Consider the following 57,671-nt stretch of genomic DNA (forward strand, 5'->3'; position numbering starts at 1 on the left):
GCTTGAAGAGTTTCGTGCTTTTTTACGTAATTTACTCATGCATGCCTCGATTGGGACCGCACTTGGCGGCGTGTGTACTATGGTTGGTGAACCACAAAATTTAATTATTGCAGAGCGAGCAAGTTGGCTATTTGGAGAGTTCTTTTTAAGAATGCTGCCCGTTTCTTTACCCGTGCTTTTTGCGGGCTTATTAACAACCTTTTTATTAGAAAAAACAAAAACCTTTGGCTATGGGGCAAAACTGCCAGAAACAATTCATGCTATTTTAAAAAACCATGCACAAACACTTGATAAAAAGCGCACCAAACGCGATAGAGTTAACCTCACAATTCAAGCACTTATCGCTATCTGGTTAATTACTGGCTTAGCATTACACTTAGCAACCGTGGGCTTAATTGGCTTATCGGTGATTATTTTAGCCACGTCGTCTGCCGGTATAATAGAAGAGCACCAACTCGGTAAAGCCTTTGAAGAAGCCCTCCCCTTCACGGCACTACTTTGTGTATTTTTTAGTGTGGTTGCAGTAATCATCGATCAACAACTCTTTACCCCTGTGATTACTTGGGTACTAACATTTGAAGGGCACTTACAATTGGTGATGTTTTTTATCGCTAATGGATTGCTTTCAATGGTCAGTGATAATGTATTTGTCGGCACTGTATATATAAATGAAGTTGCTGCAGCTCTAAAAGCAGGTCAGATAACTCGAGACCAATTTGATTTACTTGCAGTGGCGATAAACACCGGCACAAACTTACCCAGCGTGGCCACCCCTAATGGTCAAGCTGCTTTCTTATTCTTACTTACATCAACACTAGCTCCCGTGTTACGCCTATCTTACGGTCGAATGGTGTATATGGCTTTACCTTACACTTTTGTGCTTACCTTTGTTGGGTTAAGCGCGACTTATTTTGGCTTGAGTGAAATAACCAGTTTGTTTTATGACTGGGGGATAATACAACACCACATCCCTGTAGCGAATTCTGGGCATTAAGAGCTCCCCCGACTTTGAGGAGCTAGGAAATTTCATAGCTCCTCACTTTTTCCCTTTTACTTGCTCCGCTGTTTATCCTACGTCATAATCTAAGCCCTTATTTAAATACGGATTTGTTATGAACTGGCTTGCTAATCTAAGTACTCAACGTACACCTTGGTTATTATTCAGTGGGATTGTTTTTCTGCTTGAAGTAACCGCGCTCTTTTTCCAATACAACATGGGGTTAGCGCCGTGCATTATGTGTATTTACCAACGCACCGCGGTATTAGGCTTACTTTTTGCCGGTATTATTGGCGCCAGTAAACCAAACAACCTCGTAGTCCGTATTGTCGCTTATACAGTGTGGGGGGGTTCAAGTGTATGGGGGTTACTAATAGCTCGTGAGCACATTGAAATGCAAACAACCACTGACCCCTTCGCATTTAGCTGTGAGTTTGAGCCAAATTTTCCAGAGTTTATGCCATTACATCATTGGATACCGCAATTTTTTGAGGCAACCGGTGATTGCGGAAACATAGATTGGCAATTTGCAGGCTTAAGTATGCCAGCATGGATGGAAGTTATTTTTGTATTGTTTACCGCCACACTTATTGCGTTAGTGGCCAGTCGATTAATCTCTAAAAAGTCACTTTAATATGTTTACTTTTTTTTCAAGCCACGTTGACGAACTAAAACACTTAAAAGTTCGTCAAAGACAAACCGTTATTGCGATCTCGTTAAGTATGCTCTCTCCTAGTGACAGAGTGTTAATGCGTATTGTAAAGCTTATGCTGCTAAGCCCATTTTTTTTAATATTTACTCTTTTTGAAGGATGGCTACTCGTGCCCTTTTTGATTGTGGCTGGTTTAAGCTACCCGCTACTAACCGCCCCCGTAGATGTTAATTTTGCTAAAAAGCACCTTGGTGCTGCCTTAAAACAGTTTGATCAGGGCGCATAGCGCCCTTTTAAGTTAAAACGCCACCTTTCCATCAAGTTTGGCTAGCATTTTTTTACCCACCCCTTTTACTTTAGCTAGATCTTCAAGTGATGCGAAATCACCATTTGTTTCTCTATAATCGATAATTGCCTGTGCTTTTTTCTTGCCAACACCTGGTAACTTAATTAACTGTTTTAAATCAGCAGTATTAATATTAACCACGGCTGATTGCATCTGCTCTGATAGCATATCGCTTTGCGCAAAGGTGGTACCCATAGGTAATAAACATAAAGCAGCGGCTAATGAGATGATTTTAATTAATTTCATACTATTTCCTTTTGTGTTCTTACTTGAACATTCGTTGATTATTTACACCCAGCACTTTTACATAACGTTGTGGTTACTAAGTACTAACGGTAACAATCACTCCTTGCGACTCCTTTACTGCAACGCGTTATAAAGTGACTTAATAAATAAAGTAGAGTTACTCTTTATTGTCAACCAAGCTGCAGATAAACTAAGGCTAAAGCTTGCAAAACCACGCGCAAGCTTGTACTGTATATAAAAACAGTAATCTAATGATTTAAAATAATCATATTGCCACGTAAGTAAGCAGGAGAAATCATGGCTGTTGTTGTTAAATATGTTGTAGAACGAAACGGAGTCGAGCGCATGACGTTTACTACTAAAAAAGAAGCTGATGCCTATGACAAAATGCTCGATATTGCCGAGTCACTAGAACTCATGCTTGAAAAAGTAGATGTGCCACTAAGTGAACAACAGGTTGAGTCGCTCGCGCTGGAGATTGCAAAAAGTAAAGACGACTTTATGGCCGTACTTAAAGGTGGTAAAGAAGTACCCACTAAAGCTAAAAAAACAAAGTCAGATAACGTTGCGGATATAAAAGATAAAGCAGCGAGTTAGTACTTTTAAAAGCTCAATAGTAATTGTTAAAAAACTGAATTTGGTATTCGAATTCAGTTTTTTTATGCCTTTAAATAATAATAGCTAAAGGCAAGTAATCGGTGATTAAACGAGATGAATGGTCTTTTCTAAAGGTCAGCCAATAAAAAAATGCCAACCAGTTAAACTGATTGGCATTTATAAAAACCAACACTTTACGTTAGCTAATCAGTTACAATGACGATTCAACTTCATCAAACAGATCAGTAATTTCTTTTTTCGGTTCAGCTGTCACAAGGCTTCCTACCACAATAGCAATACTCGCTAAAATGAAGCCTGGGACGATTTCATAAATTACACTGCTTAAGCTCTCACCATTAATGGTAATAGGCGCATAAATCCATACAAGCACTGTTAAAGCACCAACAACCATACCGCTAATAGCCCCTTTTAAGTTCATACGTTTCCAGTAAAGGCTAAACAAGACAAGTGGACCAAATGCAGCACCAAAACCAGCCCATGCGTTGCTAACTAAATCAAGTATTGAACTATTACGGTCATACGCTAGGTAAATAGCAAATAACGCAACCAGTATTACGCTAATACGCCCTACTAACACCAGCTCAGTTTGCGAGGCATCGCGGTTTAAGTAAATCTTGTAGAAGTCTTCAGTAAGCGAGCTTGAACACACCAATAATTGCGATGAAATCGTACTCATAATCGCAGCTAAAATAGCAGCCAGTAGGAAACCAGCAATTAATGGGTGGAAAATAAGTTCAGCTAATACTAAGAAAATGGTCTCTTTATCGGCAATAGGCATTTGGTTTTCAATCATAAAGGCAGCACCAAATAAACCGGTAAATACCGCACCAATCGCAGATAGTGTCATCCAAGACATACCAATACGACGCATAGTTGGCATTTCTTTCACTGAGCGAATAGACATAAAGCGAACAATAATATGTGGCTGACCAAAGTAGCCTAAGCCCCAAGCCATCGCAGAAATAATAGCAATGGTAGAACCACCAGCAAACCAATCAAGCATATTCAATGAATGGATTTCACTGGCTTTAGGTGAACTTAACAACTGCTGGTAATTTGCATTTGCTAAAGTATCCATAAATGGCTGATCTAGCATCATATAAGTAGCGATAGGTACTGCAAGCAAGGAGATAAACATAATACAACCTTGCACGAAGTCTGTTAGGCTAACCGCTAAAAAGCCACCAAATAAGGTGTAAACAACAACCACACCCGTGGTGATGTATAAACCCATTTCGTAACTCATCTGAAATGAATTTTCAAATAACTTACCACCGGCGACTACGCCTGATGAAGTATACAAAGTAAAGAACACAATAATAACAATTGCAGAGATCACACGGAGGATATTCTTGTTATCATCAAAACGATTTGCAAAATAATCAGGGATGGTAATAGAGTCATTTGCTTTTTCAGTATAAACACGCAGTCTTGGGGCGACTAAGAAATAGTTTGCCCATGCGCCTAACACTAAGCCAATAGCAATCCAAACCTTGCTAAGCCCAAACAAGTACATTGCGCCAGGTAGGCCCATAAGTAACCAACCACTCATGTCTGATGCACCCGCTGATAAGGCAGCAACACTGGGGGCTAAATTACGACCACCTAGCATATACCCTGATATATCGCTGGTAGATTGCTTATATGCGTATAGTCCTATTCCCAGCATTACAATAAAATATAATGCCAGTGAAATAATCATTCCTGTTTCCAAATTTGCCTCCACTTAAATAAGTAATAACAGGCTTTTAATCCAAATAATGACTCTTGAAATCTTATAATTAAGACAGTATTGGAATAAAAGCTTTCTACTGAACTATAACACGGTAATTGCTAATAACTCCAACCCGCTCATTTAAGTAGATAAAAAACCATCGGTTAGCTCACTTTTGCAACAAATAAAATGAAAAACAATAAAATTAGATTAAGAAATACCAAACCAACCATAGTATTTTATTAATAATGTTCATTTTACCGATGCTATTTTGAATGTTTTCCAATATATTATTACAATGTTAATCAATTTCTACTCTTTCGGAATCCTATATGTATTTTTACGCTGCTCGGCAACCTATTTTAGATCGCAATAAAGAACTAATTGGCTATGAGCTTTTATTTCGTGATGGAGTTGATAACGTATTTCCAAATATTGACGGCGATGAAGCCACGTCTCGACTGATTGAAGGCAGTCAATTTAACTTTGGCTTAGAAGATTTAACTGATAATAAACCCGCTTATATTAACTTTACCTTAGACACCTTGTTAAAAGGCTACCCAACCCTTTTAAACAAAGATGGGGTGGTAATTGAAATACTCGAAACCGTCCAGCCAGGTAAACGCTTATTGGCAATTGTTAAAGACCTAAAAGAAAAAGGCTATACGCTAGCGCTAGATGACTATGCACATCAACCTGTATGGCGGCACTTTTATCCGTTTATCGATATTATTAAAGTCGACTTTTTAACTTGTGATATTGAAAACGTTAAAACGATCATAGAGGATTTAAAACCTTATCCACACATAAAATTACTTGCTGAAAAGGTTGAAACTTACGCGCTTTACAATCAAGCTTTTGAACTAGGTTTTGAATACTTTCAAGGCTTTTTCTTTTCAAAACCAGAAATGGTGCAAAGCAAGGCGTTACCGCCATCGGGCATGGCACTGGCTGAGCTACTCTATGAAACATCCAGCGTAGAAATGGATCTTAAAAAAATCACCGATGTATTTGAGCGTGATGTTAACTTATCGTATAAGCTGCTACGCTACTCAAACTCGGCAGCATTTGCTCGCCGCTCTGAAATAAACACTATAAAACAAGCGCTTATTGTGTTGGGCGCGGCTGAAATAAAAAAACTACTCTCTTTATTATTTGCCGCACAAGTCTCTGCAGACAAACCTCTGGAGCTTATTAGGCTGTCGCTAACACGCGCGCGTTTTTGTGAGCTTTTAGCAATTTCACATGGCAAACTTAGAGATACAGGAATAGCATTTTTAACCGGCATGATGTCGCTTATGGATGCCATACTAGATGAAGAGATGGACAGTGTAATGCTTAAACTACCGCTTTCAAATGAGATAAAAGCGGCACTGTTAAACAATGAAGGGCTGCTTGCTGAGTATTTAAACTTAGTAACCCTCTATGAGCAGGGTAACTGGCACGCTGCTAACGATAAAGCCCAACAGCTTAACTTAGGTGATGATGTGCCTGATGCTTACCACGAAGCACTTAATTGGGTTAGTGAACAAATGCAGATAATGATTGATAATTAAAGCGCTCATTAGCAATTAATAACTAAAAATAAAACGCCAGCATTTGCTGGCGTTTTTATTTTTATTAAAGGCTTTCTAAGAAATCTTCGTCAAAATCTTCAGGCTCTTCTTTTATTGGCGGATTGCCATCGTAGAGTTCATATAACTGACGCTGAAAGTAAATGTCTTTAACAAACAGGTATGGGTCTAATGAATCATTTAATAAACCCTCTTGAGCCATTAAAGACGCCCTTGCCTCAACCGCCTTTAACGCAAACACTAAGATTGTTTGTGGTGTAGTCAGTGCAATTTCAGGTAAAACCACATTATCAACAACATCACCGGTTAAGTTACGTGCAGTTGATGGCCCCATAGCAGGGATCATTAAATAGGCACCATCGCCTACTCCCCACACACCTAAGGTTTGGCCAAAATCTTCATCAGTTACTTCAAGCCCTAACGAACTTGCAACGTCAAATAAGCCAAACACTCCCACCGTAGAATTCACTAAAAAGCGCGCAAAATTAATTCCGGCACTGCTTGGCTTTCCTTGCAGACCCGCATTAATAATATCAACCGGTGCTGTAATATTATCGGTGAAATGCACAATACTTCGACGCACAGGCTGTGGGGTTACTGTTATATAACCCACTGCCGCAGGCCTTAAAATATAAGCATCAAGTACGTCCATATTAAAGTCATAAATAGGTCTGTTTACACTTTGTATGGGATCGCGCTCATCATATTTACTCTCAGGCACTTGAGCACAACCCGATAACGTGAGTAAACATAATAAAAGTAAGCCTTGTTTTAACATCTCAAATCCTTAAGGTATTAATGTATCAATGTTCAGTTGCACTTGGCGCACCTCTTTAGAAGCAAGCACTTGAGAATGCCCTTCAAGCTCCCCAGTGCTTGGCATAACTGAATCATCATTAGAGATACGCGCAGAAATGATAATTTCACTCGCACTCGATAAGTTTAGCCCTGCCATCATGGCATTAGCATCGCTCAGCTCAACCGTAATTGGAAAGCTATAGTCTGTTAGTTTGACCACGGCTAAAGGCATCGGTGATCCCTTAGCCGCTTTAGCAAACACAAACAAAATACCATTATTGGGCTGTTTGTCTGCAAGTTGGCTATCGATATCAACGGTAACTTGAATACTTTGAGCCGCTAACTGATCGCCACTGGTTGCCACGTTTTGCTGAGCAATTTGTAGGTCGATTTCGCTAATACGTTGGTTGATCATAGCATAGCGCGTATCAGACTCATCCATACTTGCAAGTAACACCTCAAACGCTGCCTTTGCCTGTAGCCAGTCTTTTCTCTCAAAGGCGATTAGTGCAAGTAACGAAATCGCATCAAGGTTATTTGGTTGAGCTTGCAGTACTTTAGAAAGCATACCCGCTGCACGAGTCATGTTTTCTTCACTGCCCTCAAGTAATAGCACCTGAGAGTAGCTAACAAGCGCTTGCATATTATCAGGGTTTATTTTTAATGTTTTATCAAATGACTGTTTCGCCATATCAAATTCATTTAGCATTAAAGCAACACGCCCTAACAACATCCAAGCGACTTCATCATCACCGCTTTGACTTAACTTAGTACGCAGTGCTAGGGCAAACGCTTGTAACTCATTTTTAGTTAACGGCTCGCCCTTTTGCATTACGGCGCGCTGACCATAATCGGCCAAATTATCCATTGCATCATGCCAAGCTGCAATTTGTTGCTGGCTGCCTGTCATTGCATAGAAAATACCTGCTAATGCAATTAAAAACGCCGCCCCTGTTAAAGCAAATATACGATTGTCACCACGGCTATTTAGTGACTTCTCCGGCGATAATTCATTAAGTAAACGGCGTTTTAATTCAATAATAGCTTCGCTGTGATTTTGCGAGTCTATACGTTGATTATCTAAATCTGTCTGTAATTCAACTAAACGCTGTTCATAAATGCTGATAAGCTGTGCATTGGCGTTATGAGTAATGGTTACTACGCGCTCTTTTTTTAAAAAAGGCACAATAATAAACAGCAATGCAATGAGTGTGAGTAAAGCAAAAGACGCCCACATTAAAATCATTTAACTTTGCTCCTGATGTTTATTTTGTTTAATCAGCTTATTGAGCATCACTTCATCAGCGTCACTCCAGGTTTGTTTTACCGACGCTTTACGTTGGCGAATCACAATAAAGCCAAACCCAATTATTACGATGAGTACCGGAAGTACCCACAGTATTAACGTGGCAGGTGTTACCGGTGGATCGTAATGAACAAAGTAGCCATATCGATCAATCATGTAATCAATAACTTCATCTTTGGTTTTGCCATCTTTTACCAACGCCAGCACTCGCTCGCGCAAGTCTTTTGCGACAACGGCATCAGAGTCAGCAATATTCTGATTTTGACACTTCGGGCAACGTAATTCTTTTGTTAGCTCTTCAAAGCGAACAGCTTGCTCGTTGCTATCAAATTGATAACGGTCTTGCTGAGCAAACGCAGCTACACTAACAAACAAGCTAAGGGTTAATAAAAACAATCTCATGGCTGCAGCTCCTGCATAATAGGCGCAAACTTAGCACGCCAAACTCGAGGGTTTATATCACCAGTGTGATGTAACAAAATGGTGCCATTTTTATCTACTAAAAATGTCTCTGGTGCACCGGACACCCCTAAATCTAAAGACAATGAACGTTCTAAATCTAAAATATTAAATTGATAAGGGTCGCCCGCACGTGAAAGCATATTACTCACATCATCACGCAGCGCTTGCATATCAAATGGGCCATCAAAATCGGCGTCGTAACTTTGTACATAATACAAGCCGATAATTTTAACCCCTTGCTCGCGTAGCTTAGTTAAATAGCCAAGCTCAGCTAAACACGTCGGACACCATGTGCCCCAAACGTTTAGCAAATACACGTCACCCTTTAGCTGCTCATCAGTCCAACGTTTATCGTCTTGCATTAAATCAGGTAAATTAAACGCAGGCACCGTTTGACCAATTCGCCCTGTTTGTATTTCCCGCGGGTTGGCAAACAACCCTTGGTATAAAAACACACAAATAAAGATAAAAATTAATAAAGGGGCAATTGCGATAAGTTTACGGTTCATACTGCCCCCTCTATTTCATCTTTTCGCGGTGAGGCGCGATAGCGCTTATCGAATAAAATCACAAAACCAGCGAGTGAGATCAGAATACCGCCAATCCACATCCAACGTACAAACGGCTTATGGTAAATGCGTAATGACCATGCCCCTTCACTTAGTTGCTCACCAAGCGCAAGATATAAATCACGAGTGAATCCGGCATCAATAGCGGCTTCGGTCATAAATTGCATACCAATATCGTAACGACGCTTTTCTGCATATAAACGCGTTACAGTGTCATTCCCTTTTAATACCGTCACGACACCAGCATGACCACTGTAGTTTGCACCACGAATAGTCTTCACACCTTCAAAGCGGTATTGATACTGGTTAAGCTGCACGATATCGCCTTGCTTCATCGATACATCACGCTCAACTGAATACGCCGAGGTGAGTGTAATGCCCGCTATAACAAAGGCTAAACCAACATGCCCCAGCACCATTGCCCAATAGCTTAAACCTAAACGCTTTATACCGAGTTTAAGCGAGCCATGAACCGCTGCTTTGGTATATAAATCAATAAAAGTGGCAATAAATATCCATACACCTAGCGTGGTTGCTAAAAGTGTTAATGGAGTCACTACCTCATAGCTACTAAATAACCACGCACAGGTAATGATAATACTGACTAATGCGCCTACAAATATTTTATTTTGTAAAAAGGCCCACTTATTTTGCTTCCAACGCAGGAAAGGTCCAATGCCCATTAAAATAGCAAATGGCACCAGTAAAATAGCAAACATTTTATTAAAGAAAGGTTCGCCAATTGAAATACTGCCTAGCCCCATTTCCTTGTGCACCATAGGTAATAATGTACCTAACAGTACAATTAACGTAGCAACCACTAAGAAAATATTGTTTAACCAAAGTGCCACTTCACGCGATACAAATTTATAACGCCCTTCACTTTTAACTTGTGAGACACGCAAGCCATATAACGCTAAACCGCCGCCAACAACTACGGCCAAAAAGCCAAGAATAAATAAGCCACGATCAGGGTCTGTTGCAAAGGCATGCACCGAAACAATAATTCCTGAGCGAACGATAAAGGTGCCTAGTAAACTTAATGAAAATGCCGCAATAGCCAGTAACACTGTCCATGATTTAAATACGCCACGTTTTTCAGTCACACTTAAAGAGTGCAGTAACGCGGTTGCAACTAACCATGGCATGAGTGATGCATTTTCAACAGGATCCCAGAACCACCAGCCGCCCCAGCCTAGCTCTGAATAGGCCCACCAACTACCTATGGTGATACCTAAGGTTAAAAAGCCCCATGCCGTCATTGTCCATGGGCGTGACCATTTTGCCCAGGTGTTATCAAGCTTGCCGGTTAACAACGCGGCAATAGCAAAGGCAAAAGCAACAGAAAGACCGACATACCCCATGTAAAGTAATGGAGGGTGAATGATCATCCCTGGGTCTTGTAATAATGGATTTAAATCGCGTCCCTCAACAGGGAAATAGGGCAGTAAACGTTCAAACGGACTTGAAAGTAGCAAGGTGTACATCATAAATCCGACACCTAAAAAACCAAGCACACCTAATACGCGAGCACGAAGTACCCAAGGCAGTGACTTTGAACGCAAAGCAACAACGGCGGTCCAACCGGCCTGCATTAATAACCACAGTAAAATAGCGCCTTCATGGCCACCCCATGTTGAAGTTATTTTATAATACCAAGGCAAGGTGCTACTTGAGTGATACGCTACATAAGATACGGTAAAATCATCGGTTAAGCTGGCATAAATAAGCGCAGCAAAAGACAAAGCAACAAATGCAAACTGACCAATAGCAAGTGATGGCGCAGCGCGCATCAAACGAAGGTTTCCTGTGTGTGCACCCCAAAGTGGGAAAATACACAACAGAATACTCAGTACCATGGCCAATGTTAGGGAAAAATAACCAAGTTCTGGGATCATATTAGCTCCCACTATCTAAATTGTATTTTGGTTTCTCGTGCTTAATTCCTTTTACTGCCTCGGCAACCTCGGCTGGCATATATTCTTCATCATGTTTAGCCAGTACTTCAAACGCTTCAATGACGTTAGGTTCAACTAGCACACCTTGTGCAACAATTCCTTGCCCTTCACGAAATAGATCAGGCAAAATTCCTTGATAACGCACCGTGACCAATGGGCCAGTATCAATCAACTTAAAGCTTACCTCTAAGCTTTGCTCATTTCTTTGTACTGTACCAGGGACAACCATACCGCCAATGCGGAGCTTTTGTCCTATATGAGGCTTTTCTTTATTCGGGCCTTTACCATCAATTAATTCACTGGGGGTGTAAAACAAATTAATGTTTTCTTGTAAGGCGTACAACACTAAACCAATTGATCCACCAATACCAAAGAGTACGGCAATAATAACCAAAAGGCGTTTTTTACGTCTAGGGTTCACGAGGTTTGCTCCTGCTTAGAATTTTTAATTCGAGTTTCACGCGCAATTTGCTGCTCTACCGACGCTAAAATTTGTTTTTTGTCGCGTAACGAGCTAAATAAAATGCCTAATAAAATTAATGCGCATGTACCAAAAGAAAGCCATACATAAAAGCCATAGCCTCCCATTGCAATAAAATCTGAAAACGAGTCAAACTGCATAATTACCCCTTAGTTAACAACTGTCGCACCCATGGGCGGTGCTTTTCACGGTGTAAAATTTCATTTTTAAGACGAATTAAAGTCACAGTACCAACAAACGCGGCAAAGGCTAAAATATTAATCATTAACGGCCAAAACATACTTGGATCTACCGCGTCGCGGTTAAACTTAGTGATGCTTGCCCCTTGATGCAGGGTATTCCACCATTCCACCGAAAAGTGAATGATAGGCAAGTTAATAACCCCAACAATAGCTAAAATAGACGCGGCGCGACCGGCTGATTTTTTATCTTCAAAGGCATGGTACAAAGACAACACCCCTAGATATAAAAATAACAAAATGAGTTCAGAGGTCAGTCGTGCATCCCATACCCACCAAGCACCCCACATAGGTTTACCCCACGCAGCACCGGTGATTAAGGCTATTGCGGTCATGCAGGCACCTACGGGTGCTATTGCAATCACCGCAAGCTCTGCATTGCGTAATTGCCATACCAACGCAACAATGGCAGCAATCGCCATTGATGAATAGGCGCCCATAGATAAAATAGCGGAGGGCACATGAATAAAAATAATACGGTAACTGTCTTTTTGTTGGTAATCGGCAGGAGCAAAACCTAATCCCCATACCCAACCAACAACCATACTAATAACCGTTACTACTGCAAAATATGGCAGTAGAGTATTGCATAATTGATATGCTCGCTCTGCTTTCGCATACGGATGTAACCACTTCCACATATTAACTTACACTCACTTTTAATGCTGATGATATGGCAATTGGCGCACTGATAGTCGCAACGACTAACATTGCACCAAGGATTGCAAGCTGACCACTGTAATCCAGCGACATAGTGCTGGTATCAATAGCGGAAGTTGCAAAAATTAAAACCGGAATATACAAAGGCAAAACGAGCAGACTCATTAAAATGCCGCCTTTTTGTAATCCCACAGTCAAACCCGCCCCTATTGCGCCAATGAAGCTCAATAAAGGCGTACCCAATAATAGCGTTAATAACGTAGCCATTAGGGCCGTCGTTTCTAAATTTAGTAGTAAAGCAAATAAAGGGGTCATTAGCACTAACGGGAGGCCGGTGATCACCCAGTGTGCGGCTACTTTGCCCAGTACCGTTAATGATAAGGGGTATGACGAAGCAATGAGCTGCTCCAAAGAGCCGTCGTGGTAATCATCTCTAAACAGTTTATCAAGGCCAAGCATGGTCGATAATAAAGCCGCCACCCAAATAATGCCCGGTGCCATTCTTGATAACAAGCCTGGCTCAGGCCCTATGGCTAATGGAAACAGTGAGATAACAATTAAAAAAAACAAGATAGGATTAACTATTTCAGCGCGCTGACGAAAAGCGAGCTTAACGTCTTTGCTAAATACCGCGACAAATAACTGCCAATATGAATGCTGTCGTGTCATTAGTGGCGGTACTCCAAAGTCAACGTTTGTAAGTCACTAAAGTGGGTGGTTAAATCTTGGTGTGTTGTTAACAAAATAGCGCCCCCCTTTGATAAGTGCTCAGTAAAACGTTGCTGTAAAAAGGCAACCCCGCTTTTATCTAGCGCCGTGAAAGGTTCATCTAAAATCCATAACTTCGCTTCAGATAACCATAATCGAACGAGTGCCACCCGCCGCTGTTGACCCGCAGATAACATTCTTACAGGCACATCTTCCAGCCCCACTAAACCTAACTTACTTAATAAAGGGTATAAGTCAGGAGTATCAACATAACCATTAATAGCCAACCAATGTGCTACATTTTCAAGTGCACTAAGTTGTACGTTAACACCGGTTTTATGGCCTATAAATAACAAGTCTCTGGCATATTCGTCATAATATTTTTTGATAGATTGATTTAGGTATAAAATATCACCTTCATCCGGCAGCGAAAAACCAGCAATAATGCGCAATAATGATGTTTTACCAGCCCCATTAGGGCCAGCTAACTGCATGATTTGACCGCTTTTAAGGCTAAAATTAAGTTCATCAAACAAACAACGCTCTTGCTTGATACAAGTAACGGACTTAATGTGTAACAAGATGACGATTCTCTCTGCCAAAAATTAGCCGTAAGTCTACCATAATGATAGGGTAATACGAATATTGCTTTAGAATCGATTTACTTAAAATAAAGAAAACTTGATATAAAATAATGAATACACCAACGCACATCACATTGTCTAACCCACAGGTTAGTAATCAAACAACTGATTCAGGTAAGGCTGCGTTAGCAACACTGCCACCTGAAGTGCTGGCGGCAAAAAATATTCAGTTTTCTAAAAATTCAGTCACGCTTGATGTGTTTATGAATAAGCATTGGCAAACGATTCGCCTTGGGACAACTGAGACATTCACAAACGTTGAAAAAATAGCAAGCGCTAACATACAGTTAAGTGCAGATGGTAAAAGCTTAACCATCATCCCTAACAATACAACTTTAACAATTAAACAACCGGCTCAGTTGCAACGATTTTTAAATTTTATAAACACCCAAAGTGATATTCAAAACAGTCCACTATCACTTCAGGTGGTATTACAACCCACACCAAAGTTGGTCATTGAAAAATTTAATGCCAGTATTGCTATTAATAAACACGTTGCACAATTACTCGCAGATGAGCCTTTAATAAAGGGGATGATTGAAACGGATAGCAAAGGTACACGACTTAATATTATTAACCGTTTTGCTGATATAGTGCATTCACAGCCAATAAACCAAGCCAAACTAACACAGTTGCTTGCCAGTAATTTAACCCCTGCTCAGCTTCATGCTATGCCTAAGTTTGCGGTATTAAGCCCAAACTCTTTTAAAGACTCATTAACTATTAACCTAAGTCATCGACAATTAAGTGAACTACCTACCATCCCGACTAAGGTAAACATTACTCACCAAGCAGATAAATTACTGATCAAAACCGCTTATCACACTATGACTGTGAGCCTTAAAAACTCATTTAGTAAACCGTTTAATGAGATGCTCTCTTTGCAACAGTCGCAAGGCCTAATTGATCCCTCGCCAAGTAAACAGCATCCGCTCAGCACGATAAACAGTCCCATACAATCATGGTTAAAAAGCAGTTTTGCTGATTTTAAAACACGTATTTTAGATGCGGTAAAGTACTTTGAAAGCAAGCCATTTACGACTTCCTTAAGCTCATCTCAAAAACCAGAATTTACTGGCAATGATCAGCAAAAATGGCTCACCTCAATGCAAAAAATTGACATCACACAATTAAAAAACGTGTCAAATTTAGCGCCGCCCCTAATGCAATTTACCCAGCAAATAAAATCAAGCGTTTCTATGTGGCAACAACAACCGTTAGTAGCACACACTTTATCTCCTTTAGTGAGTCCTTTTTCATCCCCACCAACTAACGCAGTTACATTTGGTCAGAGCTTACAGCCTTTAGAAAAACTCTTATTAGCGACGGTTATAAAACACAGTCCAATCACCTCAATAGAAAAAAAAGATGCGACCAACCAAATAATAAGCAGCCAACTTAATACCATTACAAGCAAACTGACTGATCAAGGAACCGATTTAAACCGTTTAGTTAATCAGGCTTTTAATCGCATGTTGTCAGATACTAATTTACACCCAGCAACCATACAGCGCGAAATACTCAGCACCATAAAGCCCACACAACTTCAAAGCGACATCTTACAAAGCTCGTTTAATAGAGGTGTTGAACAGCTTTCATTAAGCATTTTAGCCGCGCCTATCATTAACCAAAATCCAAGTGCGGTGAGTATTAATAATCAAACGGGTTTAGAAGCTTTACTGCAGGTTTTATTACCGACGTTTAAAGTGGGTAATAGCGCCAATAAATTGTTGGAACAATTACAGCAACCACAAGTACAAGCATTAGCAGGTGAATTAACCCAAATTAAGAACGCATTAAGCCAAGTACAAACGCCCGCTATTAGTCAACAACCTGACACAAACGCCTTAGTGCAATTTTTATTACCGATGAAGCTGCCTGCTGAAGCGGCGCAAACAGAAATAACTTTAGGGCAGTATAAAAAGCACAGTAGCGGTAAACTAGCGGATAAAAATGTCTGGTTTGTTAGGCTCAACTTTGATTATGCCGAGCTGGGTAAGCTACAAATAATCGCAGAACTCATGGATAAAGCTTTAGATTGTCAGTTGTTAGCCTCAACCCAAGCGGTGAGCGCTTTAGCTCATCCACATCTTGATAATTTACGCTCAAAACTGGCAAAACAAGGCTTACAAGTGGGTGAGCTTAAACTAAAACGAGCGGATGATAACCATCAAGCATTTTACCAATCGCATGCCATTATTAATATTAAGGTTTAGCCATGACTGAGTCATCAAAAAGCAATTCAGCAATTGGACTACTCTACGAGGCGGGACATTCACCCATTGTAAGTGCTAAAGGGTTTGGTGAACTGGCGGATGAAATTATTGCCCTAGCCAAAGAAAAAGGAATTTTAATCCATCAAGATGAAGCACTTGCAAATACACTATCGAAACTAGACCTCGCAGAAGAGATCCCCAAAGAGTTGTACTTTGTTATTGCTGAGCTCATTGCGTTTTCATACGTGGTTAGAGGAAAGTTTCCGCCTGGTTGGCAAGACTTTCAGGGAAAGCTAAATATAAAAGCATAACGCAGTGTTATAAAAGCAAAAAAGGCGCTAAGCGCCTTTTTGTTTGTGTAATGAAAACAACAGTTCAGCCTCGGCGCGGGGTAATTCACATTCGCGAATAACCTCATCTAAATCAGCACCTAACTCAACCATTTTTACTGCACGAGAGTATATTTTAGCATCGGGGTCATCGTATTTTTGAGCTGCTTGTTGCTGTATCAGCTCTTGGTTTTGTTGTTCTACCTCAAGCACACGCTTACCAATACTCAGTAAACCGGTTCGCAACTCAGACACTTCGCTACGTAAAATATTAATCTGCTCTGATGAATCTTTAAACTGCTGTAATTGCGCGCCAAGCTCACTCGCATAGCGCTTTTTAAACATCACAATTAAAAGCAGCGAGAATAGTCCAAAAACTAAACCCGCAATAGCAATACCAAGTAATAACATAGTTTTATGTAGAGAAGCTTATATATCGCTTAACTCATCCCATTCGTCATCACTAAGTAGTTTATTTAAATCAACCAGAATAAGTAACTCATTGTCGCGGTTACATACACCTTGAATAAATTTAGCACTTTCCTCTGTACCTACATTTGGCGCACTGTCAATTTCAGAGCTACGTAGGTAAACAACCTCAGAAACGCTATCGGCTAAAATGCCAATCACTTGCTCTTCTGCTTCAATAATTAAAATACGTGAATTATCCGTCGCTTCAATATCAGGTAAACCAAAACGAGAGCGAGTATCAATAACGGTAACAACATTACCACGTAAGTTAATAATACCAATCACATACGAAGGCGCACCTGGTACAGGAGCAATCTCGGTGTAACGCAGTATTTCTTGCACTTGCATTACATTTACGCCATAAGTTTCATCTTCTAGCTTGAACGTAACCCACTGCAAAATCTCATCATTATTATCTGCATTTTTTTTAGCTGACAGTAATTTATCTTCACTCATGCTCTTACCTCGTAATGGTCATTACTTGTGACGGCTATCTAAGCCTTTCTCTAATAGTGCGTTTAAATTATTAACATCTATTAAAGCACACATTTTTTCTTTAATTACTCCAGCAAGCCATGGGCGCTTACTGTTATTTGTACGCCATTTTACATCTTCTTTACTCAATGTAATGTTATTTATTAGTTTTTCTGCTAATAAACCCCATTGGCTATCACCTAAAGTGATGAGATATTGATAATTTAAAGATGCCTCTAACTGCTCATCGTACTTTTCAGGCATAACCCAGCGAGCGGTATCAACAACATTGAGTTTTTCTTCTCGGTTGATCATAACCCCTTTAAACCACTTAGGCTTGCCAAATAAATGATTTACTTCTCCAAGCTCATGAATGCCACCTAAGGCTTTTAGCGGCACCGCTAAAGTAAGCCCTGCCACTTCAAAAAACAGCGCTTGAAACTCACCATCAAAGTAGTCAGCTTCACCACCTACAACCACCTCTTGCTCAGGCACGACGTGTTGCTCTTGGTGGGTGTCAATTTCTACATTCGATACTTGCTTATTAAGCTTTTCAACTTCAACAACAGGCTCAACTATTACTGGTTGTTCTTTTTGCTCTTCATACGTTACCTGCTCAAGCAGTTTAGCAACAGGCTCAAGGTCTTTTGTTGGTTCGTCATCAGATAATAACGCCCCTAAGTACTGAGTGACTACTTTTTCATTAGCAAATAATTGCTTACTCATTTATTAACCTTGTTTTATTAAATATTTAAGTAATGCTTTATAAGCATAGACTCCACGCGCATTTGGGCAAAAATCTACCGGTACTTTTTGCGCTAAACTTGCATCTCTAAATTTAGTATCCACAGGAATAACGCCTGGCCATACTTTTTCTTTATACGTTTCTTGTAGTGTTTTATAGGCCTCAAGCGATGCTTTGGTTCGTTTATCATACATAGTTGGAATTATAGTATATTCATAGCTTTTCGCTTGAGAGGTTTGCATTAATTCCATAGTACGCATCATTCTATCGAGCCCTTTAAGCGCCAAGAACTCAGTTTGCACCGGCACTAACACTCTTTCACAGGCGGCAAGCGCATTGACCATCAGCACACCTAAAACAGGTGGACAATCTAAAATTGCGTAATCGTAATACTCGCTAATTTTAGCCAGTGTTTTTTTTAAAATCAGGCCCATTCCCGTTTTATTACCCATGCTACGGTCAAGTGTCGCGATCGCCATAGTTGCGGGTAAAATATCAAGGTTTTCAATTGTTGAGGGGCATAATGCTTGCAATATTTCTTCGCTTTTCATACTCGAGCCGCGAGTAAAAATATCGTAAACACTGACCTCTAAATCTTCTGAATCAATACCAAAGTAATAGGTTAGTGAAGCATGAGGATCTGTATCAATCAATAACACGCGCTTGCCTTGAAGCGCAAGGATCCCTGCAAGGCTAACCGCTGTAGTGGTTTTGCCTACTCCCCCTTTTTGATTGGCTACTGTCCAAACTTTCACATTACATCCTAATTACTGTTCGTTGCGCGTTGTAACACGGATGCCACCATGCGGTAAACGAATTATTTTTATTGTATCGTCTTGGGCTGGTAGCTCAATTTCTGGCTGACTTTGCTCTGATACTGAAATTGATGATCTCGTTTGTTCATCAGAGGGCTCGGGTGCTAAACCATATTTAGAAAGTGCAATCACGACTTTACGGTTTTCAGCACGCCCAGCTTCGGTATTATTATCGGCAAAGGGAGAGTATTGACCATATCCCTCAATGGCCATGCGCGCGGATTCAATGCCCAAACGCTCTAGCTCAACTAATATTGAGGTTGCACGCGCCACTGATAACTCCCAATTAGAACGAAATATTTCATTTCGTATGGTTTCGTTATCTGTATACCCGCGTACTCTTATATAGTTATCGACTGATGCGATGATTGCTTCAATTTTTTTTACAATCTCTTTGGCCTTGTTATGTGCAACAGCACTACCACTAGCAAACAACAATCCGGAATTGAGCTCAATAACCAACCAGTCTTGGCTTAGTTCTAAGCTAGCCTCGCCACTGCGTATCTCATCAATCAGCGACGATTGTAATTTAGCCAATAAACTATCCAGCGGCTTACCTAAGTGGCGTTGACTAATATTGCTATTGTCACTTTGACCATCGAGTAACACTGGGCCTTGCTCTAGCTCTTGAATACTTTCGCCATAGAGTATTTCAGCCTCAGGGGTCACCCTTTCAAGCAATAAAGCATCACCATTTACCCCGTTACCCTGCTGAGAATATTGTTTTGCAGACTTATCAAAAACATGCTCAAGAGAATCAGATAAAACCTTGATGTTGTCTTCTTTGTTTATCGCAATTGCATACAATACAACAAAAAATGCAAACATTATGGTCATATAATCCGCATAAGAAACTAACCAACGCTCAGTATGTTGGCTCTTTAATTGGTGATGACGTAAGCGACGGCGTAACATAGGCGCTAATGGGCCTGTAAAATTGGACGTTCAACGCGGTAGGCTTCAAGCTTTAGTTCTATATTAATAGGGCTCTCACCTTGGCTAATAGCAATTACACCTTCCGCTAACATTTCGTGATAAAGCATCTTTTGTTCAACCCGTTGCTTTAGCTTATTGGCCATAGGTAAAAATAATAAATTAGCCAAACCAACACCATATATAGTTGCAATGAACGCGGTGGCAATACCCGTTCCTAACTGCTCAGGATCGTTAATAAATGACATGGCTTGAATAAGCCCAAGTACAGCACCTAAAATACCAATAGTTGGGCTATACCCACCCATTGCTTCATATACCCGGCTAGCCTCAAGTAATCGTTCTCGCTCAAGTAATAAGTCAATCTCGAGGGTATCGCGTAGTTTTTGCTCTGAACAGCCATCAACTAATAAACTCAGTCCTTTGGCGGCATAGGGATCTGAATGCGCAAGTGCTTCGTTTTCTAATGCTAAATAACCCTCTTGACGGGCTTTATGCGACCAGCGTTTTACTTGCTCAATAGCATCTTCAATATCATGGTCGTCGGTAACAAAAACCCAATGAGTAATACTAAGCATTTTTTTAAATGTATTGGCTGATGTTTGTAGCATCACCGCACCTAATGTACCGCCTAATACAATAATTAGTGCAGGCCCATTAAACAGCGCAGATACCACACCTCCCTCTAAAGAATAACCGATTGCAATAGCACCTAATGCAACCAGTAATCCTAAAACAGAAAGCTTATCCACAGCCAACCTCTCTTTTTAAGCGTGCAGCCACATCATGAAGGCTAATGCTTTCGCTCGCTAAACCTGCACTGGCTATCGCCTGAGGCATACCATAGACAACACAGCTTTTTTCATCCTGAGCCCAAATTGTAGCGCCAGTTTGCTTAAGCATGCGAGCACCATCACGACCATCTGCACCCATGCCTGTCAAAATAATGGCAAGCACATCACCTTGATACGCTTTGGCCGCACTGGCAAAGGTAATATCAACACTTGGTTTATAGTTTACTCGTTCATTTTTATCTTCAAACACACGAAGGGTTCTATTAGAGCCACGTCCTTCTACCATCATTTGCTGGCCACCTGGCGCTAAATAAGCGCACCCAGGTTGTAATCTATCGCCTTGCTGCGCTTCTTTTACTTTAATCTTACACAAGCCATCTAAGCGAGTAGCAAAGGCCGGGGTAAATGCAGCAGGCATATGCTGTATGAGTAAAATAGGGTGTGGAAAATTAGCAGGTAATTGCGTCAAAATAGTTTGCAGTGCAACTGGCCCACCTGTGGATGTACCAATAGCAACTAACTGATACTGCTTACCACTGGCACGCGCTGAGGCACTGCTGTTATTAGGTGCAGGACTCGCATTATTAAAGCTACGATCAGGTTGAACTATCGGCTTTTTAGCAAGGTTAGAAAAGCGTTCAGAACTGTTTGACGCTGGTTTACTAATACTTGGAGATGGGGCCGTTCTCGTAATTCTTCCAATACGCTGGCGGCCTATTTCCTTAACCTTATTTTGCAATAACTTAATTGCATCATCGTTATTGCGAGCAATATCTTCAAACTTTTTAGGTAAAAAGTCCATCGCCCCAGCATCAAGCGCATCCAAAGTGGCAGATGCCCCTGCTCGTGTTAACGATGAAAACATTAAAATAGGTGTTGGATTACTCGCCATGATCTCTTTCACAGCACTAATACCATCCAGCACCGGCATTTCAACATCCATGGTGATAACATCAGGACGTAACTGAGCTGTTTTTTCGACGGCCTCTCGGCCATTTACAGCAAAGCCTATTACCTCAATGCCGCTGTCTTGTTCAAGAATTTCACTCACTCTGCGGCGAAAAAAGCTTGAATCATCAACTACTAAAACTTTAACAGCCATTTCGCTCTCTTATTCAATGAATGGGTAGGCATAAAGTTTATACCTACTTTTTATTATCCAGCGTAATGCTTTAGCATACTCGGTACATCTAATATCAGTGCAATTCCACCATCAGAGGTAATAGTCGCACCCGCCATACCCGGCGTACCTTGCAATAATGCATCTAGAGGCTTGATCACCACTTCTTCTTGACCTATTAGTGAATCAACAACGAACCCTACTTTTTGAGTCCCTATTTGCACAATAACGACATGCCCTTGTGCTTTTCGCTGACCTCTATCAGCGCCTTTTATAAGCCAATGTTCAAGGTAGAATAATGGAATCGACTTTTTACGAACAATAATCGTTAGCTGGCCATCAACCACATTAGTTTTTGTTAAATCTAAGTGGAATATTTCACTTACACCCGCTAGCGGCAAGGCAAAGGTTTGCTCTCCCACCACCACCATTAAGGTAGGTAATATCGCAAGTGTTAGTGGAACTTTGATTTCTAAAGTAGTCCCTACGCCCATTTCTGATTTTATGTTAACCGAGCCATTGAGCTGAGTGATTTTTGTTTTAACCACATCCATACCAACACCACGGCCAGAAATATCTGAGATTTCTTCTTTGGTTGAAAATCCAGGTGCAAAAATAAGGTTATAAGCTTCAGTATCAGAAAGACGACTCGCTTGGTCGTGATCAAGCACCCCTTTACTAATCGCAATCTTTTTAAGCTTTTCAGCATCCATACCGGCACCATCATCTTGGATGGTAAGTAGAATATGATCACCCTGTTGCGAAGCTGATAAAGTCACCGTACCTGTTCTAGGTTTACCCGATGCTTCACGAATATCGGGCATTTCAATACCATGGTCGACCGAGTTGCGAACCAAATGCACCAATGGATCGGCCAATGCTTCCACTAAATTTTTATCTAAATCGGTGTCTTCACCGACAAGTAATAAATTAATATCTTTTTTAAGTGTTCGTGCTAAGTCACGTACAACACGAGGAAAACGGCCAAATACTTTTTTAATTGGCTGCATTCGTGTTTGCATTACTGCACCTTGGATATCAGCAGTCACAACATCTAAGTTGGAAATAGCTTTACCCATAGCCTCGCTATCAGAATTAGTCGCCAAACTCACTAAGCGATTTCGCACAAGTACTAACTCGCCCACCATGTTCATTATTTGGTCTAGGCGTTTGGTATCAACACGTACTGTTGTTTCTGCCGGTGGAGGCGCTGCTTTTTTAGGCGGCGCAGCTTTAGCTGCTTGTGCCGCAGGAGCAGGCTTAGCTGGCTCTGGTTTAGGCTGTGGCTTAGCTGCAGCAACTGGTTCTGGCTTTTTAGCTGCCACTGGTTCTGGTTTACTTACAGGAGCCGGTGTTTCTATCGACTTAGGTGCACCTTTACCATGAAGTTCATCAAGTAACGCTTCAAACTCGTCGTCACTTATTTCATCATCGCCCGAGCTTTGCTCGTTACTTGGTGGAGCCACAGGGGCTGATGGTGTTTGTTGTGGTGTACTTGCGGTTGCTTGGCTCACTTCGCCAAAGCTGCCTACACCATGAAGTTCATCCAATAAGCTGTCAAACTCATCGTCAGTTATATCACCACTGACATCATTGTCACTTGATGATGATTGTTTTTCTTGTGGGGCTTGCCCTTTTCCATGAAGTTCATCAAGTAGGCTTTCGAATTCGTCTTCGGTTATTTCATCAATCTGAGACTCAGTACTGCTGCTATCTGGGCCGCTAAATAATTCATCAAAAGCAAACGGGTCTTCTTCAGCATCGTTGCTCGGTTGCTCTGCAACTGGTTCGGGCTCTACCGATGGGGTTTCGACAGGAGCTATATCTTCAACCACAGAATCGCCGGCAAGCTCTTCTGCTGTCGGTGGCTGTCCAAGTTTGTGAAGTACTGCAAGTAATTCTGGATCAGCAGGCTCTGGCTGGTCACGATTTTTAATCGTGGCAAACATTTCATTAATGGTATCCAGTGCTTGTAAAATCACATCCATTAATTCAGAGTTAACTGTTCTTACACCTTGGCGCAGTAAATCAAACACATTTTCAGCACCATGACATGCATCAACAAGCTCTGTCATAGCCAAAAAGCCAGCGCCACCCTTTACAGTGTGGAAACCGCGAAATATTGCGTTTAGTAGCTCAGTATCATCTGGGTTGTTTTCCAGTTCTACTAACTGTTCAGATAAAAGCTCAAGGATTTCTCCGGCCTCTACTAAAAAGTCTTGTAAAATATCTTCATCGACTTCAAAGCTCATGCAGTACTCTCCTATTAGAAGCCCAAACTTGATAATAGATCATCAACTTCATCTTGATCAGATACAACATCATTACGCGTTTCTTTATCAATAATAGGCCCTTCGGGACCTGCTAGTGTTTGTGCAACAATGGGATCTTCTATTTTTTCTGGTTGTTCAGTTGGTTCAACCTCACCACCTTGCGCTGCAAATGCAGTCAACAGGTGAATTAAACTTTCTTCAACTTCACGGACAAGTTCAATAACACGGCGAATAACCTGACCGGTTAAATCTTGATAGTCTTGAGCCATCAGCACATTAGTCATCAGCATTTGTAACTCATCGGTTTTGTGATGAGAACTGCTCATAAACTTATCAATACTATGACAAAGTGATTTAAACTCACCAAGCTCTATTTCGCGGTTCATTAAACGATCCCACGTTGGCTTGATATCAGCTATTTCGTCAGCGATTTCTTGTGCTAATGGTAAGCTTGCTTCAACCGCATCCATTGTCTTATTGGCTGCGTTTTCTGTCATTTCCATGACATAGTTAAGGCGTTTTTTTGCGTCAGGGATGGCATCAGTGGTAATGTCTGTTAAACGCGTGTCTAACTCGAAACTTTTTAAAGCTTCGTGCAGTTGACGCGTCAACTTACCCACCTCAGCAAATAACTGTGATTGCTCTTGTGAAGCTGTTTCTAAAATTAACTGATTCGCTTTATCTTGCTCACCATTTTCTAAAAAAACAACTAACTGGCGAGCTTGTTCTAAAGTAATCTGAGGCGCAGCAGGTGCTGACATAAGCCTCTCCCTCTCATTAACCTAAGCGTTCGAACACTTTTTCTAATTTAGTTTTCAATGTACCTGCAGTAAATGGTTTAACAATATAACCATTAACACCTGCTTGGGCCGCAGCAATTATTTGTTCTTTTTTAGCTTCTGCTGTAACCATTAAAACAGGAATATGCTTTAATTTTTCATCAGCTCGAATTGCCCTCAAAAGATCAATACCTTGCATGCCTGGCATATTCCAATCTGTTACAACAAAATCAAACGCTTGATTTTGCAACATAGGCAAAGCAGTTGACCCGTCATCTGCTTCTTGAACATTGGTAAAACCTAAATCGCGCAACAGGTTTTTAATAATACGTCTCATTGTTGAGAAATCATCAACAACAAGAATTTTAATGTTTTTATCCAAAACATCCTCCAGTGAGGCCTGAACCTTTATTTACTTACTTCTAGTTTATCCAGTCATTGATTTTTGCTTTAAGCTTAATCATCGCCTGACCATGTATCTGACTTACACGCGATTCACTTACATCGAGTATATGCCCAATTTCTTTTAAATTCATCTCATCGTTATAGTACAAAGAAAGCACCATTGCATCTTTTTCCGGTAACGACTTTATTGCACTGAGTAAAGACTCATTAAACCGTTCATTTTTAACATTATTGAACGGTTTGTCTAGTGCTAAATCTTGGCCATGAGGTGTAATCACATCGTCATCTATACCAAGGTCTTCAATACCTAACACTTTGCTTACATTTACATCGTTTAAAATATGATGGTACTCATTTAGCGAAATTTCAAGTTTTTCAGCAACTTCACTATCTTTAGGTTCACGGTTTAAACTGTTCTCAAGCGCAACAATAGTCTCTGCAACCAAACGGCTTTTTCTGTGAACTGAACGTGGAACCCAATCGCCTCGGCGCATTTCGTCTATCATCGCACCACGAATACGAATACCGGCAAAGGTTTCAAAGCTTGCGCCTTTGCTCGCATCAAAGTTTTTTGAAGCTTCAATTAAACCAATCATACCCGATTGAATTAAATCATCTAGCTGCACACTGGCCGGTAAACGAGCAATTAAATGGCACGCCACTTTTTTGACTAATGAGGCATGCTTTTCAACAATCATATTTAAATTTTGTGTTGACTGATATCCCATAGCTCTATTCACCGGTATTGTCATTGTTAGTTACTAACTAGTTTCTCAATGAAAAACTCTAAATGACCCGAGGCTTGACTAGGTGTTGGCCACTTAGCAATTTTTGTAGCCAGTGTTTTAAAAGCAATTGCAGCAGGCGACCCAGGAAAAACCTCAACAATTACTTTTTGGCGGCGCGTTGATTTGCGCATATTTTCATCATATGGAACCGTTGCAACCAACTCCATTGATATATCTAAAAATCGGTCGGTAACCTTTGAAAGTTTTGCAAACAATTCCTGCCCTTCGCGTAAACTACGCACCATATTGGCAACAATTTTAAATTTATAAACGCCGTGCTCACGGCTAAGTACTTTAATTAAAGCATAGGCATCGGTAATTGATGTAGGCTCATCACATACCACCACAACCACATCTTGCGCTGCGCGAGAAAAACTCAGCACCATATCGGAAATACCCGCAGCGGTATCAACAATTAAAATATCAAAGTCGGTGTTAAGTTCACTAAATGCACGAATAAGTCCAGCGTGCTCTGAGGGTGATAACTCAACCATACTTTGCGAACCCGATGTTGCAGGCACTATTTTTATGCCTGCGGGACCTTCGACTAAAATATCATCAAGTTCACATTCGCCCGATAAAACATGAGATAAATTACGCTCAACGCGCAGTCCAAGCATCACATCACAATTCGCTAATCCTAAATCAGCATCTAGTACAAGCACACGTTTGCCTTGTTGGCCTAACGCGATTGCCGTGTTAAGGGATACGTTCGTTTTACCCACTCCACCTTTGCCGCCGGTGACAGCGATAACTTTTACGCCGTTATTATTATTCTTGCTCATTTTGCGAAGGCCGCTTGCTTGATCTAAAACTGTGTTAATCATACATCTCTACTGTGCTCGACGCCACTGATTGGTGTCGTGATTGTTGTGCTTTTATTCTTTTTAAATACAATTGCTCAGCTTTTTTTACTAGTTTTTCGGCATTTGCCACTCTAATATCTTCTGGTACTCGCTGACCGTTAGTAAGATACCCTATTGGGAGACGATTTTGAATCGCAATACTAATAATCTCACCTAAACTCAATGACTCATCAAGTTTAGTAAAAATACATCCGCTTAGCTGTACTTTTTTAAAGTGCCTTACTGTTTCTTGTAATACATTAATTTGCGCCGTCGCACTTAATACTAAATAACTACGTATATCAACACGCTGATTACGCATTAAGGTGTTTAACTGCTCGGTTAAACGTAAATCACGTTGACTCATTCCCGCTGTATCAATTAAGACTAGACGTTTATTTCGTAAATGGTATAAAACTTCTGCTAATTCATTTGCATCTTTAACTTGTTTAACGCCACAACCTATAATACGACCATACGTTGCTAGCTGCTCATAAGCACCAATACGGTAAGTATCGGTAGTAATAAGCGCTACTTTATCGGCACCGTATTTTTGTGCACCCAATGCTGCCAGTTTTGCAACTGTGGTGGTTTTACCCACGCCTGTAGGCCCGACTAACGCAAAAACACCGCCTTGGCGAAGTATTTCGTTGTTCGTAGTTTGCATTTGATCTTCAACCATGTTCAATAAAGCTTTCCAGCCTTGTTGGCGAGACACATCGTCTGGTACAAAACATGCCATTTGCTCAGCAACATTTTTCTCTATCCCCATACCGACTAAGCGGTCAATCATACATGCACGGGTCGGGTCGCGACGTGCCATATCTTGCTGCATTAAACCTGATACTTGGTGCTCTAATAGTTGACGAATTGCGTTCATTTCTTCACGCATTGTGCTGATGTCACTGGATTCTTTATGCATTGTTTGCTGACGCGGTGCGCTAGGTGAATCTAAATCGTCAAAGCCACTGTCTAAATCGTCAAAACCTAAGCTATCGGCTTGGGTGTGAGGGCGCACTGGCGCGCTTTGTTCACGTTCAAACATATTTTTAGGTCGTGATTGCACAGGCTCTTGTTCTTGATAGTGACCAGAAGTGTCAATGCCAGAGTGTGAAAACATTGAAGCAAGCTCTGCTGAACGAGGACGTGGAGACTGACGCTCTAGTAAGGCTTGTAAGCTATCTGCAACCTTTGCTTGTGGCTTAGGTTGAGCGCGTTGCGGTTCTGGTTTAACAAAATTATGTGAACTTTGCTCAGTATGTGCAAATGAAGCTCTTGCAGCGGGTTGGCTTTGAGGCTGCTCTGGCGGTTTTGTCGCTGCTTTGTCGTAATCAACTGCAGCAACAATTTCAACGCCATTAGCTAGTTTTTTATTTGACATAATAACCGCATCAACACCCAACTCTTCTTTTACTTCTTTTAGTGCAGTGCGCATGTCTTTAGCAAAAAAACGTTTAATTTTCATAATTCAAACCCCTTTAAAATCTTATTGTTGGCCTACAGAGCTGACAATCTTGATCTGTCTTTCATCTGGTATCTCTTGATAAGACATCACTCGCAATCCTGGAATGGTGTATTTAACAAATCGAGATAACACAGTGCGTAACATTCCTGACGTTAGCAATATTGAAGGTTCACCGGCCATTTCTTGATTTTGATGCGCTTCATTCAATGATGTTTGAAGTCTATCAGCAAGCCCTGGTTCTATTCCGGCACCTTCATCACCTGCATTTTGAAGTGACTGATGCAACATCTGTTCCAACTCAGGCGCCAAGGTTATGACAGGGATTTCAGAAGACATACCAACGGCATCTTGGACGATTAATCTACGCAGTGATATTCGCACTGCAGCCGTTAATACATCTGGGTCTTGGCTACGAGGGCCATACTCAACAAGGGTTTGAACAATTGAGCGCATATCTCGTATTGCTACCCCTTCATTTAATAAATTTTGTAGTACTTTAACGATGGTGGTCAGCGGTAATACCTCAGGTACAAGTCCTTCAACTAAGCGAGGGTGACTCTTACCTAACATATCTAATAAGTTTTGTACTTCTTCATGTCCGAGTAATAATGCGGCGCTATTGGTGAGTAACTGGCTAATATGGGTTGCCACCACGGTCGCCGAATCAACCACCGTGTAACCTAAAGACTGTGCTTCATCTTTTTGATCAGGTTTTATCCAAACTGCATCTAAACCAAACGCAGGATCTTTAGTTTCAATTCCTTTTAGCGGGCCAAATACTTGGCCTGGGTTAATCGCTAATTCATCACCATGTTTAAGCTCACCCTCACCACTTGATACACCCATCATGGTTATGCGGTATGCATTTGGGTCGAGTTCTAGATTATCGCGTATATGCACCGGCGGCACTAAAAAGCCCAGCTCTTGAGATAGTTTTTTACGCACTCCTTTAATACGGTTTAACAGCTCGCCACCTTGTGATTGGTCAACGAGAGGAATGAGTCGGTAACCGACTTCTAAACCAATAACATCAACTTGTTGAACATCATCCCAACCCAGTTCTTTTTGCTCTTGTTTAGCCGCAATTCCGGTACCTGAGGCGGCATTTTCGGCTTCTTCTGCTTCTGCAGCGGCTAATTTCAGTTTATTTTGCTGAGTATAGTATGCAAGGTAACCTAAAAGCGCCCCTAAGCTTAAAAATGCAAGGTGTGGCATACCTGGGACTAAGCCCATAGTAATAAGGATACCTGAGGCAATAAATAACGACTTTTCGTTACCTAATTGCTTCTTAAACTGATCGCCCATGTTGTGCGATTCATTTTGACGGGTTACAACAATTGCAGTACCAATTGAAAGTAGTAATGAAGGTAATTGCGCGACTAAGCCATCACCAATGGTCAATAGTGTGTACACTTCCATAGCGCGTGAAAAACTTAAATCATGTTGGATCATGCCAACAAATAAGCCACCCACAATATTGATTACTAAAATGACTATGCCAGCAATAGCATCGCCTTTTACAAATTTACTAGCACCATCCATAGAACCATAAAAGTCAGCTTCACGGGTTACTTCCTCACGACGTTCTCTGGCCTGCTCGGCACTGATAAAACCGGCATTCATATCTGCATCTATGGCCATTTGCTTACCTGGCATAGCATCTAGAGTAAAACGCGCTGATACTTCTGAAATACGACCAGCACCTTTGGTGATTACCACAAAGTTAATGATGATCAGAATTAAAAACACCACCAAGCCCACGGCGTAGTTACCACCGATTACCACTGAACCAAATGCTTCAATGACTTTACCAGCAGCATCCCCACCGTTATGACCCTCAAGCAGTACCACCCGGGTACTGGCCACATTGAGTGCCAAGCGCATTATGGTTGCAATTAACAGCACCGCTGGGAACATACCAAACTCAAGCGGCTTCATGGTGTATAAAGTGACCAGTAATACAACTAACGCAAGCGCGATATTAAACGAAAATAATATATCAAGCAGGAATGGAGGCAGCGGTAAAATAACCATGCCCAGCGCAGCCAACACCAAAAGCGGTGTACCAACGCCCTTCGCATATTCTTTTTTATCTTTATTAAGTTGTTGTAATACCGCTTTAAATTCCATAACTCTACAATTTCAAAAAATTGACACTACGCTGAAATTGCAATAACTATTCCAAGTTAGTTGGTTAGCAGTTAATACTTAAATTCATCGGGGATAGGCAGCTTTTTATTAAGGGCAACAGGGCGTTTTCCACGGCCTTTTTTAAACCGTTTAAGCTGAAACACATAAGCAAGCACTTGAGCAACCGCAGTAAAGAGCTGATCGGGGATTTGCTCACCCACTTCTGCAGTATGATAAAGCGCTCGGGTTAAAGTTGGAGACTCAACAATAGGCACTTCATTACCCAATGCAATTTTACGAATTTGCATGGCGAGCTCATCCACACCTTTGGCTAATACAATAGGCGCGCCTGCTCGCTCTGTATCGTATTTTAAAGCTACGGAATAGTGAGTAGGGTTGGTAACAATAACATCGGCGTCTGGCACATCCTGCATCATTCTCTTTTGCGACATTTGACGTTGGGTTTGCCTTATGCGCGCTTTAATCTGCGGATCACCTTCTGAGTTTTTATATTCGTCTTTTACCTCTTGCATAGTCATTTTAAGCTGTTTGTTATGACTATAGCTTTGAAATGGGGCGTCAATAGCAGCAATAATAATTAAGGTGCAAGACATGCCTAAAAACATCCACGCTAAAATTTCCAAAGCATGAACAATATTGCCAGGCGCACTTTCTATACTTAAATGTAAGATTTCATCAAAAAACGTATTAATTAAAAAAATAGCAAATGCGGCCACCAAGCCAAACTTTAATAATGACTTAAGCAATTCTATAGCCGCTTGTGGACCAAACATGCGGGTAAAGCCTTTCATTGGCGACATTTTACTGGCTTTGGGCGCAGCTGCTTGCCAACTAAAATTAAAGCCGCCAAGCATGGTATTACCGATAAATGCAGCCAATACAATAATGAGTACAAACATCGACATAGGAAATAACAGTACGTCGGCCACCTCTCCCCATACGGCAAACATTTTGGTGGTGTCGTAGGTTTCATTGCGGTTAAGACTCAGCATTCTTCCCATAATGCGGTACAAGCCTTTGCCAATTTCAGGCCCATACATTAATAAGGAAATAGCAGAAAAAATAAGCACAAACATGGTACCTAACTCTTTAGAACGCGCTATTTGACCTTTCTTTTTAGCATCATCAACTTTTTTGGGGGTGGGTTCTTCGGTTTTTTCTTGTCCGGAATCTTCAGCCATTACGCTCTCCTAAGGGGAACAACCAACTAGAGTACACATCAGCTCAACCATTTTTAGCCATTGGAACTCAAACTGAGTGACAAAGTTACCGAGCGTTGCCCAAATAATAACGAGCCCTGCCACTAAGGTAAACGGGAAGCCTATCGAGAAAATATTTAACTGCGGTGCAGCACGGGTCATAATACCAAATGCCATATTAATAACCAGCATGGCGGTTAATGGTGCTAATGACAGCACTAATGCAGTGGTAAACATCCAACCACCCCATGTCACTATGTCCCAGTAATGATCAACCGCCCACCAATTGCCATCAATCGGGAGTACTTCAAAACTGTGCACCACCATTTGAATCATCATTAAATGACCATTAAACACAAAAAATAATAAGGTAGCTAATATTAGATAAAATTGCCCCACTGCAGGCACACTCATCCCATTAGAGGGGTCAACAACAGATGCAAAACCTAAACCGGTTTGCATAGCAAGAATTTGACCGGCTAACACAAACGTATTTAGTAATAGTGTGGACGCAAAACCAATTGCGACACCAATCAACATTTGTTGGAGTACCACTAAAATCATTTCAAAAGAAAATAGATTAGTAAATGTAGCAGCAGGAAGAACAGGAACAACTAAGAAGGTGACCACAACAGCCAAGCCCATTTTTATTCGAGCAGGTACGTTTTTTGCGCCAATACCCGCCATGATCATGATCATAGAGCTGATGCGCACTAAGGGCAGTAAAAAATCACTTAACCATTGAATGACAACGGAAAATGGAAATTCCATTGTTAACCTGCAATTTCGGGGATAAGCAGCACTAAGCGATTAAAAAAGTCCATTAGCTCTTGAGTAAACCAATGTCCTCCCACAATCAGGGCACTGATGGTGATTAATAAACGCGGTAAAAAACTCAGTGTTTGTTCGTTAATTGAGGTTGCTGCCTGAAACACAGCCACAACCAACCCAATAATTAAGCCAGGTACCACAATGGCAGACACCAGCTTAATCACTAAAAATAGGGCTCCACTTAAAATATCAACAAATACTTCAGGTTCCATGGACGACTCCTAGTGTGGTTGGTTCAATGAAGAGTGCACAACTACGTGCCCAAGCCAAAGCTTTTAGCGAGTGTACCCATCACCAAGCTCCACCCATCAACCAATACAAACAACATAATCTTAAACGGTAGCGACACAATCATGGGCGATAACATCATCATACCCATGGCCATCAATACCGATGCAACCACCAAATCGACAATCAAAAAGGGAATAAAAAACATAAAACCAATAATAAAAGCGGTTTGTAGCTCACTGGTCACAAACGCAGGAATAAGCACAACCATTGGCGTTGCTTCAGGCGAGTCAAGCTGATCGTAACCTGCTATTTTAGCAAAGGTTTCTAAATCTTTTATACGTACCTGTGAGAGCATAAACGCTTTCATTGGCTCTTTGGCTAAATCAAGTGCTTCAAGTGACGTTACTTGTTCACTTAAATACGGTTCGATAGCGCGCTCATTTATTTGCTCATAAATTGGCGCCATAATAAAAATACTTAAAAACAGCGACATACCTAGTAATACTTGGTTCGAAGGCGTTTGCTGCAAACCAATGGCTTGGCGCAAAATAGCTAAAACAACAATAATTCGAGTGAAAGAGGTCATCATGATAATGGCGGCTGGAATAAAGCTCATAGCCGTCATGATCGCCAACACTTGTAGCGTCACTGAGTAGTCTTGGGTGCCATCGGCATTAGTGGTGATCGTCAGCGCGTCAATCCCCTCGGCATTGACCCCTGGGACGAACACCATGGCAAATAGGAAAAGCAGCCATTTAGTCATAATATTAGTTCTTTTTATTTTGATTAAGTTGCGGATTCAACATTTTGCCAAACCGCTTCGCTAATTCTGGTAACTCTTTTTCTGTTAGGGGGGTTTCTAACTTGTGTAGATAATTAATACTGTGTGGAGTAACCCCTAATAGGTGCTGTGCATTATCTATTTCAACCACCATTAAGCGCTCACGTGATCCCAACGGAAGACTGCGGATCACTTTAAACTCATCGTTATTGGTTAAATTTGGATTGAGCTTTTTTACAAAAAAAGCCAACACTAAAATTAACACCACAACCATACCCAAAGATAACACCATGGATACGATATCTGTGGTCGGTGTTGCAGCATCTGTTGCTGCAAACACCGAATTGCTTAAACTGGCTAGTGCTATCATCGTAACTTTTTGATCCGTTCAACCTGGCTAATTACATCCGTTAAACGAATACCGAACTTATCGTTCACCACAACCACTTCGCCATGCGCAATCAAAGTACCATTAACTAAAACATCGAGCGGTTCGCCGGCAACCCTGTCAAGCTCAACGACCGAACCTTGGTTAAGTTGTAATAAATTACGAATATTAATTTTAGAACGCCCTACTTCCATAGAAATAGTAACGGGAATGTCTAAAATAGTATCGAGTTTACGTTTTTCTTCACCGCTGAGTTCATGCTTTGAATCATCAAGCTCATCAAGCTCGGTTACTTTGACCTCAGGACTATCGTCAGTGCCTTCAGCTTCAGCAAGTGCTGCTGCCCATTCGTCCATTGTATCTTGATCATCGCTCATACTTTTAACCTTTTAATCAATTACCAGTCTAAGTCTACACCGTTTGAAAGGTGTAAATCATCTTCTAGTTCTGCTAATTCTGCATCTGAATCAATTTTTTTGCCGCCTTTAGTAAAGACATGCAGCTCAGATTTAACTGAATCAGGGCGTTTAATTTTTTCACTAATTTGTAGCGCAACGTTATCGCGTGAACGACCCATTTTAGCTCTAAATGTAGGGAGTTCTTCCACAAATACGGTAATATGCTCAGGCATTTCAACTGGAATTATATCCCCAGCTTTGAGCTCCATTATTTGTTTTAAGCTTAAATCAACTTCAAGTAGCTGGGTCGATAAATCGACTTCTACGTCCATTATTTCGTCACGAAGCGCCTTACTCCAACGTAAATCGGTATCTTCAGTATCAGACTGAACACCCGCATCCAATAGCTCTCTGATAGGTTCGAGCATTGAATAAGGTAGCGCAATATGAAAGTCTCCCCCGCCACCATCCAGCTCAATATGAAAAGAGCTGATAACCACTACTTCGGTTGGGCTAACAATATTAGCCATCGCAGGGTTTACCTCAGAATCGAGGTACTCGAACGATACATCCATCACCGGTGCCCATGCTTCTTTGTAATCTTCAAAGATTATTTTTAGCAGCATTTGCACGATTCGGCGTTCTGTTGGGGTAAATTCACGTCCTTCAATTTTGGCATGATAACGGCCATCGCCACCAAAGAAGTTGTCTACCAGTATAAATACTAAGCGTGCTTCCATGGTAATAAGGCCGGTGCCTTTTAGTGGGCGAAAACGCACCATATTCAAACTCGTTGGTACAAACAAGGTATGTATGTACTCACCGAACTTGATCATTTGCACGCCGTTAATTGACACCTCAGCGGTGCGGCGCATCATGTTAAATAAGCTAATTCGCATGTGACGGGCAAATCGCTCGTTAACAATTTCAAGTGTCGGCATGCGACCACGCACGATGCGATCTTGCGAAGAAAAGTCGTACTGTAGTGTACTTCCCTCACCATCTTCACCGTCGTGTATATCTTCCTCTTCGACTTCATCGACACCATGTAATAGTGCATCAATTTCGTCTTGGGATAATAAATCGCTCACACTGGCCCCTTATTGCATCACAAAGCCGGTAAATAGTACCCGCTCAATTACTTTATTCCCTTCAACATCCATCATAGCGGCCTGTACTTTATCAAGTGCAGTAAAACGCAGTGTTTCTTTGCCTACACTGGTGCTAAGTTCATCAGCCGTTGTCATGGAAAATACACTCAGGAGTGTGCCTTCAATCAGTGGAATGTGTTTTTTAGCCGTTTCTTCATTACCATCGCCGCGCACTAATAATTGCACTTTAATCTGTACAATTCTATCGCGACTAGCCCCTGGCACATTAAAAATAAACGGTCTAGGCATCGCAACATATAAAGCACTGCCAACCGTTGCCGAAGAACTTGTTGGCGCAGCAGCTACCTCACCATTGGCAGCATCATCTGCAAGGGTTTCTACTGGCTCATCACCACCTGATAATAAAAAGTACCCTGCCACAGCGCCAACAATAAGTAATACAGCGGCAATAATTATTATGAGTTTGCTTTTACTTTTACTTACTTCTTCTATTTCTAAATTAGTATCTTCAGCCATTGTATTTCCTTTATTTGCAAAGGTATTTGCTTGTTTTAACTATTATAATAGCAGGACTTAGGCATAGTAATCTATTGATGATGACGTTTGTTGTCCAGAACCCTGTATTTGCTTATCTGGTTGCTCACTATTTGTCTCATCTGTAGAGCGATTATTGGCCATTTGCCCTTGTGCATCACCTTCTTGTTGCTGTGCTTGCTCACCTGAGGAATCACCGTAAGAAATACTGCTTTCACCTAGTTCTAAACCTTGCTGCATCAGCATTTCTCTAAGCCTAGGTAAAGACTGCTCCAGCGCTTCTTTGGCTTGCTGGTTTTGCACTACAAAGTTGATTTGTGCTTGCTCAGCATCACTTCTAATACGAATTTGCATGCTGCCCATTTCTGGCGGATCTAGGCGAATTTCAGCTTCTTTATTATTAATACTCAACATTGAGCTAACCCGCTCTTGTAGCATTTTTGCCGCATCACTTTTAATAATGTTTAAAGCCTGTAACGTGGCAGGATCAATGCTTACTTGTTTCGCTTGTGCTGTACTTTGTAACTGTCCTGCTTGCAAGCTTTGCGCTTCAATAATAGCTTGTTCGTACCCTAAAGTATCGTATTTAGCGAGACTACTAAGCGACTGTTTGTCAAATATATTAATGATCTGAGAGAAAATTTGTGCTGCACGCGGTGGCATTTGCTCAGCATTAGTGCCGCGCATGCTCTCTTTTTGTAATGCGTCTAACTGTTTGGCAAGCTCTTCAGGGTTATCAGCTACCGATTTTGAACTCTCTAATTTTAGCTCAGGTTTTACATTGGCTGATTCAGTACCAGCCTGTGCTTTTGGCGCTATTGCTCCCGCCAAAGCATTATTTGAAAATAGTGGCTTATCTTTGGCGCTAAACAAGCTGTCCGCGTTAATCGCGGTCTCTAAATCACTGATTACTCCTTTTAGCGAGGTAAGTTCTTTCGTTGATAAAGATTCATTTTTAACGTAACCCTGCAACTGATTGAGTAAGGCCTGTTTTTCTGAGGTAGTTAACGTACTTATTTGCGCATTAATGGTCTGCTGAGATGTTTGCGGCTTCTCACTTTCACTCACATACTTACTGAGTAATTGCTTTAAATCCGCTAAGTTATCTTTATTAATTGGCTTGCTCATCGCATTAAGCTCAGTGGCTAATTCACCTTGCTGAGCAGGTGTTAAATTTGCCAGTAATTTATCTGCTTTAATGGCATTATCATCTTTTGATAACAGCGCCAAAATTGATGAGTCTAATGATGATTTTACGGTTGTGGTATCAGTCGGCTTATCGGCCACCTTATCTGTTGCTAATTGACTTGAAACAACATCGCCTTTTTGACTCGCATTAACAGCTGCTAGCGCTTTTGTGTCAAGCAGTGTCGGCTCACCTTCGCCTTTTCCTGCTAAATTAGCACCTTGTACATTTTGTGTTTGTGGAATGATTTCATCATCCACAACGGCATCACTTGGCATAGTAATAATAGGTGCCAGCTTATCTTCAGGCTTAGCGTTTATTTTAACAGCGTCTTTGTCTATTAACTGCGCAACACCATGGGGGTTATTTTTTACTGAGGTATCGATGACTTGTGCCGCATTAATTTGCGCCAGCATATCTTCACCGCTCAAAGGCTTTTCTTCGCTACTTTGCTCTTTTAGATCGGACTGTTCATCTGCTGATTGTTTGTTTGGCGCTTTAGCTTGCGTACTGTGTGTTTCAGAAGCTTGGTTAGCAAGGGCTAATTGATCAAAAAAGCCAGCATCATTACTGCTATCTAGCTTTGTTTTATCACTGTCTTTTTTAACTAAGTATGAGTCTTGCTCAGATACCGCTAACATTGAAATATCATTTATCGCCATAAATCACCTAATAAAAGCGGCAACAGCCCACCGCACAATCCTAAAAATCATTGCTCTTGTAGAATCTAAGCAATTAGCATGCCTACCTTATAGTGCTTTATGCCTTTGATAAAACTGATTAGAGGAAAATTCATCGAGCATTTTTTGCTCACTTTTAGCGGCCAACATATCCGCTTTTATCTGTTGTTTTTCAATTAACTTAGCAACCGCTTTCGCTTTTACTTGTTGCTTTAACCACAAGGTTTTACGCTGGCTAACCACCTGCTTTGCAGTGTTAACAGTGCTTGCTTGTTGACGTATCGCTTCTTCAATCTTAGCAATGAATGCATGATACTGACTAAATCCGGCACTTGATAAACCCGACTGCCCCTTAATATGAAGTTGCTGCGTGTATTCAAGTCGAAAGTCATTTAAGCCCTGCAGCTTTTGCTGATTTACTTGCAAATTTTGATTAGCTTGCAAGTAGCTCATGCGTAACGTTTCTTCTTTTTCGTTTTCAAGCCTGAGCAACAAATGCAGTTTATTTTTTGCCATTATGCTTGTCCTAATAATTGCGCTAGCCCTTGAAGGCCATCATCATAGCTAATCACATCACGCATCCCTTGTTGTAAAAATGCGTTCACTCTTGGCATCATGTTTATTGCCTGATCGAGCATTTGATCACTGCCTTTTTGATAAGCGCCCAAGGTGATCATGTCTTTGTTCTGTTGATACATTGAATACACTTGCTTAAGCACCCGAGCTTGTTGCATGTGCGATTCAGACACCACTTGAGGCATAACTCGAGAAATCGATTTTTCTATGTCAATGGCAGGATAATGGCCGCTGTCGGCTAAATCACGCGATAAAACAATATGTCCGTCAAGTATGGCACGTGCAGCATCAGCAATCGGGTCTTGCATGTCATCGCCTTCACTCAGTACGGTAAAAAAGGCAGTAATAGAGCCTTGCCCTTCCCCGCCGTTACCCGCTCTTTCCACCAGCGCAGGTAATTTAGCAAATACTGAAGGTGGGTAGCCTTTTGTTGCAGGGGGCTCACCCACAGCCAGCGCGATTTCACGCTGTGCCATAGCATAACGCGTCACCGAGTCGAGTAATAACAATACGTTTAAGCCTTGATCTCGAAAATACTCTGCAATGGTTACCGCACTTTCGCAGCCTTTTAATCGCATTAATGGTGAGGCATCAGCGGGGGCTGCAACAACAACTGAACGTTTACGCCCTTCAACACCCAGTATTTCTTCAATAAATTCTTTTACTTCTCGACCACGCTCACCGACTAAACCCACTACAATCACATCGGCTTCACTGCCTCGGGTCATCATGCCTAATAATACTGATTTACCCACACCAGAGCCTGCAAATAAGCCCATGCGCTGGCCTTGGCCGACAGTAATCACCGAGTTAATAGCACGTACCCCCACATCCATAGGCTTACTAATGGGGCGTCTTGCAAGAGGGTTTATTGCATTTTGAGCAAATTTGAGTGTATGTTCTGCATTAATTTTACCTAAGCCATCTAAAGGTCTGCCTAAGCCGTCTACCACTCGACCAAGTAAGCTCATGCCAACAGGCAAACCTGTGTCATTAACTTGGGGGATAACTCGCGCACCAGGCAGTACGCCTGAAATGTGGTCGTTAGGCATTAAATACAAAGTTTGATCGTTAAATCCAACAATTTCAGCGTCAACAAAGCCGTTCATTGTTTCAATTTTACATTGGCTGCCTACCGGAGCGCGCAAACCTTTGGCTTCCAGTGTTAAACCAACCACACGCGTTAAAACTCCCGCGACTGCAGGCGCTGGAATTTTAATATGCCGTTGGTATTGAGATAAGCGTTCGCTTAATGAAGTATCGCTCACAGACATGACACGCCAATAAAAAAGTTAGATACCACTGTTATGCAAAAAGCTATCCAACGTTTCTTTGACACGGGTTTTCAAGGTCATATCTAAAGATGATAACGTTGTTTTAACTTCACAACCGCCCCGCTCTAGAGTGGGTTCTGCAATTAATTGCCAATGATTATCTTCAATAGCTTGTTCGCCATAACTGGTTTTTATCAGCGATAAGTCATCTGGATGAAGATGAATTCGAACTTTTTCTTGTTCTGCATTAAGTGCATCAATGCTTTTTTTCAAAGTATGTAAAATAATATCAGGTGATGTTTTTACTTCTTGATAAATAATCGCTTCACTGAGCATAGTGGCTAGCTGTACCAGCTGTTTTTCTGCTTGCTCGTCCACTTTTTTAAGCGGGTCGCTTAAACTATCTAGTAAACCACGCAGACTGGTCAACTGCTCATCAATTAATGGTTTAACGTCTTCTTGGCCTTGTGTTTTACCCAGCTCTACACCTTCTTTGTAACCCGCCTCTTTACCCTCGGTTACGCCTTTGTCAAAGCCATCTATATAGCCTTGTTCGTGCCCTTGTTTAAGGCCTTCTTCGTAGGCATCTTGGCGAATACGCTCCAGCTCTACCATAGTTAATGAAGGCAGCTCTGGTTCTTCCGGTTCTTCTACTTGTTCTTTTGCTATTTCTTTACGGTATAGCTCGGCTAAGGGTGTGCCATAAGCCGTAGAGCGATTGCGAAAGCTTCGCTCATCGGGAGCAACATCAGGAATTGGCCAATTTTTTAATAACTCATCAGCTTCATCTGCATGTAATGGGCGACCTTTAGAGTGACTCATAGGTTATAAGAACTCCTCACCACCGCCACCACCAAGCATAATTTCACCTGAATCAGAAAGGCGACGTGCTGTTGATAAAATTTCTTTTTGCGCCGCTTCTACTTCACTAATGCGCACAGGAGCCATAGCTTCTAAATCATCAGCGAGCATTTCAGCGGCACGTTTTGACATGTTACCCAAAATTTTCTCTTTAAGGGCATCGTCGGTCCCTTTAATGGCTTTCATTAATACATCTTGCGGCACTTCACGCAGGATTGCTTGAATGCCTCTGTCGTCTACATCCATTAAGTTTTCGAAGACAAACATTAAGTCTTGAATTTGTTGCGACATTTCTTCGTCATGCTCACGGATTGAATCCATTAACTGCCCTTCAACATTTGTATCGAGGTAGTTCATGATATCTGCCGCAGCTTTTAAGCCACCCATTTTCGCAGCTTGTGCACCCGCTTGACCGGCAAATTGTTTTTCCATAATTTCATTCAATTCTTGCAATGCTGCCGGTTGTACTTCTTCTAAATTAGCAATACGCATGGTTAAATCGAGACGCACTTTTTCAGGAAATTGCGCTAAAATTTCAGCCGACTGTTCAGGCTCTAGGTAAGAGAGAACAATTGTTTGAATTTGTGGATGCTCATTACGAATAATGTTAGCCACCTGTTTAGAGTCCATCCATTTTAATGAATCAAGACCTTTAGCGCCTGAGCCCATCACTATTTGGTCTATCAAGCTGGCGGCTTTATCTTCACCTAATGCGGCTGTAAGTGCTTTTTTGATGAAGTCTTCAGACTGAAAACCAATCGTACTAAAGCTTTGAATTTGTTCAATAAACAAATTATGAACCGCGCTAATTTTAGCTTGCGACAAATCATCGATTGCCGCCATAGCCATACCGACCTTTTGCACTTGTTTTGGCTCTAAGTGCTTGAGGATTTGCGCTGCATCTTCTTCAGTTAAGCTCAGCAATAATATTGCCGCTTTATCTACACCATCAAGTTTATCAACATCAAACGCTTGAGGTAGTTGTTTTTGTTCTTGATCAGTCATCTTCTGTTAACCACGCTTTCACTACTTGTGATGATAGTTCTGGTTCATTGGCTACAAGGGCACGAACCGCTTTGAGTAAGTCTTCGTCGCCGTGTAGGTCTGGTAAGCGTAGTGTACCATCGCTTGAGAAGCCAACAGAAGCAGAATCAAAGTCATTATTTAGCATATCTAATGTGCTGTCACCAAGATCAACACCTGAACTAAGAGAATCTTCATCGTATTCTTCAAGTGTATTATCTGGGTAGATTAAGCGTTTAAGCATAGGTTTAACGACAGCTAAAATCAGTACAATAATAACCAGTGCACCTAATACTAAGCGCATCATTTTCATAAACCAATCTTGTTCCCATAAAGGCAACTCGAAATCAAGCGCTGAGTCTTCACGAACAAATGGTACGGTCACTACTTCAAGTGCATCGCCACGTTGCATATCAAAGCCTACGCCACCTTGTAACAAGCGACGAATATTTGACAGGGCTTCAACCGAGCGTGGCGTCATAGTTGTTTCACCATTTTCACCCACCGTAGGCAGGTAATCAACCGCAACAGAGACGCTTATTCTGCGGATCACTCCAGTTTGCTGACGCTTATGTGAAATAGTGGTATCGAGTTCATAGTTACGAGTGGCTTCTTTGTGAGTTCTACTCGGTGAGGTTGCAGTGCCTGCACCGCCCGCCATCGCATCTTCAGGAATAGTTGAGTTAACTGGTGGCTGATTAGTAAGCGCGCCTGGAATACCAACCGCTAGGCCACCAATATTATTTTCTTCAAAGGTCGTTTCACTTCTTACCGCAGGTAAATCTGGGTTGTAACGTTTTTGTGTTTCTTCTACCGCACTAAAGTCCATACTTAAATCTACTTGTGCGGTGTAATTACCTAATCCAACCACGGGGATCAAAATACTGTCGATTTTTTCTAGGTATTCTTGCTCACGTTTACGTTCTATATCGTATTCTTTACGCGAGCGTGCAGCTAAAGAGGTTTGCGAGCCTGAATTTAATAAACGACCATTTTGATCGGTCACAGTAACGCGCGAAGGCTCAAGCCCTTGTACCGCTGAAGCTATCATATCAACAACCGAGTCAACTTCTTCGCCATCTAAAGAGCGACCGCGTTTAAGAGTAAGTACAACAGTTGCAGAGGGTTTTTTCTCTCTACGGGCAAACACATTTTCTTTGGGAATCGCTAACAATACTTTGGCGCGAGTAACATTATTTAGCTCTTCTATAGTACGGGCAAGTTGTTGCTCACGGCCATGTTTAAGGCGCTCACGCTCTAAACGTTGGCTTACCCCAAACCCCATGTCTTGCATAATAATGTCGCTACCTGATGTAGGCCCTTGATCTAAACCTTCACGGGTCATCAATAACTTGATATTTTGATATTCAGTTTCATCCACCGAGACCACATTGCCATCAAGTTGGTAGTCAATTTTTTGTGCATCTAAAAAGTCGAGTGTTTCTATTAACTCTTCAGTTTGCATTTTACCTAAAGGGCGCATATCTGGCTGACGAGCCCAAATAATAACGAAAATAGCAATGGCTAAACAAATAGCTAATGCAACAATCAGGGTAATTTGACGTAAAACATCAACACCGCCAAGGGCACTGAAATAGCCTGATTTTTGCTCTTGTTGATCTTCGTTTTCACTTTGCTCCATCATGCCATCAGCAAGTGCCAGATCTGTAGATTGATTAGATTGCGCCACAATAATTCTCCACTACCTAGTTAAACAGGCATGTTCATAATTTCTTTATAAGACTCAACAAGCTTATTACGAACCTGTACCGTAGCTTCAAATGCCACAGAAGACTTTTGCGAAGCAATCATAGCCTCAGCAAGTGATACGCTTCTGTCGCCATTCTCTACCGCTTTTACTTTTTGTCCTGTGTCTTGCTGAAGTTCATGCACTGTATTAAGGGCATTACTCAACATGTCACCAAACTGTGCTGTAGAGGTTGATTGCACTTGCGTTGGCAAGTTATTAACTTGATTACTACGTGTGGCCTCTGCAGCCATTGATTGCATTTCTTGAAATAAAGCACTGTTTTGAATTTTCATAATTGTCTCTGATAATGCAGTAAACTCTTAAAGAGAATAAAGCACAAAACATGCCAAAAATTAAAACCAATTAAAACAACGCTTTAAGTAAAATAATTAAGCAGTCAGAGTTTTGACAGCCCTAAATTCAAGTGATTGAACTTAGGGCTTATGGGGGTTATGCTGGGAGGGAAATACCTAAATCACGCATTTGTGCTAATTTGTAGCGTAAAGTACGCGGGCTAATACCTAAGGTTTCGGCGACCTCTTTACGTTTTCCTTGGCAGCGTGCCAAGGTTTCTAAAATAATACGATGTTCTTTATCTTTAAGCTCATCTTTGTAACTACCAGTATCGACGGCTAACAAATCATTTTTTTGCTCATCTGCAGGCGCTGCTTTTTCATCATAATAAGCGTTACTGAGACTACTTTTTACAGGCTCAATGTCAGCTTTAGTTTCTGCCACAAAATGCGTTGGGGCTAGATTTTCGATAAAAATAGCATGCTCATCAATACTATTTCCACTGCGTAAAATTAATGCTCGCTGGATAACGTTATCTAGTTCGCGTACGTTACCGGGCCAGCTATGGCTAAGCAGTTTTTGCTCTGCACTGCTATCTAAATACGCCATTGGCTCTTTGCTTTTACTTAAGTGACGTTCAATCAAATGCTTAGCCAACACAATAATGTCCCCTGGGCGCTCACACAGTGGTCGCCATAGCAGTGGGAAAACATTGAGTCGATAGTATAAATCTTCGCGGAACTGGTTTTCAGCAACCGCTTCTTTTAACTCTCGGTTACTTGTGGCAAGCACACGTACATCCAGTGCAATGGTTTTACGACCACCTAAACGCTCAACTTCACGCTCTTGAAGTACACGTAACAGCTTGGCTTGCAGGCCTAAATCCATTTCGGTGATTTCATCAAGTAAAATAGTACCCCCCTGCGCTTGTTCAAACTTACCAGGACAAGCCTGTATCGCACCGGTAAACGCACCTTTTTCATAACCAAATAAAGTGGCTTCGAGCATATTTTCTGGAATAGCAGCGCAATTAATCGCTACAAACGGTTCATTACAGCGTTTTGATTTGTCATGAATATAACGCGCCAGTACTTCTTTACCAGAGCCACTTGGCCCAAGCACCATCACACTGGCATCTGATCGAGCAACTTTATTAGCAAGTTCGAGTAATTGAATACTACTAGGGTCGGCGACAATGGGCCCGTCTGTTTCTTTTTCTTTTTCTGGTAAGTAACGACTCACCATATTCAATAGCACTTCTGGTGCAAATGGCTTAGCCATATAATCAATCGCGCCTAAACGCATAGCCTCTACAGCATCATCAATAGTGGCATAGGCCGTCATCATTAGTACGGGTAAATCAGGGTAATTTAATTTAATACTACGTAATAAATCCAAGCCGCTCATTGCGCCCATTTGTACATCACTGACCACCAATGAAAATACTTCTTTTTTTAGTAGCACCATGGCTTGCTCGGCACTATTGGCGGCCATACAGGCTATACCTGACATTTCAAGCGTATCAATTAATGCTTCACGAAGTCCGGCGTCATCTTCTACAACTAAAATAGTGTTACTCATTGTGACTCCCCTAATTTAGATGTGACACTAATAGGTAGCAACATACTAAAAATTGCTCCCCCTTGTGGGTTGTTGTCTGCTTCAACACGTCCCTGATGTGCACTGGCCACTGAACTTACAACGGCAAGTCCTAAACCAGTACCTTGGCTTTTAGTGGTATAAAAGGGTTCAAATATTTTCTCAGTTTGTGCTAAATCAAGCCCAGGGCCATTATCACTAACACTAATGCGGACATAATCAGGATCTTGCATATCACGCAAAGCACTAAGATGTACTTGTGCACCACTGCCAATGACTTGAATACTATTATGAATTAGGTTTTGAATTGCGCTTGCCAATGCTGTTTTGTTACCCATAATTTCAATATCGGGTTCAGGTAAGCTCACATTTAATTCGCTATCATTGAGCGCTACCATAGCATCGGCACCGGCTTTAACTTCACTTAGTAGCTGTTGCATCGACACTTGCTCAACAACTTGCTGATCACCACTTTTAGCAAATAACAGCATGTCGTTTACTTGGGTTTCTAAATCTTTTAAACGTGACATTAATTTAGTATGAAAACTGCCGCGAGACGCTTCGGGTAAGCGTTTTGAGCCTAAATTTGCGGCATACAACATAGCCGCTGATAACGGTGTGCGTACTTGATGAGCTAAAGACGCAACCATTTTACCTAAGGCACTTAAACGCTGCATATGCGCGACTCGCTTTTGTAAGCGTCGGGTTTCGGTTAAATCGGTCATTAGTATAAGTTGCCCAGGCTCAGGCGCGAGTGCAGTAATATCGAGCTTTATTAAGCGTCCATCTTTTAACGACACTTCATGACCATCATCTTGATGAGGACGAAATGAGCGCTGAATAACGCTAAACCACTTCTCTCCTTCTAATGGCTCGCCGAGCATATCGATAGCTATTTGGTTTGCCTTAGCGATCATTCCTTTACCATCAAGTACAATCACGCCCGCAGGCATGGTATCAACCAGATGAGAGAGCCAACTTGCTTGTTGACGCAAATCACTCAACTCACCAACATACTCCTCTTGCAGTAAACATGGGTTATACTGATTAGCAGAAATAAACTGGGGTTTTAGCACACTTGCAAGGGCCATAATCAACTCTCTAAAATAATGTAGATACTGTAGCTAATGCACAATATGTACCAAAATTATTTACTAGCAAATTCAATAAATTAAACCAACAAAACGCGTGTCGTAAAAATGACGCGCAAAGGAACATGCATGAATAAAGAGACTCAGTGCCGCTGCCCATGGTTAGATACCTCAAAGCCCGACTATGTGGATTACCATGACCATGAATGGGGCGTTCCTGTGTATGACGATCAACTACTTTTTGAGTTTTTAACGTTAGAATCGGCACAAGCAGGGTTAAGTTGGTACACCATATTAAAAAAGCGCGCTAATTATAAAAACGCCTTTGCAAACTTTGATGTAAATAAAGTAGCGGCCTTTACTGAGCAGGACCTAGAAACATTAATGCAAAATGAGGGAATTGTTCGCAACCGCTTAAAAATAGCCGCAACAATTAATAATGCAAAGTGCTTCATTGCTATTCAAAAAGAGTTTGGCAGCTTTAGTGATTACCAGTGGCGGTTTGTTGGTAATAAACCTCAGGTAAACGATTTAGAGACGCTTGCGGATTACCCCGCAGTTACTGAGGCATCAACATTATTTGCAAAAGATTTAAAAAAGCGTGGCTTTAAATTTTTAGGCCCAACCACAGTGTATGCCTACATGCAGGCGTGCGGTATGGTTAACGATCATAGTAATGATTGTTTTAGGAAGGAAGAAGTTAAAAAGCTCGGCTAGGAGCGGGTTTCGGGTTACGAGACGCGAGGTAAACCCGCTGACAATTATAGCGCCGAGTTTGCATTAAACGCAGTGTTTATTTTTTCTAACCTAACACCTAGCGCCTAGTACCTAGCACATGCACTTAGCTCTCAATCTCTAGAAAGGTTATATTTTTTCATTTTTTCGACCAGTGTGGTTCGTCTTACACCAAGTACTTCAGCAGCACGGGCGACAACGTAATCAAAGCGCTCTAATGCCTGTGTGATTAAGTTAATTTCAAGCTCAGCTAAGTACTCTTTAAGCTCAATACCTTCATCGGGCAATAAACCAGGTGCGGCCTGAGCAAAGTCATCTTCTAGATCTATTTCATCTTCGCTAAATCCGCCACTAAAAATATCATTAAAGGCATCACGCTCCATCAGCTCTTCTGGGTACTGTGGCTCATAGGCTTCAACTTCAATGTAGCGGTATTTATTGGGTAAATCAGGAACATCCACCACCTTATCTGGAAACATAATAACCATTCGTTCAACAAGGTTCGCCAGCTCACGAATATTACCCGGCCAAGCATGTTCTTTTAAACTATCAATAGCACGCTCTGTAAACTTAGCCGTAGTACCGCTTTGTTCATTTACACGGCGCATAAGCTCTTTAAGTAGTAATGGTATGTCTTCTGCGCGTTGAGCAAGAGATGGGCTCTCAATAGGAAAAACATTTAAGCGATAGTATAAATCTTCTCTAAATGAGCCTTTTTCTATCATGTTTTCAAGGTCACGGTGGGTTGCAGCAATCACACGCACATCAGCTTGGATCGCTTTGGTACCACCAACGCGCTCATAACTACGCTCTTGGAGCACTCGCAGTAATTTAACTTGCATTTGTAATGGCATATCCCCTATTTCATCTAAAAATAGCGTGCCACCTTGCGCTAACTCAAAACGGCCTTTTCGTGCTGAAATAGCCCCAGTAAACGCGCCTTTTTCATGACCAAATAGTTCACTTTCTAATAGCTCAGCAGGAATAGCCCCACAGTTGACCGGTACAAAAGGGCCTTTATTACGTTTAGAAAGCAAATGTACGTTACGGGCGACCACTTCTTTACCTGTGCCCGACTCACCCAAAATAAGTACATTGGCATCGGTTTTTGCAACCTGCGTAATTAAAAAGCGTAAATCTTTTACCGCTTTGGTTTCACCAACAAGACCATCAAAGGTGCTTTTCTCTTTATTATTTTTATGTTCATGCGGCAACATGCGCTGATATTGCTGACAGTCGTGCAACAGCTGTGTGGTAATTTCATGAGTAAATGGCTCACATATCAACCCCACAACATTAGCCAAACTCAACAAAGGTTTAAGCGTTTCACCAATGAGTAAAAAAGGAAATGTTGGGTATCGTTTAATTAAACTTTCGTGATCTAAAGACTGCAAAGCACCTAACACCACAATACATTCTTTGTTTTGATAGTGGCTACATGCCTGTTCAAAGTCAGCTTCTGTTTGCAACTGTACAGCCTCACCAATAAAAGTAAGCGATGCGTATAATCCAATAGAGCGATTGTTATTATTATCTAAAATTAAGATCATCTTTAGCGAGCCATTTATTTCACTAATTTGTTTTATTAATCAAATTGTAAGCCAGTTGGGTTTGGATGCAAGCAATAGCGGCGATTTTTTGACATTAACGCCAAAAAACAGACACCCGCCCCGCAAAGCTAATACTTTATAACTAATAACTCTTTAACTATTTATAACGGCATACCGACTTAGGATGAATTATCTAACACGTTTTGCCACTGATGATGATGCGACTCTACACAGAAGAAACTCATAAAAAGTGCTATTATTACTTAAAGGTGTGACTGTTTTTGCCGATAAGTAATAGTCAAACTTATGTTGGAACTAAACTTGCTTAAGGTTCTACACAGTAATTAAAATTTGAGGAATTACCCATGGCTCATGCATCAATCAATAAATACCGTCAAATAACAGTTAGCAGCGTTAAAGAGATGACTCCCTACGACCAAGTTAAACTCGTGTTTGTAAATATTGTTGGCAAGCTCTCTGCTGCAAAAGGATTTATTGAACGTAAAGAGTTAGAAAAAAAAGGCAACGCAATCTCTGATTGTATTGTGCTACTTGGTGCGTTGCAGCAAGTGTTAAATTTTGAAGACAATAATGAAGTATCAACTAACTTAGACTCTTTGTACGATTACTGTCAGCGTTGCTTATTAACTGCAAACCTTGAAAACAACATTGATAAAATTGATGAAGTAATTACCTTAATTAAAGAGATTAAGTCAGGCTGGGAAGCAATTCCATTCGAACAAAGAGAACCACAACTGTAATGACTTTAAAGCAGGTTACGAGCTCACAAATTACTGATAGTAAGACCAGAGACTACTGCAATGAGCTGGTTAGTTTGATTACTGACTCTCAGGATTGGGATATTGAGCAAGCACTGAATATTCATAGCCGGTTAGACAGTTACATGAATGAATCTTTAAAGCATGACGACGGTTTTTATTCTGAATCTGAGCTTGAGTTTTTAATCGCATTTGTGGCACAGCTTTCAACACTATTTGATAGCGAAAAACAAAAGTTAGCGATAGAAATTATAAAGAAACAAAAAAGCAAAGGCGCGGTGAATAAGTATAAATCTAATATTTAAAAATATTATTTACTTTAGCCCCCCCTATTTTATTCCCCTTTACAGAGTGATTAAGCAGATTTTTCACTCTGTATTTTTATTTCCTCAAACCTCACTATAAAACAACACAGTTAGTTACTAACAATCGAACAAACATAAAAAAACCTGACTCATAAGCCAGGCTTTATTTGCTAAACAAGGTTAATTGTTTAGCTAGACTTTTTAACCACACCAGGTAGGTTAGCTAATTGCTGTTGCAAGTAACTCCCTGTCGAGTTTAGGTTAGCAACGAGCAAATCCATTGCGTTGTACTGGCTATATAATCGCTCTTCATATTTAGCCATACGGGTATTAAACTTTTCTACGTCAGTTTCTAGTTTAGAAATTTGTGATTCGCGACCTTCTATACGAGAGCTAATAATACCATCAGACGCAGTATAGCCTTTAATCACCGTGTCTAGCTGACCAACAAAACCATCACCATCATTTTCACCAACGAAAAACGTTTGAATAGCTTGTGGATCACTTTCTACCGCAGCTTTAAGCGCATCAGAATCAATACTTAATTTACCTGAGCGCTCAGTTCTAATACCAAAATTAGCTAAAAAGTCGGTATTACCATTACCCGTACTAAATTCCGACGTTAGCAATGAGCGCACTTGATTTACAGAGCCTCTAAGTAATGAATCACCCGCAAGCGCACCTACCCCCTCTTCAGCACTAGATCGACCTAACTGATTTGATAAGTCAATAAACGCATTAAACTTTTCTACAAACGATTTTAATCCAGCCGCAACATTATTATTGTTCTCTGTTATCGTTGCTTTACTTAAATCATCATCTGCGTTGTGCGTTTTTTTGGCATTAATGGTGACACCCTCAATGACATCTTTAAATTCATTTGTACTGCTTGTCGCAACAAGCGTCCCATCAATCGTAATTGAGGCATCGGTCGCTGCCGTTACTTCATTTAAATTTTCAGCATAGGTTGCAGATGCAGCATCGCTGTCATAAGCTAGTCGTGATAAGCCAGACAAATCAGTATTATTAGCATCACCAACATCATCAACCACAATCTTTATTGCGTTTTCTGCGCCAGTTTCCTTACTTGATAATACCAATCGCTGCCCCGTATCATCAGTAATAATAGTGGCATTAACTGAGTCGTTATCGGTAGAATTATTAATAGCATCACGAATATCAGCAAGGGTCGCTGTATCTGACACATCAATATTAAAATTATTACTACCTGAACTAATGGTTAGCTTACCCTCACCCACAGCCTCATCACCTGCTATGGCACTTGAGGTTAACTTGTGGTTTTCAGCTAAGCTGTTTACTTTTATAGAATAGTTGTTAGTTTGCGCGTTTTTTTCAGAGCTTAAAGAGACAAAGTCATCGCTACCACTGATAGTACGCTTTTGAAAGTTTTCGATGTCCCCCAATGATTCTAGAGAACCATTAAGCTCTTCTAAAGACGCTTTTAAGGTCCCTACCGCAGAAATGTCCGTAGTAAAATTTGCTTGCTGTTGTGTTACCCGTGCTTGATAAGGGGCTTTTTCAGCATTGACTAAAGCGGTTACAATTTCATTAACTTGAAGTCCTGAACCTATACCTGTAAATGAAATAGCCATAATACTTACCCTCTTAAATTGCTCAAACTAAACTTTAAAATCAACTAACACGCCAGTGGCTTCTGCTAATTTAGCAACAATACCTAATACTTCTTCAGAGGGATATTGCTTAACTAAATCACCGCTTTCTTTATCAATTACCTTAATAACATTACGGCCAGAATCTTCATCTACTTTAAACTGTAGGCTACGATTCATTTCGCCCATAAAATCCTGCAATTGCTGTACCACCTTCTCTAGTTTTTCAGGTGACAACTCAGTTTCAGAAACTTCACTATTACTTGCCGTGGTGGTGATGGGTGTATTCTTTTGCTCATCGGCGTTTTGCTTAACTTGTGATGGGGCTTGGTAGCTTGAGCTGACCTCACCTTTTTGCGCTGAGCTGATATTTAGATTTAAACTTTGCGTTTCCATAATTCGCTCCTACTATAAAGCGATATAAAGCTTTATACCTATACAAGAAAGGAAGGGTTGCCCCTTCCTTAGTAGTTAAAGTATAGAGCTTATTGTTAAATTAACCTAATAAGCTAAGTGCTGCCTGTGGTAACTGGTTAGACTGAGCTAAGATTGTTGTACCAGCCTGTTGCATAATCTGGTTTTTAGTCAGTTTAGCCGTTTCTGCAGCGTAATCTGTATCTTCGATACGGCTTTTAGAAGCTGATACGTTTTCTGATACGTTTGCAAGGTTAGCAATAGTGAAACCAAAACGGTTTTGTACCGCACCTAAGTCAGCACGTTGTGCATCAATTTGCGCAAGCGCCGCATCAATTGTTTCGATTGCGTTTTGTGCACCAGCACTAGTCGTACCAGAGATATCAATTGACTCTACTGACGTTAATGAACCTTGACCACCCGTAGCAGCAAGACCACCACCTAGTATTTCATCTACAGTTGTACCAGAGATACCAATTTTATCTGGAGAAGAAAGCTCTAGAGTAGATGAAACAGCTTGGCTACCAGCTGCCGTACCACCACCTAAAGAAGCCAAACCCGCAGTTGCGATGAGTTCAATACCATTAACACCTGTTGCTTTAATCGTCAAATCACCGCCTGACTCAACAACATCATAACCATCAGCAACCATCGCTTCAGCAAGACGTGCAGCGTCACCACCATATTCAGCTAATTTATAAGTATCATCACCGATGTTTAAATCACCAACATCAGATGAATCAAGACCTGTTAATGTTGTACTTAACTCTGAAGTTGCAGTTACGCCTGATGCAACTGCATTGATTTTAGTAGCAATATCTTCTGCGCCATCATTAGCAGCGACAGATACCGCTTTACCATTTATGTTAAGAGTTGCATCTGCAGTTGTTGCATTTTGAAGCGCTAAAGTCGTGTCACCAGCAGTACCCAATACAGAACCAGCCCCACTAACACCATATGCACCAAGCGCATCAGCAGACACATCACGCAAACTTACGTTGATTGTTTCGTTAGCGTTTGAACCCACTTGGAATTGTTTAGTACCGAACGAACCATCTAGTAAGCTTGTACCACCAAATTTAGTCGTTTCAGCGATACGAGTAAGCTCTTGCTGTAATGCGCCAACTTCTTTTTGTAGTGCTGCACGAGCATTAGCATCGTTTGAACCATTAGCTGATTGTAAAGATAGGTCACGCATACGTTGTAAGATGTTTGATGACTCTTGCATCGCACCTTCAGCGGTTTGCGACATTGAGATACCATCGTTAGCGTTACGCTGAGCAACACCTAAACCATTAATTTGTGAAGAAAGACGGTTCGCAATTTGTAGACCTGCCGCATCATCTTTCGCACTGTTAATTTTCATACCAGATGAAAGACGTTGCATTGATGTACCTAATGCATCGCTAGATTTTGATAAGTTTCTTTGTGCATTTAGTGATGCAACGTTAGTATTTACTGATAAAGCCATGTTATAACTCCTGATTACTTTCGTAATGTAACTAATTGATTTTAACCAAGAGCCATCACAATAAAAATCTGTTCAAGCTCCGTTCTAATTAAGTTAACGGCCGTTATAAAATTACCTTTAGCTTTTTTTTAAAAAAACAGTAAAAACTTTTAATTGATTGAAATACAGACAAAAAAGCCAAGCATATTTGCTTGGCTTTTTATAGTTAGCGGATATTAGCCACCTAAAAGACTTAATGCTGCCTGTGGCAACTGGTTTGCCTGAGACAAAATAGTAGTACCGGCTTGTTGCATAATTTGGTTTTTAGTTAGGGTTGCAGTTTCAAGCGCATAATCGGTATCTTGAATACGACTACGCGAAGCTGACACGTTCTCAGATACGTTAGCAAGGTTGGCAATAGTAAAACCAAAACGGTTTTGTACCGCACCTAAATCGGCACGCTGGGCGTCAATTTGCGCAAGCGCTGCATCTATGGTGTTAATGGCAGACTGTGCACCTGCACTAGTTGTACCTGATATATCCACACTTTCAACAGATGTTAATTCACCTGAACCACCGGTAGCTGAAATATTTGCCCCGCCTAGAATATCATCTACGTCAGTACCAGATATACCAATTTTCTCTGACGAAGATAATGTCAGTGATGATGAAACACTAATATCGTTATTAGTAGCACCACCAGCAACTGGCGCACCACCTGTAGCGTTATTTGCAATGGTAGCTGTACCGGCAGTACCCGTCATTTGAATACCGTCAACACCTTCAGCTCTTAGTGTTAACGAACCATTATCGACGATTGCATCATAGCCGTCGGCTTGCAGTTTTTCAGCAAGTCGGTCAAGATCACCACCAAATTCTGATAATTTATAAGTATCAACCGCAGCACCCGCTTTGCGAAGAGTTAAGTCGCTGTTATCTGCTGATGTTAGCCCAGCAATAGTAACATCTAATTTTGCAGTGGCAGTAACCCCTGTTGCTTCTTTATTAATGGTATCGGCTATTTCAGCAGCGCCTTTACCCGTAACACCTGCATCAGGGATTGCAACACCATTTATATTTAATCCTGCAGTAGCCACAGCGCCAGTTGCCGTAGCAAGTGGCGCTGTTTGTGTTGCAACAGCACCCAGTAAAGTACTGTTTCCTTTTACTTCATATGCACCAATAGCGTTGGCAGCTACATTACGTAAGCTTACATTAATGGTTTCATTCGCATTTGCACCCACTTGGAATTGTTTTGTACCAAATGTACCGTCAAGTAAGCTGGTGCCACCAAATTTGGTGGTGTCTGCAATTCGTGTTAGTTCTTGTTGCAGGGCTGCTACTTCTTTTTGCAGTGATGCACGGTCAACCGCACTGTTTGAACCATTCGCTGATTGCAGTGATAAGTCACGCATACGTTGCAGAATGTTTGCAGACTCTTGCATCGCACCTTCAGCCGTTTGCGCCATGGAAATACCATCGTTGGCATTACGCTGAGCAACCGTTAGGCCATTAACCTGAGAAGTTAGTCGGTTGGCAATTTGTAAACCTGCAGCATCGTCTTTTGCGCTATTAATACGCAAACCAGATGATAGTCTCTGCATTGAGGTTTCAAGTGCCATGCTAGATTTAGATAGATTGCGTTGCCCATTAAGTGATGCAACATTTGTATTTACGCTTAAAGCCATTTTACCATCTCCTAGTTTCAATCAGAATGTGGTTCAAAATATTTAAGCAAAAACCACACTTTCTATAACTAGCTAAATGCATTAGTTGTGCCAACTAGAAAAAAAAGATTAACCTTATGTTTTAAAACAACTAAATAACACTTATTGCGGCTTTAAATTAGAAGTTAGCGATTTTTTGACAGAAGATAAAAAGGGGGTGACAGTTTTTTGCCGCTTCGTTAAGGCAAGTTATTACCTATTTTTCCTAAAAGTAATAACCTGCCTTGGATGGTGTTTATAAATAATCGAATAATGAGAGTTTAGCCAAACGACCAAAAGTCGCTTGTGAGGCCTGTAAACCAGACTCATGTTTAGTAAGATCGCTGATGGCTTCAGCGGCATCAATTTCAATCAGGCTGGATCTGTTTTCTTGATTATTGATATCTAGTGCACTGTTTGAATCAGTTACACGCTCAACCACATTCATGCGCCCACCTAAGCCAGCTTGTGTAAATACAATTTGCTCACTGGCGTTTTTAAGCTGAATTAAACCATCCGATAATGCTTGGTTAATTTGCGCTTCATCAAGTTGTTCGTCATTTAGGCTAATGATCAAATCTTCTAGTGTATTCAATACATTTTCTTTGCTTGGTTTCTCAAGGGTAAAATCAAGCTGCCCCGGTGCTACACCTTCAAGTTGAATTTCCATACCGGCAAATTCAATCGGCTCATCAGTTACTTCACCAGTCACAGGTGGTACAAGAGGATTACCATCACGTAATATCTCATACTGATCAGGCGATGAAGGGGTCGCACCAGGGATCACATTAACGTTATAGGTATTGATCGTTGGAGAAATAAGCGGATCTGGGTCTGAGTTATAATTATCTTTATGAAAACGATCAAACTCACCTTGATTTTGAACATAAACAGTTCCAGCGGTAATACCGCCTGATGGCGCTCCATCATTCGATACCACATCAAGACGTGCATCAACTCGTTCAAATACATTAAAGCCATTATCGCTTGATTTGATCTCAACGCCTTTTGCAATGGTTACTTCGTGCTGGCCTTGATCGCCTTGGTATTCGTATTTGCCATTAGTGCTATTAAATGTATAAGTTTGAATATCGTCTTGATAGCCAGAGAAAAGGTATTTCCCCCCTTCAGATTGACTATTCATTAAGTTAAGCAGCGATTTTTGCAATTCTTTTAGTTCACTGGCAACCGAAGCCAAATCACCTTTATCTAACGAACCATTGCCCGCTCGTATAGTTAACATTTGCGCTTCTAAAATAGTGTCGTTCATACCTTGTAATAAACTTTCTTCGGTTTCTAAACGCCCTTTTAGCTGGTTAATATTTTTCGTCAGCTGCTCATTAGTTTCTATTTTATTGGTGTACAACATACCCTGCGAAATAGCAGCAGGGTTTTCTGAGGTACTCAAATATTTTTGACCTGTCGTAACGCGCTCCTGCGCACCAGCTACATTTTGTTGATTCTCAAGTATTTTATTAATGTTATTTTGATACATTAAATTATTTGATAAACGCATAATTACCTCGCCGCACTCAGTAAAGTGTCAAAAATAGAACGTGCTGCAGACAGTACTTGAGCCGATGCAGCATAAGATTGCTGAAAACGCAGCAAATTAGCTGCCTCTTCATCTAAATTTATGCCGGATAACGATTCATACCAGGCTTCTGATTGCTGTGCTAAAGCATCAAATGCCGCCCCGTTGGTTTTTGCTTGACTGGTTACTACACCAACATCGGTTACTAATCCAGCATAGGCCTGGTTCAAGGTTTTATGATTATCGGCTGAGGCACTTGCTACCACATTTTGACGTACTAAGTCGCTATTTTGTAAGTCAGCGAGTTTTTGACCATTACGGTTATCATCAAAACCGCCTTCATTAAATTCTAAATTAAAGGTATCACCTGTAGCCGGTACCCCTTCAATATTAAAGTCAAAACCATAGCCATCATAAGGAGGCCCCGCTTGCGCCAAAATATTGTTAGCAGGCGGTGTAACCGTAAACGTGGTTGTACCATTACCATCAGTAAGTTGATATTCGTTAGCATTAGCAGTTTTAACAATGTTAATAGGACCATTTGCTAAGCCTAAAGGGTTTGTAAAACTGCCGGTAGTTACATCGCTCACATCACCCGGTGAAATAGTCCCAGTGCCTGTATTATCAAGCCCGTCTGCTGTTCTAATTGGAGAGGCCAAGGCAATGTCTTCGCCCCGACCTGTTGTCAGCGATATATTGCCAGCCGCGCCACTATTAAGTTTTATCTGAAATTGATCACCGGCATTACCAGCTCCGGTTACGTTTAGCTCTAAACCAAACGACTCCCCGCTGGTGATTGCCGCAGAGTCAATAATGCCACTCGGTGGAATAACAGCTAACGATGCACTGCCTAAAGGCTCGCCTTTATTATCTATTGGCTGAATACTTACTTCGTTAGGGTTCCCCGTATAGGTGATCACAAAATCACTCGCTGGTAGTTCACTGCCTTTACCAGCTTCAACGGTTGCTGACATATTAGCTGTTCCGGTATTTGCTTGATAAACAAAAGCACTGACCGTTGGGATATCAAAAATATCGCCTCCAAGCTCACCGTTTGCATCCATTCCTAAACGGTTTTGCTGATTAAACGAATCAGCAAGCGCAATGCCCATCTGACCTATTTGATTTTGTGCAGGCACCAAAATATCGTCTCTAAATGCCAATAAGCCACCAATTTTACCTTT

60 protein-coding genes (2 of these 60 running past the window's edge) are annotated in these 57,671 nt (G+C 41.2%); 10 read left to right on the forward strand and 50 right to left on the reverse strand.

Annotated features, from left to right (window positions below; translation table 11 throughout):
- From nhaB to QL986_RS08770, 3 genes are all read left to right on the forward strand, one after another.
- Positions 1-994, forward strand: the 3' portion of a protein-coding gene (nhaB, locus tag QL986_RS08760) for a sodium/proton antiporter NhaB (RefSeq protein ID WP_013465528.1). The gene continues 578 nt to the left of window position 1, outside the view; the window shows 994 of its 1,572 coding nt (coding positions 579-1,572); the start codon falls outside the window, past its left edge; its stop codon occupies positions 992-994.
- A 118-nt stretch (positions 995-1,112) separates the two neighbouring features.
- Positions 1,113-1,631: a disulfide bond formation protein DsbB gene (gene dsbB / locus QL986_RS08765; protein ID WP_036953655.1), complete on the forward strand. Its 519-nt coding sequence runs from the start codon at positions 1,113-1,115 to the stop codon at positions 1,629-1,631.
- A 1-nt stretch (position 1,632) separates the two neighbouring features.
- Positions 1,633-1,935 (forward strand): DUF6170 family protein, encoded by a 303-nt coding sequence (locus QL986_RS08770; protein WP_024602042.1) that lies wholly within the window; start codon positions 1,633-1,635, stop codon positions 1,933-1,935.
- A gap of 12 nt (positions 1,936-1,947) precedes the next feature.
- Here QL986_RS08770 and QL986_RS08775 read toward each other — a convergent pair whose 3' ends face one another.
- Entirely contained in the window at positions 1,948-2,241 is a 294-nt protein-coding gene (locus QL986_RS08775) for a ComEA family DNA-binding protein (RefSeq protein ID WP_024602041.1), read from the reverse strand.
- A gap of 297 nt (positions 2,242-2,538) precedes the next feature.
- Between QL986_RS08775 and QL986_RS08780 the strand changes: the two genes are divergently transcribed.
- Positions 2,539-2,838 carry a YebG family protein gene (locus QL986_RS08780; protein WP_013465532.1) on the forward strand — a complete coding sequence of 100 codons (300 nt, stop codon included), beginning with the start codon at positions 2,539-2,541 and terminating at the stop codon, positions 2,836-2,838.
- Positions 2,839-3,049: 211 nt separating this feature from the next.
- On the opposite strand, the gene putP is transcribed toward QL986_RS08780, so the two are convergent.
- Complete coding sequence (gene putP / locus QL986_RS08785; protein ID WP_008113313.1) at positions 3,050-4,561, reverse strand: sodium/proline symporter PutP; 1,512 nt, start codon at positions 4,559-4,561, stop codon at positions 3,050-3,052.
- Between the two features lie 344 nt (positions 4,562-4,905).
- Here putP and QL986_RS08790 point away from each other — a divergent pair, with 344 nt between their 5' ends.
- Positions 4,906-6,129, forward strand: coding sequence for an HDOD domain-containing protein (locus QL986_RS08790; RefSeq protein ID WP_013465534.1), 1,224 nt, complete (start codon positions 4,906-4,908; stop codon positions 6,127-6,129).
- 64 nt (positions 6,130-6,193) lie between these two features.
- On the opposite strand, the gene QL986_RS08795 is transcribed toward QL986_RS08790, so the two are convergent.
- From QL986_RS08795 to ccmA, 10 genes are read right to left on the reverse strand one after another with little or no spacing between them, the layout of a single operon-like run.
- Positions 6,194-6,925 (reverse strand): VacJ family lipoprotein, encoded by a 732-nt coding sequence (locus QL986_RS08795; protein WP_028834001.1) that lies wholly within the window; start codon positions 6,923-6,925, stop codon positions 6,194-6,196.
- Between the two features lie 9 nt (positions 6,926-6,934).
- Positions 6,935-8,191 carry a c-type cytochrome biogenesis protein CcmI gene (gene ccmI, locus QL986_RS08800; protein ID WP_028834000.1) on the reverse strand — a complete coding sequence of 419 codons (1,257 nt, stop codon included), beginning with the start codon at positions 8,189-8,191 and terminating at the stop codon, positions 6,935-6,937.
- A complete protein-coding gene (locus QL986_RS08805; RefSeq protein ID WP_013465536.1) occupies positions 8,192-8,653 on the reverse strand; it encodes a cytochrome c-type biogenesis protein in 462 nt (153 codons plus the stop codon).
- Positions 8,650-9,222, reverse strand: a complete 573-nt coding sequence (locus QL986_RS08810; protein ID WP_013465537.1) for a DsbE family thiol:disulfide interchange protein — start codon at positions 9,220-9,222, stop codon at positions 8,650-8,652. Before QL986_RS08810 ends, QL986_RS08805 begins: the two co-directional genes overlap by 4 nt.
- On the reverse strand, positions 9,219-11,180 hold the full coding sequence (locus QL986_RS08815; protein ID WP_036953653.1) for a heme lyase CcmF/NrfE family subunit: 1,962 nt from the start codon (positions 11,178-11,180) through the stop codon (positions 9,219-9,221). Before QL986_RS08815 ends, QL986_RS08810 begins: the two co-directional genes overlap by 4 nt.
- Before the next feature lies 1 nt (position 11,181).
- Positions 11,182-11,661, reverse strand: coding sequence for a cytochrome c maturation protein CcmE (gene ccmE / locus QL986_RS08820; RefSeq protein ID WP_036953651.1), 480 nt, complete (start codon positions 11,659-11,661; stop codon positions 11,182-11,184).
- Positions 11,658-11,861, reverse strand: a complete 204-nt coding sequence (gene ccmD, locus QL986_RS08825) for a heme exporter protein CcmD (RefSeq protein WP_008112240.1) — start codon at positions 11,859-11,861, stop codon at positions 11,658-11,660. The genes ccmE and ccmD overlap by 4 nt, the downstream gene beginning before the upstream one ends.
- A gap of 2 nt (positions 11,862-11,863) precedes the next feature.
- Complete coding sequence (locus tag QL986_RS08830) at positions 11,864-12,601, reverse strand: heme ABC transporter permease (protein WP_010387946.1); 738 nt, start codon at positions 12,599-12,601, stop codon at positions 11,864-11,866.
- 1 nt (position 12,602) lies between these two features.
- The gene (gene ccmB, locus QL986_RS08835) at positions 12,603-13,289 is read right to left on the reverse strand and encodes a heme exporter protein CcmB (RefSeq protein ID WP_036953648.1); all 687 of its coding nucleotides are present in this window, start codon (positions 13,287-13,289) and stop codon (positions 12,603-12,605) included.
- Positions 13,289-13,930: a cytochrome c biogenesis heme-transporting ATPase CcmA gene (gene ccmA / locus QL986_RS08840; RefSeq protein ID WP_231893539.1), complete on the reverse strand. Its 642-nt coding sequence runs from the start codon at positions 13,928-13,930 to the stop codon at positions 13,289-13,291. Before ccmA ends, ccmB begins: the two co-directional genes overlap by 1 nt.
- Before the next feature lie 92 nt (positions 13,931-14,022).
- Between ccmA and QL986_RS08845 the strand changes: the two genes are divergently transcribed.
- Positions 14,023-16,188, forward strand: a complete 2,166-nt coding sequence (locus QL986_RS08845; protein ID WP_290191470.1) for a flagellar hook-length control protein FliK — start codon at positions 14,023-14,025, stop codon at positions 16,186-16,188.
- A 2-nt stretch (positions 16,189-16,190) separates the two neighbouring features.
- A complete protein-coding gene (locus QL986_RS08850; protein WP_010387940.1) occupies positions 16,191-16,499 on the forward strand; it encodes an EscU/YscU/HrcU family type III secretion system export apparatus switch protein in 309 nt (102 codons plus the stop codon).
- 27 nt (positions 16,500-16,526) lie between these two features.
- Here the strand turns inward: QL986_RS08850 and QL986_RS08855 are convergent, their stop codons facing one another.
- The 31 genes from QL986_RS08855 to QL986_RS09005 form a co-directional block, all read right to left on the reverse strand.
- On the reverse strand, positions 16,527-16,928 hold the full coding sequence (locus QL986_RS08855; RefSeq protein WP_008112228.1) for a DUF2802 domain-containing protein: 402 nt from the start codon (positions 16,926-16,928) through the stop codon (positions 16,527-16,529).
- Between the two features lie 18 nt (positions 16,929-16,946).
- The gene (locus QL986_RS08860; protein ID WP_008112225.1) at positions 16,947-17,444 is read right to left on the reverse strand and encodes a chemotaxis protein CheW; all 498 of its coding nucleotides are present in this window, start codon (positions 17,442-17,444) and stop codon (positions 16,947-16,949) included.
- Positions 17,445-17,465: 21 nt separating this feature from the next.
- Entirely contained in the window at positions 17,466-18,188 is a 723-nt protein-coding gene (locus tag QL986_RS08865; protein WP_008112224.1) for a chemotaxis protein CheW, read from the reverse strand.
- Positions 18,189-18,191: 3 nt separating this feature from the next.
- Positions 18,192-18,962: a ParA family protein gene (locus QL986_RS08870; RefSeq protein WP_008112222.1), complete on the reverse strand. Its 771-nt coding sequence runs from the start codon at positions 18,960-18,962 to the stop codon at positions 18,192-18,194.
- A 12-nt stretch (positions 18,963-18,974) separates the two neighbouring features.
- Complete coding sequence (locus QL986_RS08875; RefSeq protein WP_036953628.1) at positions 18,975-19,937, reverse strand: flagellar motor protein MotB; 963 nt, start codon at positions 19,935-19,937, stop codon at positions 18,975-18,977.
- 5 nt (positions 19,938-19,942) lie between these two features.
- Positions 19,943-20,707, reverse strand: coding sequence for a flagellar motor protein (locus tag QL986_RS08880; RefSeq protein ID WP_028833993.1), 765 nt, complete (start codon positions 20,705-20,707; stop codon positions 19,943-19,945).
- Complete coding sequence (locus tag QL986_RS08885) at positions 20,700-21,851, reverse strand: chemotaxis response regulator protein-glutamate methylesterase (RefSeq protein WP_016899235.1); 1,152 nt, start codon at positions 21,849-21,851, stop codon at positions 20,700-20,702. Before QL986_RS08885 ends, QL986_RS08880 begins: the two co-directional genes overlap by 8 nt.
- Before the next feature lie 53 nt (positions 21,852-21,904).
- On the reverse strand, positions 21,905-24,121 hold the full coding sequence (locus tag QL986_RS08890; RefSeq protein ID WP_013465548.1) for a chemotaxis protein CheA: 2,217 nt from the start codon (positions 24,119-24,121) through the stop codon (positions 21,905-21,907).
- Positions 24,122-24,135: 14 nt separating this feature from the next.
- Positions 24,136-24,903, reverse strand: a complete 768-nt coding sequence (locus QL986_RS08895; protein WP_010387932.1) for a protein phosphatase CheZ — start codon at positions 24,901-24,903, stop codon at positions 24,136-24,138.
- Between the two features lie 16 nt (positions 24,904-24,919).
- Positions 24,920-25,303 (reverse strand): chemotaxis response regulator CheY, encoded by a 384-nt coding sequence (gene cheY / locus QL986_RS08900; protein ID WP_008112210.1) that lies wholly within the window; start codon positions 25,301-25,303, stop codon positions 24,920-24,922.
- Positions 25,304-25,343: 40 nt separating this feature from the next.
- Entirely contained in the window at positions 25,344-26,054 is a 711-nt protein-coding gene (locus QL986_RS08905; RefSeq protein WP_008112209.1) for an RNA polymerase sigma factor FliA, read from the reverse strand.
- Positions 26,055-26,080: 26 nt separating this feature from the next.
- Positions 26,081-26,941: a MinD/ParA family protein gene (locus tag QL986_RS08910; protein ID WP_010387928.1), complete on the reverse strand. Its 861-nt coding sequence runs from the start codon at positions 26,939-26,941 to the stop codon at positions 26,081-26,083.
- Positions 26,934-28,424, reverse strand: a complete 1,491-nt coding sequence (gene flhF / locus QL986_RS08915; RefSeq protein WP_036953626.1) for a flagellar biosynthesis protein FlhF — start codon at positions 28,422-28,424, stop codon at positions 26,934-26,936. The genes QL986_RS08910 and flhF overlap by 8 nt, the downstream gene beginning before the upstream one ends.
- A gap of 21 nt (positions 28,425-28,445) precedes the next feature.
- Positions 28,446-30,554: a flagellar biosynthesis protein FlhA gene (gene flhA, locus QL986_RS08920; protein ID WP_290191471.1), complete on the reverse strand. Its 2,109-nt coding sequence runs from the start codon at positions 30,552-30,554 to the stop codon at positions 28,446-28,448.
- Positions 30,555-30,625: 71 nt separating this feature from the next.
- On the reverse strand, positions 30,626-31,756 hold the full coding sequence (flhB, locus tag QL986_RS08925) for a flagellar biosynthesis protein FlhB (protein WP_013465550.1): 1,131 nt from the start codon (positions 31,754-31,756) through the stop codon (positions 30,626-30,628).
- Positions 31,757-31,765: 9 nt separating this feature from the next.
- The gene (fliR, locus tag QL986_RS08930) at positions 31,766-32,545 is read right to left on the reverse strand and encodes a flagellar biosynthetic protein FliR (protein ID WP_013465551.1); all 780 of its coding nucleotides are present in this window, start codon (positions 32,543-32,545) and stop codon (positions 31,766-31,768) included.
- A 2-nt stretch (positions 32,546-32,547) separates the two neighbouring features.
- Positions 32,548-32,817: a flagellar biosynthetic protein FliQ gene (locus QL986_RS08935; RefSeq protein ID WP_010387922.1), complete on the reverse strand. Its 270-nt coding sequence runs from the start codon at positions 32,815-32,817 to the stop codon at positions 32,548-32,550.
- A 41-nt stretch (positions 32,818-32,858) separates the two neighbouring features.
- Complete coding sequence (fliP, locus tag QL986_RS08940) at positions 32,859-33,599, reverse strand: flagellar type III secretion system pore protein FliP (RefSeq protein WP_013465552.1); 741 nt, start codon at positions 33,597-33,599, stop codon at positions 32,859-32,861.
- Between the two features lie 4 nt (positions 33,600-33,603).
- Entirely contained in the window at positions 33,604-33,987 is a 384-nt protein-coding gene (fliO, locus tag QL986_RS08945) for a flagellar biosynthetic protein FliO (RefSeq protein ID WP_024602027.1), read from the reverse strand.
- Positions 33,984-34,382: a flagellar motor switch protein FliN gene (gene fliN / locus QL986_RS08950; RefSeq protein WP_013465554.1), complete on the reverse strand. Its 399-nt coding sequence runs from the start codon at positions 34,380-34,382 to the stop codon at positions 33,984-33,986. Before fliN ends, fliO begins: the two co-directional genes overlap by 4 nt.
- A 20-nt stretch (positions 34,383-34,402) precedes the next feature.
- The gene (fliM, locus tag QL986_RS08955; RefSeq protein WP_010387912.1) at positions 34,403-35,494 is read right to left on the reverse strand and encodes a flagellar motor switch protein FliM; all 1,092 of its coding nucleotides are present in this window, start codon (positions 35,492-35,494) and stop codon (positions 34,403-34,405) included.
- A 9-nt stretch (positions 35,495-35,503) separates the two neighbouring features.
- Positions 35,504-36,031, reverse strand: coding sequence for a flagellar basal body-associated protein FliL (fliL, locus tag QL986_RS08960; protein WP_013465555.1), 528 nt, complete (start codon positions 36,029-36,031; stop codon positions 35,504-35,506).
- A 57-nt stretch (positions 36,032-36,088) separates the two neighbouring features.
- Complete coding sequence (locus tag QL986_RS08965) at positions 36,089-37,897, reverse strand: flagellar hook-length control protein FliK (protein WP_290191472.1); 1,809 nt, start codon at positions 37,895-37,897, stop codon at positions 36,089-36,091.
- 87 nt (positions 37,898-37,984) lie between these two features.
- Positions 37,985-38,431, reverse strand: coding sequence for a flagellar export protein FliJ (gene fliJ, locus QL986_RS08970; RefSeq protein ID WP_008112186.1), 447 nt, complete (start codon positions 38,429-38,431; stop codon positions 37,985-37,987).
- Positions 38,431-39,765 (reverse strand): flagellar protein export ATPase FliI, encoded by a 1,335-nt coding sequence (gene fliI / locus QL986_RS08975; RefSeq protein ID WP_008112184.1) that lies wholly within the window; start codon positions 39,763-39,765, stop codon positions 38,431-38,433. The genes fliJ and fliI overlap by 1 nt, the downstream gene beginning before the upstream one ends.
- Before the next feature lie 18 nt (positions 39,766-39,783).
- Positions 39,784-40,587, reverse strand: coding sequence for a flagellar assembly protein FliH (gene fliH, locus QL986_RS08980; protein ID WP_013465558.1), 804 nt, complete (start codon positions 40,585-40,587; stop codon positions 39,784-39,786).
- A gap of 3 nt (positions 40,588-40,590) precedes the next feature.
- Positions 40,591-41,631, reverse strand: coding sequence for a flagellar motor switch protein FliG (gene fliG, locus QL986_RS08985; protein WP_013465559.1), 1,041 nt, complete (start codon positions 41,629-41,631; stop codon positions 40,591-40,593).
- Positions 41,624-43,339 (reverse strand): flagellar basal-body MS-ring/collar protein FliF, encoded by a 1,716-nt coding sequence (gene fliF / locus QL986_RS08990; RefSeq protein ID WP_008112179.1) that lies wholly within the window; start codon positions 43,337-43,339, stop codon positions 41,624-41,626. Before fliF ends, fliG begins: the two co-directional genes overlap by 8 nt.
- Positions 43,340-43,359: 20 nt before the next feature.
- A complete protein-coding gene (gene fliE, locus QL986_RS08995) occupies positions 43,360-43,692 on the reverse strand; it encodes a flagellar hook-basal body complex protein FliE (RefSeq protein WP_016899229.1) in 333 nt (110 codons plus the stop codon).
- Positions 43,693-43,849: 157 nt separating this feature from the next.
- A complete protein-coding gene (locus QL986_RS09000; protein ID WP_028833986.1) occupies positions 43,850-45,274 on the reverse strand; it encodes a sigma-54 dependent transcriptional regulator in 1,425 nt (474 codons plus the stop codon).
- Positions 45,271-46,383 carry an ATP-binding protein gene (locus QL986_RS09005; protein WP_290172481.1) on the reverse strand — a complete coding sequence of 371 codons (1,113 nt, stop codon included), beginning with the start codon at positions 46,381-46,383 and terminating at the stop codon, positions 45,271-45,273. The genes QL986_RS09000 and QL986_RS09005 overlap by 4 nt, the downstream gene beginning before the upstream one ends.
- 129 nt (positions 46,384-46,512) lie before the next feature.
- Here QL986_RS09005 and QL986_RS09010 point away from each other — a divergent pair, with 129 nt between their 5' ends.
- The gene (locus QL986_RS09010; protein WP_290191473.1) at positions 46,513-47,100 is read left to right on the forward strand and encodes a DNA-3-methyladenine glycosylase I; all 588 of its coding nucleotides are present in this window, start codon (positions 46,513-46,515) and stop codon (positions 47,098-47,100) included.
- A 131-nt stretch (positions 47,101-47,231) separates the two neighbouring features.
- Here QL986_RS09010 and QL986_RS09015 read toward each other — a convergent pair whose 3' ends face one another.
- A complete protein-coding gene (locus QL986_RS09015) occupies positions 47,232-48,668 on the reverse strand; it encodes a sigma-54-dependent Fis family transcriptional regulator (RefSeq protein ID WP_028833983.1) in 1,437 nt (478 codons plus the stop codon).
- A gap of 365 nt (positions 48,669-49,033) precedes the next feature.
- Between QL986_RS09015 and fliS the strand changes: the two genes are divergently transcribed.
- Positions 49,034-49,429, forward strand: coding sequence for a flagellar export chaperone FliS (gene fliS, locus QL986_RS09020; RefSeq protein WP_008112168.1), 396 nt, complete (start codon positions 49,034-49,036; stop codon positions 49,427-49,429).
- Positions 49,429-49,752 carry a hypothetical protein gene (locus tag QL986_RS09025; RefSeq protein ID WP_028833982.1) on the forward strand — a complete coding sequence of 108 codons (324 nt, stop codon included), beginning with the start codon at positions 49,429-49,431 and terminating at the stop codon, positions 49,750-49,752. Before fliS ends, QL986_RS09025 begins: the two co-directional genes overlap by 1 nt.
- A gap of 188 nt (positions 49,753-49,940) precedes the next feature.
- Here QL986_RS09025 and fliD read toward each other — a convergent pair whose 3' ends face one another.
- The 6 genes from fliD to flgK form a co-directional block, all read right to left on the reverse strand.
- Positions 49,941-51,365, reverse strand: a complete 1,425-nt coding sequence (fliD, locus tag QL986_RS09030) for a flagellar filament capping protein FliD (RefSeq protein WP_290191474.1) — start codon at positions 51,363-51,365, stop codon at positions 49,941-49,943.
- A 27-nt stretch (positions 51,366-51,392) separates the two neighbouring features.
- A complete protein-coding gene (locus tag QL986_RS09035; protein ID WP_290191475.1) occupies positions 51,393-51,779 on the reverse strand; it encodes a flagellar protein FlaG in 387 nt (128 codons plus the stop codon).
- Between the two features lie 100 nt (positions 51,780-51,879).
- Positions 51,880-53,268 carry a flagellin gene (locus QL986_RS09040; protein WP_036953620.1) on the reverse strand — a complete coding sequence of 463 codons (1,389 nt, stop codon included), beginning with the start codon at positions 53,266-53,268 and terminating at the stop codon, positions 51,880-51,882.
- Between the two features lie 215 nt (positions 53,269-53,483).
- Positions 53,484-54,935 carry a flagellin gene (locus tag QL986_RS09045; RefSeq protein ID WP_290191476.1) on the reverse strand — a complete coding sequence of 484 codons (1,452 nt, stop codon included), beginning with the start codon at positions 54,933-54,935 and terminating at the stop codon, positions 53,484-53,486.
- Between the two features lie 274 nt (positions 54,936-55,209).
- Complete coding sequence (gene flgL / locus QL986_RS09050) at positions 55,210-56,469, reverse strand: flagellar hook-associated protein FlgL (protein WP_290191477.1); 1,260 nt, start codon at positions 56,467-56,469, stop codon at positions 55,210-55,212.
- 2 nt (positions 56,470-56,471) lie between these two features.
- Positions 56,472-57,671 carry the 3' portion of a flagellar hook-associated protein FlgK gene (flgK, locus tag QL986_RS09055; RefSeq protein WP_290191478.1) on the reverse strand. The gene runs 807 nt beyond the window's last position, so the window shows 1,200 of its 2,007 coding nt (coding positions 808-2,007); its start codon lies beyond the right edge, outside the window; its stop codon occupies positions 56,472-56,474.

Source organism: Pseudoalteromonas sp. APC 3250 (assembly GCF_030407915.1).
Taxonomy (GTDB): Bacteria; Pseudomonadota; Gammaproteobacteria; order Enterobacterales; family Alteromonadaceae; genus Pseudoalteromonas; species Pseudoalteromonas tetraodonis.

What these genes read in the sequence shown, in the direction of transcription:
- dsbB (WP_036953655.1), top strand. Translation starts at nt 1,113, where the DNA reads ATGAACTGGCTTGCTAATCTAAGTACTCAACGTACACCTTGGTTATTA.
- QL986_RS08770 (WP_024602042.1), top strand. Translation starts at nt 1,633, where the DNA reads ATGTTTACTTTTTTTTCAAGCCACGTTGACGAACTAAAACACTTAAAA.
- QL986_RS08775 (WP_024602041.1), bottom strand. Translation starts at nt 2,241, where the DNA reads ATGAAATTAATTAAAATCATCTCATTAGCCGCTGCTTTATGTTTATTA.
- QL986_RS08780 (WP_013465532.1), top strand. Translation starts at nt 2,539, where the DNA reads ATGGCTGTTGTTGTTAAATATGTTGTAGAACGAAACGGAGTCGAGCGC.
- putP (WP_008113313.1), bottom strand. Translation starts at nt 4,561, where the DNA reads ATGATTATTTCACTGGCATTATATTTTATTGTAATGCTGGGAATAGGA.
- QL986_RS08790 (WP_013465534.1), top strand. Translation starts at nt 4,906, where the DNA reads ATGTATTTTTACGCTGCTCGGCAACCTATTTTAGATCGCAATAAAGAA.
- QL986_RS08795 (WP_028834001.1), bottom strand. Translation starts at nt 6,925, where the DNA reads ATGTTAAAACAAGGCTTACTTTTATTATGTTTACTCACGTTATCGGGT.
- ccmI (WP_028834000.1), bottom strand. Translation starts at nt 8,191, where the DNA reads ATGATTTTAATGTGGGCGTCTTTTGCTTTACTCACACTCATTGCATTG.
- QL986_RS08805 (WP_013465536.1), bottom strand. Translation starts at nt 8,653, where the DNA reads ATGAGATTGTTTTTATTAACCCTTAGCTTGTTTGTTAGTGTAGCTGCG.
- QL986_RS08810 (WP_013465537.1), bottom strand. Translation starts at nt 9,222, where the DNA reads ATGAACCGTAAACTTATCGCAATTGCCCCTTTATTAATTTTTATCTTT.
- QL986_RS08815 (WP_036953653.1), bottom strand. Translation starts at nt 11,180, where the DNA reads ATGATCCCAGAACTTGGTTATTTTTCCCTAACATTGGCCATGGTACTG.
- ccmD (WP_008112240.1), bottom strand. Translation starts at nt 11,861, where the DNA reads ATGCAGTTTGACTCGTTTTCAGATTTTATTGCAATGGGAGGCTATGGC.
- QL986_RS08830 (WP_010387946.1), bottom strand. Translation starts at nt 12,601, where the DNA reads ATGTGGAAGTGGTTACATCCGTATGCGAAAGCAGAGCGAGCATATCAA.
- ccmB (WP_036953648.1), bottom strand. Translation starts at nt 13,289, where the DNA reads ATGACACGACAGCATTCATATTGGCAGTTATTTGTCGCGGTATTTAGC.
- QL986_RS08845 (WP_290191470.1), top strand. Translation starts at nt 14,023, where the DNA reads ATGAATACACCAACGCACATCACATTGTCTAACCCACAGGTTAGTAAT.
- QL986_RS08850 (WP_010387940.1), top strand. Translation starts at nt 16,191, where the DNA reads ATGACTGAGTCATCAAAAAGCAATTCAGCAATTGGACTACTCTACGAG.
- QL986_RS08855 (WP_008112228.1), bottom strand. Translation starts at nt 16,928, where the DNA reads ATGTTATTACTTGGTATTGCTATTGCGGGTTTAGTTTTTGGACTATTC.
- QL986_RS08860 (WP_008112225.1), bottom strand. Translation starts at nt 17,444, where the DNA reads ATGAGTGAAGATAAATTACTGTCAGCTAAAAAAAATGCAGATAATAAT.
- QL986_RS08865 (WP_008112224.1), bottom strand. Translation starts at nt 18,188, where the DNA reads ATGAGTAAGCAATTATTTGCTAATGAAAAAGTAGTCACTCAGTACTTA.
- QL986_RS08875 (WP_036953628.1), bottom strand. Translation starts at nt 19,937, where the DNA reads ATGTTACGCCGTCGCTTACGTCATCACCAATTAAAGAGCCAACATACT.
- QL986_RS08885 (WP_016899235.1), bottom strand. Translation starts at nt 21,851, where the DNA reads ATGGCTGTTAAAGTTTTAGTAGTTGATGATTCAAGCTTTTTTCGCCGC.
- QL986_RS08890 (WP_013465548.1), bottom strand. Translation starts at nt 24,121, where the DNA reads ATGAGCTTTGAAGTCGATGAAGATATTTTACAAGACTTTTTAGTAGAG.
- QL986_RS08895 (WP_010387932.1), bottom strand. Translation starts at nt 24,903, where the DNA reads ATGTCAGCACCTGCTGCGCCTCAGATTACTTTAGAACAAGCTCGCCAG.
- QL986_RS08905 (WP_008112209.1), bottom strand. Translation starts at nt 26,054, where the DNA reads ATGGGATATCAGTCAACACAAAATTTAAATATGATTGTTGAAAAGCAT.
- QL986_RS08910 (WP_010387928.1), bottom strand. Translation starts at nt 26,941, where the DNA reads ATGATTAACACAGTTTTAGATCAAGCAAGCGGCCTTCGCAAAATGAGC.
- flhF (WP_036953626.1), bottom strand. Translation starts at nt 28,424, where the DNA reads ATGAAAATTAAACGTTTTTTTGCTAAAGACATGCGCACTGCACTAAAA.
- flhA (WP_290191471.1), bottom strand. Translation starts at nt 30,554, where the DNA reads ATGGAATTTAAAGCGGTATTACAACAACTTAATAAAGATAAAAAAGAA.
- flhB (WP_013465550.1), bottom strand. Translation starts at nt 31,756, where the DNA reads ATGGCTGAAGATTCCGGACAAGAAAAAACCGAAGAACCCACCCCCAAA.
- fliR (WP_013465551.1), bottom strand. Translation starts at nt 32,545, where the DNA reads ATGGAATTTCCATTTTCCGTTGTCATTCAATGGTTAAGTGATTTTTTA.
- QL986_RS08935 (WP_010387922.1), bottom strand. Translation starts at nt 32,817, where the DNA reads ATGGAACCTGAAGTATTTGTTGATATTTTAAGTGGAGCCCTATTTTTA.
- fliP (WP_013465552.1), bottom strand. Translation starts at nt 33,599, where the DNA reads ATGACTAAATGGCTGCTTTTCCTATTTGCCATGGTGTTCGTCCCAGGG.
- fliO (WP_024602027.1), bottom strand. Translation starts at nt 33,987, where the DNA reads ATGATAGCACTAGCCAGTTTAAGCAATTCGGTGTTTGCAGCAACAGAT.
- fliN (WP_013465554.1), bottom strand. Translation starts at nt 34,382, where the DNA reads ATGAGCGATGATCAAGATACAATGGACGAATGGGCAGCAGCACTTGCT.
- fliL (WP_013465555.1), bottom strand. Translation starts at nt 36,031, where the DNA reads ATGGCTGAAGATACTAATTTAGAAATAGAAGAAGTAAGTAAAAGTAAA.
- QL986_RS08965 (WP_290191472.1), bottom strand. Translation starts at nt 37,897, where the DNA reads ATGGCGATAAATGATATTTCAATGTTAGCGGTATCTGAGCAAGACTCA.
- fliJ (WP_008112186.1), bottom strand. Translation starts at nt 38,431, where the DNA reads ATGGCAAAAAATAAACTGCATTTGTTGCTCAGGCTTGAAAACGAAAAA.
- fliI (WP_008112184.1), bottom strand. Translation starts at nt 39,765, where the DNA reads ATGTCTGTGAGCGATACTTCATTAAGCGAACGCTTATCTCAATACCAA.
- fliH (WP_013465558.1), bottom strand. Translation starts at nt 40,587, where the DNA reads ATGAGTCACTCTAAAGGTCGCCCATTACATGCAGATGAAGCTGATGAG.
- fliG (WP_013465559.1), bottom strand. Translation starts at nt 41,631, where the DNA reads ATGACTGATCAAGAACAAAAACAACTACCTCAAGCGTTTGATGTTGAT.
- fliE (WP_016899229.1), bottom strand. Translation starts at nt 43,692, where the DNA reads ATGAAAATTCAAAACAGTGCTTTATTTCAAGAAATGCAATCAATGGCT.
- QL986_RS09000 (WP_028833986.1), bottom strand. Translation starts at nt 45,274, where the DNA reads ATGAGTAACACTATTTTAGTTGTAGAAGATGACGCCGGACTTCGTGAA.
- QL986_RS09005 (WP_290172481.1), bottom strand. Translation starts at nt 46,383, where the DNA reads ATGGCCCTTGCAAGTGTGCTAAAACCCCAGTTTATTTCTGCTAATCAG.
- QL986_RS09010 (WP_290191473.1), top strand. Translation starts at nt 46,513, where the DNA reads ATGAATAAAGAGACTCAGTGCCGCTGCCCATGGTTAGATACCTCAAAG.
- QL986_RS09015 (WP_028833983.1), bottom strand. Translation starts at nt 48,668, where the DNA reads ATGATCTTAATTTTAGATAATAATAACAATCGCTCTATTGGATTATAC.
- fliS (WP_008112168.1), top strand. Translation starts at nt 49,034, where the DNA reads ATGGCTCATGCATCAATCAATAAATACCGTCAAATAACAGTTAGCAGC.
- QL986_RS09025 (WP_028833982.1), top strand. Translation starts at nt 49,429, where the DNA reads ATGACTTTAAAGCAGGTTACGAGCTCACAAATTACTGATAGTAAGACC.
- fliD (WP_290191474.1), bottom strand. Translation starts at nt 51,365, where the DNA reads ATGGCTATTTCATTTACAGGTATAGGTTCAGGACTTCAAGTTAATGAA.
- QL986_RS09035 (WP_290191475.1), bottom strand. Translation starts at nt 51,779, where the DNA reads ATGGAAACGCAAAGTTTAAATCTAAATATCAGCTCAGCGCAAAAAGGT.
- QL986_RS09040 (WP_036953620.1), bottom strand. Translation starts at nt 53,268, where the DNA reads ATGGCTTTATCAGTAAATACTAACGTTGCATCACTAAATGCACAAAGA.
- QL986_RS09045 (WP_290191476.1), bottom strand. Translation starts at nt 54,935, where the DNA reads ATGGCTTTAAGCGTAAATACAAATGTTGCATCACTTAATGGGCAACGC.
- flgL (WP_290191477.1), bottom strand. Translation starts at nt 56,469, where the DNA reads ATGCGTTTATCAAATAATTTAATGTATCAAAATAACATTAATAAAATA.